The organism is Streptomyces sp. NPDC051636 (assembly GCF_044453765.1).
GTDB lineage: Bacteria > Actinomycetota > Actinomycetes > Streptomycetales > Streptomycetaceae > Streptomyces.
Genome location: NZ_JBITDA010000043.1, coordinates 1 through 50,570, shown reverse-complemented (window position 1 = coordinate 50,570; position 50,570 = coordinate 1). Strand labels below are relative to the sequence as shown.

At 70.4% G+C, this 50,570-nt stretch carries 36 protein-coding genes and 4 pseudogenes; 18 read left to right on the top strand and 22 right to left on the bottom strand.

The features are described from left to right. The first annotated feature begins 113 nt into the window (after positions 1-113). Together ACIBBH_RS39545 and ACIBBH_RS39540 are read left to right on the top strand one after the other, a co-directional pair. Positions 114-290: a hypothetical protein gene (locus ACIBBH_RS39545; RefSeq protein WP_399413367.1), complete on the top strand. Its 177-nt coding sequence runs from the start codon at positions 114-116 to the stop codon at positions 288-290. Positions 291-687: 397 nt separating this feature from the next. Continuing rightward, positions 688-954 (top strand): hypothetical protein, encoded by a 267-nt coding sequence (locus ACIBBH_RS39540; protein ID WP_399413365.1) that lies wholly within the window; start codon positions 688-690, stop codon positions 952-954. Between the two features lie 385 nt (positions 955-1,339). On the opposite strand, the gene ACIBBH_RS39535 is transcribed toward ACIBBH_RS39540, so the two are convergent. Continuing rightward, on the bottom strand, positions 1,340-2,053 hold the full coding sequence (locus tag ACIBBH_RS39535) for a hypothetical protein (RefSeq protein WP_399413363.1): 714 nt from the start codon (positions 2,051-2,053) through the stop codon (positions 1,340-1,342). Between the two features lie 23 nt (positions 2,054-2,076). Beyond that, entirely contained in the window at positions 2,077-4,158 is a 2,082-nt protein-coding gene (locus tag ACIBBH_RS39530; RefSeq protein WP_399413361.1) for a hypothetical protein, read from the bottom strand. A 476-nt stretch (positions 4,159-4,634) separates the two neighbouring features. Here ACIBBH_RS39530 and ACIBBH_RS39525 point away from each other — a divergent pair, with 476 nt between their 5' ends. From ACIBBH_RS39525 to istB, 3 genes are all read left to right on the top strand, one after another. Beyond that, on the top strand, positions 4,635-5,105 hold the full coding sequence (locus ACIBBH_RS39525) for a hypothetical protein (protein WP_399413359.1): 471 nt from the start codon (positions 4,635-4,637) through the stop codon (positions 5,103-5,105). Between the two features lie 191 nt (positions 5,106-5,296). Further along, positions 5,297-5,815 carry a hypothetical protein gene (locus ACIBBH_RS39520; RefSeq protein ID WP_399413357.1) on the top strand — a complete coding sequence of 173 codons (519 nt, stop codon included), beginning with the start codon at positions 5,297-5,299 and terminating at the stop codon, positions 5,813-5,815. Then, positions 5,812-6,585 (top strand): IS21-like element helper ATPase IstB, encoded by a 774-nt coding sequence (istB, locus tag ACIBBH_RS39515; protein WP_399413355.1) that lies wholly within the window; start codon positions 5,812-5,814, stop codon positions 6,583-6,585. The genes ACIBBH_RS39520 and istB overlap by 4 nt, the downstream gene beginning before the upstream one ends. A 500-nt stretch (positions 6,586-7,085) precedes the next feature. Here istB and ACIBBH_RS39510 read toward each other — a convergent pair whose 3' ends face one another. Continuing rightward, positions 7,086-7,640, bottom strand: a complete 555-nt coding sequence (locus ACIBBH_RS39510) for a hypothetical protein (RefSeq protein WP_399413353.1) — start codon at positions 7,638-7,640, stop codon at positions 7,086-7,088. Positions 7,641-7,648: 8 nt separating this feature from the next. Between ACIBBH_RS39510 and ACIBBH_RS39505 the strand changes: the two genes are divergently transcribed. Both ACIBBH_RS39505 and ACIBBH_RS39500 read left to right on the top strand, forming a co-directional pair. After that, entirely contained in the window at positions 7,649-8,413 is a 765-nt protein-coding gene (locus ACIBBH_RS39505) for a hypothetical protein (RefSeq protein WP_399413352.1), read from the top strand. Further along, positions 8,361-9,023 (top strand): hypothetical protein, encoded by a 663-nt coding sequence (locus ACIBBH_RS39500; RefSeq protein WP_399413350.1) that lies wholly within the window; start codon positions 8,361-8,363, stop codon positions 9,021-9,023. Before ACIBBH_RS39505 ends, ACIBBH_RS39500 begins: the two co-directional genes overlap by 53 nt. 43 nt (positions 9,024-9,066) lie before the next feature. Here the strand turns inward: ACIBBH_RS39500 and ACIBBH_RS39495 are convergent, their stop codons facing one another. The 7 genes and pseudogenes from ACIBBH_RS39495 to ACIBBH_RS39465 all read right to left on the bottom strand — a co-directional run bounded on the left by ACIBBH_RS39495 (position 9,067) and on the right by ACIBBH_RS39465 (position 17,268). Beyond that, positions 9,067-9,543: a tetratricopeptide repeat protein gene (locus tag ACIBBH_RS39495; RefSeq protein WP_399413347.1), complete on the bottom strand. Its 477-nt coding sequence runs from the start codon at positions 9,541-9,543 to the stop codon at positions 9,067-9,069. A 10-nt stretch (positions 9,544-9,553) separates the two neighbouring features. After that, positions 9,554-12,082 carry a CHAT domain-containing protein gene (locus ACIBBH_RS39490; RefSeq protein ID WP_399413345.1) on the bottom strand — a complete coding sequence of 843 codons (2,529 nt, stop codon included), beginning with the start codon at positions 12,080-12,082 and terminating at the stop codon, positions 9,554-9,556. Further along, positions 12,072-12,869, bottom strand: a complete 798-nt coding sequence (locus ACIBBH_RS39485; protein WP_399413343.1) for a hypothetical protein — start codon at positions 12,867-12,869, stop codon at positions 12,072-12,074. The genes ACIBBH_RS39490 and ACIBBH_RS39485 overlap by 11 nt, the downstream gene beginning before the upstream one ends. 296 nt (positions 12,870-13,165) lie before the next feature. After that, positions 13,166-13,910: pseudogene (locus tag ACIBBH_RS39480) on the bottom strand (IS5 family transposase). 428 nt (positions 13,911-14,338) lie between these two features. Continuing rightward, positions 14,339-15,652 carry a vanadium-dependent haloperoxidase gene (locus ACIBBH_RS39475; protein ID WP_399413341.1) on the bottom strand — a complete coding sequence of 438 codons (1,314 nt, stop codon included), beginning with the start codon at positions 15,650-15,652 and terminating at the stop codon, positions 14,339-14,341. Positions 15,653-16,147: 495 nt separating this feature from the next. After that, the gene (locus ACIBBH_RS39470; RefSeq protein WP_399413373.1) at positions 16,148-16,987 is read right to left on the bottom strand and encodes an ATP-dependent DNA ligase; all 840 of its coding nucleotides are present in this window, start codon (positions 16,985-16,987) and stop codon (positions 16,148-16,150) included. Between the two features lie 11 nt (positions 16,988-16,998). Beyond that, positions 16,999-17,268, bottom strand: coding sequence for a hypothetical protein (locus ACIBBH_RS39465; RefSeq protein WP_399413339.1), 270 nt, complete (start codon positions 17,266-17,268; stop codon positions 16,999-17,001). Between the two features lie 402 nt (positions 17,269-17,670). On the opposite strand from ACIBBH_RS39465, the gene ACIBBH_RS39460 reads away from it, so the two are divergent. Next, on the top strand, positions 17,671-19,404 hold the full coding sequence (locus ACIBBH_RS39460) for an immunity 49 family protein (protein ID WP_399413371.1): 1,734 nt from the start codon (positions 17,671-17,673) through the stop codon (positions 19,402-19,404). Between the two features lie 320 nt (positions 19,405-19,724). Here the strand turns inward: ACIBBH_RS39460 and ACIBBH_RS39455 are convergent, their stop codons facing one another. The 6 genes from ACIBBH_RS39455 to ACIBBH_RS39430 all read right to left on the bottom strand — a co-directional run bounded on the left by ACIBBH_RS39455 (position 19,725) and on the right by ACIBBH_RS39430 (position 24,175). Beyond that, positions 19,725-20,387: a hypothetical protein gene (locus ACIBBH_RS39455; protein WP_399413337.1), complete on the bottom strand. Its 663-nt coding sequence runs from the start codon at positions 20,385-20,387 to the stop codon at positions 19,725-19,727. Between the two features lie 141 nt (positions 20,388-20,528). After that, positions 20,529-20,774, bottom strand: coding sequence for a hypothetical protein (locus ACIBBH_RS39450; protein WP_399413335.1), 246 nt, complete (start codon positions 20,772-20,774; stop codon positions 20,529-20,531). Between the two features lie 932 nt (positions 20,775-21,706). Beyond that, positions 21,707-22,324: a GNAT family N-acetyltransferase gene (locus ACIBBH_RS39445; protein WP_399413369.1), complete on the bottom strand. Its 618-nt coding sequence runs from the start codon at positions 22,322-22,324 to the stop codon at positions 21,707-21,709. A gap of 218 nt (positions 22,325-22,542) precedes the next feature. Continuing rightward, positions 22,543-23,028 carry an RNA polymerase sigma factor gene (locus tag ACIBBH_RS39440; RefSeq protein ID WP_399413333.1) on the bottom strand — a complete coding sequence of 162 codons (486 nt, stop codon included), beginning with the start codon at positions 23,026-23,028 and terminating at the stop codon, positions 22,543-22,545. Positions 23,029-23,497: 469 nt separating this feature from the next. Then, entirely contained in the window at positions 23,498-23,872 is a 375-nt protein-coding gene (locus ACIBBH_RS39435; RefSeq protein WP_399413331.1) for a hypothetical protein, read from the bottom strand. Between the two features lie 108 nt (positions 23,873-23,980). Next, positions 23,981-24,175 (bottom strand): hypothetical protein, encoded by a 195-nt coding sequence (locus ACIBBH_RS39430; RefSeq protein ID WP_399413329.1) that lies wholly within the window; start codon positions 24,173-24,175, stop codon positions 23,981-23,983. A gap of 718 nt (positions 24,176-24,893) precedes the next feature. Between ACIBBH_RS39430 and ACIBBH_RS39425 the strand changes: the two genes are divergently transcribed. Then, positions 24,894-25,604: a hypothetical protein gene (locus ACIBBH_RS39425; protein ID WP_399413327.1), complete on the top strand. Its 711-nt coding sequence runs from the start codon at positions 24,894-24,896 to the stop codon at positions 25,602-25,604. Between the two features lie 143 nt (positions 25,605-25,747). Here the strand turns inward: ACIBBH_RS39425 and ACIBBH_RS39420 are convergent, their stop codons facing one another. The 3 genes and pseudogenes from ACIBBH_RS39420 to ACIBBH_RS39410 form a co-directional block, all read right to left on the bottom strand. After that, entirely contained in the window at positions 25,748-26,032 is a 285-nt protein-coding gene (locus ACIBBH_RS39420; protein WP_399413325.1) for a hypothetical protein, read from the bottom strand. Positions 26,033-26,094: 62 nt separating this feature from the next. Beyond that, positions 26,095-26,934, bottom strand: a pseudogene (locus tag ACIBBH_RS39415) (IS5 family transposase). 138 nt (positions 26,935-27,072) lie between these two features. Beyond that, positions 27,073-28,104 carry a transposase gene (locus ACIBBH_RS39410; protein WP_399413323.1) on the bottom strand — a complete coding sequence of 344 codons (1,032 nt, stop codon included), beginning with the start codon at positions 28,102-28,104 and terminating at the stop codon, positions 27,073-27,075. A 374-nt stretch (positions 28,105-28,478) separates the two neighbouring features. On the opposite strand from ACIBBH_RS39410, the gene ACIBBH_RS39405 reads away from it, so the two are divergent. Both ACIBBH_RS39405 and ACIBBH_RS39400 read left to right on the top strand, forming a co-directional pair. After that, complete coding sequence (locus ACIBBH_RS39405) at positions 28,479-28,787, top strand: hypothetical protein (RefSeq protein ID WP_399413321.1); 309 nt, start codon at positions 28,479-28,481, stop codon at positions 28,785-28,787. Between the two features lie 546 nt (positions 28,788-29,333). Then, complete coding sequence (locus tag ACIBBH_RS39400) at positions 29,334-31,994, top strand: S8 family serine peptidase (protein WP_399413319.1); 2,661 nt, start codon at positions 29,334-29,336, stop codon at positions 31,992-31,994. A 16-nt stretch (positions 31,995-32,010) separates the two neighbouring features. On the opposite strand, the gene ACIBBH_RS39395 is transcribed toward ACIBBH_RS39400, so the two are convergent. Next, the gene (locus ACIBBH_RS39395) at positions 32,011-32,211 is read right to left on the bottom strand and encodes a hypothetical protein (protein ID WP_399413317.1); all 201 of its coding nucleotides are present in this window, start codon (positions 32,209-32,211) and stop codon (positions 32,011-32,013) included. Here ACIBBH_RS39395 and ACIBBH_RS39390 point away from each other — a divergent pair. From ACIBBH_RS39390 to ACIBBH_RS39370, 5 genes are read left to right on the top strand one after another with little or no spacing between them, the layout of a single operon-like run. Next, positions 32,186-36,652, top strand: a complete 4,467-nt coding sequence (locus tag ACIBBH_RS39390) for a DUF6603 domain-containing protein (protein WP_399413315.1) — start codon at positions 32,186-32,188, stop codon at positions 36,650-36,652. The two genes, ACIBBH_RS39395 and ACIBBH_RS39390, sit on opposite strands and share 26 nt — an antisense overlap. Before the next feature lie 30 nt (positions 36,653-36,682). Beyond that, positions 36,683-37,891 (top strand): Kelch repeat-containing protein, encoded by a 1,209-nt coding sequence (locus ACIBBH_RS39385; RefSeq protein ID WP_399413313.1) that lies wholly within the window; start codon positions 36,683-36,685, stop codon positions 37,889-37,891. Further along, on the top strand, positions 37,888-41,202 hold the full coding sequence (locus tag ACIBBH_RS39380; protein WP_399413311.1) for a hypothetical protein: 3,315 nt from the start codon (positions 37,888-37,890) through the stop codon (positions 41,200-41,202). The genes ACIBBH_RS39385 and ACIBBH_RS39380 overlap by 4 nt, the downstream gene beginning before the upstream one ends. Further along, positions 41,183-46,438, top strand: coding sequence for a hypothetical protein (locus ACIBBH_RS39375; RefSeq protein ID WP_399413309.1), 5,256 nt, complete (start codon positions 41,183-41,185; stop codon positions 46,436-46,438). The genes ACIBBH_RS39380 and ACIBBH_RS39375 overlap by 20 nt, the downstream gene beginning before the upstream one ends. Beyond that, positions 46,431-48,281: a hypothetical protein gene (locus tag ACIBBH_RS39370; protein ID WP_399413307.1), complete on the top strand. Its 1,851-nt coding sequence runs from the start codon at positions 46,431-46,433 to the stop codon at positions 48,279-48,281. Before ACIBBH_RS39375 ends, ACIBBH_RS39370 begins: the two co-directional genes overlap by 8 nt. 156 nt (positions 48,282-48,437) lie before the next feature. Here ACIBBH_RS39370 and ACIBBH_RS39365 read toward each other — a convergent pair. After that, positions 48,438-48,634, bottom strand: a pseudogene (locus tag ACIBBH_RS39365) (STAS domain-containing protein); the annotation flags it as partial. Between the two features lie 93 nt (positions 48,635-48,727). Between ACIBBH_RS39365 and ACIBBH_RS39360 the strand changes: the two are divergent. Beyond that, positions 48,728-49,712: pseudogene (locus ACIBBH_RS39360) on the top strand (IS5 family transposase). Between the two features lie 19 nt (positions 49,713-49,731). Here the strand turns inward: ACIBBH_RS39360 and ACIBBH_RS39355 are convergent. Further along, complete coding sequence (locus tag ACIBBH_RS39355; RefSeq protein WP_399413305.1) at positions 49,732-50,178, bottom strand: family 43 glycosylhydrolase; 447 nt, start codon at positions 50,176-50,178, stop codon at positions 49,732-49,734. 102 nt (positions 50,179-50,280) lie between these two features. On the opposite strand from ACIBBH_RS39355, the gene ACIBBH_RS39350 reads away from it, so the two are divergent. Beyond that, on the top strand, positions 50,281-50,493 hold the full coding sequence (locus tag ACIBBH_RS39350) for a hypothetical protein (protein ID WP_399413302.1): 213 nt from the start codon (positions 50,281-50,283) through the stop codon (positions 50,491-50,493). Positions 50,494-50,570 lie beyond the last annotated feature (77 nt).

The window sequence follows — 50,570 nt, the reverse complement described above, 5'->3', positions numbered from 1 at the left end:
GGCAGCGTCGGGCACAAGGCAGCCGTGATCACCACCATCACCCTGACCAGCCACCGGACCACGACCGAACCGCCCTAACTTCCCGGTCTTGGGCTAAAGCCGATGAGCGGACTGTGTTCTGGGAGGTGTACGGTCGCCTGGACCAGTCCGAGAATGCTCTGTGGCGCCGGCAGGTCTACGAGGCCCGGCATCTCGGCGCAGTCCGCCTCGAGCGGCATCGACTCGGCAACTATGAGGGGGTACGGGCGAGCTACGACTCGATGGCGGACATCCTCGCGGCTGTGGGCTGATCGCTCGTTCCCACAGACATGGTTGTAGGTCCGCGTTTCGGTGCGCGCTGTCGGCGCTCGACGCGCAAAGCCTGGGCATCTCCCCCCTGGCCGGCCTCGTCGACGGCCCGGGACGGCTTCGAGTGACTTTCGTGGGCCACCTGCAACCCGGTCTGTGGCCACTGGTACGTGACGATCCTGATCGTCGTGTCCCCGAGCAGGTCGACCTCGACCTGGTAGCGGACCGTGCCGTCGGACCATGCGTGCGCCCCAGAGGGAACCGGCGCACCTCGCGGGCGGGCGGCGCGCCCATCCCGAACGTTCGGTATCTTTTCGCCCCGCCTCTACCGCCGTGGCCGGATCAGGTGCATGATCCATCCACCCCCCCACGCAGTAGGAAGCACGCAAAGGGGGCGGCATGCGCCACGTTCCGACCCGCGCCACAGTGGTACGCGCCGGAAAGTTCACGACCCTCGTCTCTCTTGATCACTGGTACGACGGCCAGATCCTCGCCAAGGCAGACACAGGAACGATCGTGGAAGCGGTCGGAATACCCCGCCATCGCCTGCCTGATACCCGGCTGTGGGTGATGGCACGGCTTGCCGCCCGGACCGCCGACGAGCTCGACCTGCGGGGCTGGGAGGCGTACGAGCCAACCCGGGCGCGAACCGCGCGGATCGCGTGAGGGCGGCCGCGACATAAGAGCCCGCGGCTTCCTACGGTGCGCGCCCATGACGTACATCCCGCTCACCCGCTGCGCCGCGTGGCCTGTTCGAACTGCTCCGAGCTACCGCCGTGGACGGCGGGGCCGCCTACCCCCGGGCCCAGTTGCTCGCCGCCCAGGTCAGGTGACGGCGAGAGACCCACCGCCTGCTGCTCCTCGTTGGCCTGAGGGCGGCATGCTTCTACGCAACCGATGAAGGTCGGACACCGGGGCCAGTGTTGTTGCTGGCCTCGGCTGCGCCTGTCCGGACGGCGTCCTCGGACTGGGTGAGGCGGCCGCCTGGGAGTCATCGCGTCCACTGCCCCGGCTGTTTCCTGCACTGCTGCGATCGGGTGTTCGTCTGTCGTCATGCCCAAGGCCGCGCAGATCGCTTACTGCCGGGCCGCGGCCTGTTCTCAGGGGTGGTCACGGTGGCGGATTTGCCGTCCTGCAGTTGCTGAAGGCGCTTGAGCGTCGCGGCGAGCATGGCCTGTGCGCCTGACGGGTCGCCTGCGGTGCCGCCTTCGATCCGTACCCGGATGTTGACCTTGCCCGAGCGAACGTACCCGTCGACGGAGTCGTCGCTGAGACCGGGGTTGATGACCAGTGTGTTTTCGTCGCCCACCGGCCTTTTGGGGTTCTGCTGCTTGCTTGTCTCGGTGCCCTTCCACGTCGTGTACTGGCGGTGGGCGTCGTCGGCCGATTTGAAGAGGCAGATATCTATGAACGCCATGTTGTTCGTGGAGCCGTTGTACTCGTACGAGGAATCCCCGCCGCGAACCCAGCCCGCCGGCGCGGAGTCGGCGTCCTGCGTGCCGTTGCAGTACTGCCCTTCCGTCACCGACTTGTCGCCGTGAAGGGACCAGCCGGGAAGGGTCTCGCCGTCGCCGAGCAGGGCCTGCGTGATCTGGGCCTGGGTGAGATCCTTCCTGATCGGCTTCGGGACAGGAGCAGAGGGCGGCTTGTCGTCATTCTGCGTGGTGCCAGAGCCGGGAGCCGGCTTGTCGCTGCTGGCGGAGCAGGCGGTGAGCGCGGCAATCCCGACAAGGGCAGTTACCAGGGTGACGCATGCACGTGACATGCACACAGCCTATCCACTGTTGATCACCAAGCTGTGGGGCCTGTGGGGCTCTCTGCTGTCCGGCAAGCACGCTGAGGTGTCACCGTGCGGATGCGCAGAAGCCGATGACTGCCAACCCCTCGGCTGGTGCAGGGCGTGCGGGCAGGAAACCGCTCGTAGACGGCGAGTACCGTAGAGACGGCGTCTGGTCTGGGTGTGATGATCGCCTTTGGCGGCCAGACGTCCGGGCGGCGGCTGGCCTGGAGGGCCGCTAACTCTCCTTCCCAAGGCACTGGGTGTTGTTGGGGCCGGCCGCCGCTCTGGGGACTACGAGAGTCTGGCGGCCTCGAGGGCGCGTCTGGCTGCCCAGAGGGGGTAGCCCAGCCGGTCGCTGACCTCCTCGGCCGTAAGGCCCCGCTCCTCCTGCAGTAGCCGGTGCACGCCGTCGGTGCGGGCATGGGCGAGTGCCCGCTGCGCGGTATCGGCGGTGACGCCGAGTTCGGGCGCGCTGCGGCGGCCGTGATGGCCGGCTCCCGCTCGAGCAGCTGGGCCGCTCGCGAGGTGATGCTGCCGCGGGGAGCGGAGTCGCGGCGGCCGACGGGGCGGCCGGGGGAGGAGCCGGGGCCGGGGCGGGCGGCGAGCCAGGTAAGGACGTCGCCGCGACGCCAATGCTCCACACCCGCCACCTCAACCGGGCCGCGACCAAGGAGTCGAAGTCCCCTTCCTCGACGATCCGCCCGCGCTCCAGGACGACGATCCGGTCGGCCAGCCGTACGTTGGCCAGCCGATGGGTGACGAACACCGTGGTCCGCCCGGACCTGGGCGGACCACGGGAACGGGCGGCTCTTCCGGCCCGGAGCCGTGGCGGCGAGGCGTCCTTCCAAGCCAGCCGCCTGAAGCTCCAGCTGGCGAAGCCGCTCATGGTTCTGCGACGTCGCCAGCGCCTCCTGCAGCGCGGCCGCGGCCGCCTGCTTCTCGGCGAGCGCGGCGTTCACCGCGGCCGCCGCGGCATCGCGCTGCCGACTCGCCGAGTCCTCCGCCTCCCGCGCGCTCTCGAGCTGCTGCTCCAAGTCCTGCAGCAGCACTTCGGCGGTTTCTTCGTCGACCTCGGGCAGCGGCCGGGTGCACACGGCACAGGAGGCGTCCTCGCGCTCCTGCTGGCGGCGGTCACGATCGAGAGGCTCCGCGCATCGCGGACAGCACACCGGATCGAGTCGGCCCAGCACCCGCCGCGCCTGCCAGGTCTCACGGGCGTCCAGCAGCGCCTGGTCGGCGCGCACCCGCGCCGCGTTCATGTCGGTCAGGCTCTGTTCGGCCTCGTGGAGCACACTCTGCGTGTCCCGAAGCCTTGCTGCGGCCTGGTCGGCGGCTTGGAGCAAGGGAGACACATCCCGGCTCGCCGCGTCCCGAAGTTCGGCGATGTGCTGGGAAAGCTGCTCCAGTTGCTCCTGCCACGCGGTTCGCTCGGCTTTGCGGGCGTCGGCGTCTCCTTGCGCACGGCGCTTTCCTTGCGCGAGGGTCTTGCGCTCGCGCTTGTCGGCGACCGACAGCTGGGTGAGCACGGTGCTGTAGGGGATGTCGACGAAGGCCTCCATGAGCCGGGCGGACAGGCCCACGGCGTTGACATCCCCGAGAAGGATCTCGTCGCCCCCCGGGTTGAGGTAACACGCTCCGAAGTACGAGGCCCACCCGCGGACCTGGGGTGCGCCTTCGCCGTCGGCGCCGCCGCTGGCCTGCCTCAGGCTGGTGTGCCCCATCCGCAGCCCGTCGAGGAAGAAGGCGCCGATGCTGCGGTCCACCTCGTCGGTTCCGGAAGCCTGCTCCAGCAGACGCAGGCCGTCCCCGCCGTCCTCCGTGGCCAGCAGTTGCTCCAAGGTGTCCGCGGTGAGGATCCGCCCGGTCAGCGCGGGATGAGCGCCGGGATCGACATCCAGGACAATCCGGATGGGGCGCCCGGCCACCGCGACGTCCATGCTCAGACGCCGCACCCAGGAGCGGACGTCCAAAGGCAGATCGCGCGGTTCTCCACGAAGCGGCCAGACCAGGAATTCCAGCAGGCTCGTCTTCCCGGCGCTGTTGTCGGGGTGGACGATCGCCCACACGCCGGCCGAGAAGTCCCGCTCCACGCTGAAGGGCTCGCCCGAGTGCTTCACACCCTTGGACCCGAAGGCGCAGCATCCGCAGTCGACGGTCGGCCGCTGCCGGACTCTTCAGGGTGATGTTAGCCTCCGCGAGCGACCGCTCCACCTGTTCCGCGGTCAGTCCCAGCTTGGCGGCGACACTCTGCAGAATGTCGCCGGCCCGCGGGACCTGGGGGACCGCGGTGGGTAGCGCACCCAGAAATCCAGCTTCTGCAGGCGAACCTGTGTGATCACCCAGCCATCGAGCAGTGGTGTTCCACCGTCCTGACCGGCAGCAGTGCCCGCCTGCTTCTGATGGGACCGCACTGGTCGGGCAAGACCCACAGTGTCGACGGTCACGGAATTCCCCAGTTGAGACAGGTTGAGCGTCACGGAATTCCTCACCCTGACGTTCACGCGTCCTCATGGGGACGGCGGTCGCGGGGAGTTGAGAGACTCGCGCTATGGGATCTTGGGGAACCTTGGGGCCGGCACTGTTGTCTCTGGCCGGTGTCGCACTCGGCGCTGGCGGGTCGATCTTTGGCCAGTACCTCGTGTCGCGAGCGAGTACCCGGCAGCTCGAAGTGCAGGAATCAGCCGCGCACCGCGCGGAGCTGAAGAACGCTGTCCTGAAGTTCCTCGGCATTGCGTCGCAGGTGGAGAAGGCGGCGCTCACGCGCTCGGTCAGTGGCGGCACTGCAGACGACGCGGTGCTCGACCGACTCGTCGATGACCTGTGGCTCGCACAGGCGGAGATCGACCTGGCGGCCAGAAGCGAGCCCCTGCGAGGCTCTGCCTATCGTTATGCGTTCAGCCTTGTGCAGGCGGTTCGGGGCGAGACAGCCGACCCCTCTGCGCTGCGCGGACCGCAGGCCCAGTTCATGGACGCCGCGTATGACGACATGTGGCCAGGCCAGCGGCGGGCAACCGGGGATTCGGTCACACCCCGGTGAGGCAGACAGAGGATTCCCCGTGTTGGGCGGTTTGAGTGTCATGTAATTCCTCATCCCGACTCCTCCTGTTTGGCCATGGGTAGCGCGGAGGGCGGGATCGAGGGACCTGGTCGTCGCGGAGCTGCCCGTGTTCCTCGTCCCGTGGTTCGGAAGGCCGATTGGCAGCCCGGATGGCGAGGAGAACGTTCGTCGTGGTCGACATCACCGAGATTTACATCCACTGGTACGCGGGCCGCTCGAAGAGCGCACTGGCCGCGTCGCTGGGGGTGGACCGCAAGACAGTCAGGAAGTACCTGGCGCCGGCGGAGGCCTTCCAGATGCGCACCCCGGTCTGGTGCCGCAGCCAGGCATCCGAGATCGGAGACGCCTGCCGCGAGGTCATCGACCAGCTCCTCGAAGTCAACGCCCTCTACCAGCTCCGCGCCGCCCAGGGGGTTCTCGGTCTGCGCAAGAAGTACGGCGAGACACGGCTGGAAGCCGCCTGCGCCAGGGCCATCGCGGCGGGCGACCCGTCCTACCGCACCGTCAAAGGCATCCTCATCGCTGGCACCGAGACCGATCCCGAGCCCGAGACCAGCGGAGATGCCGGGGCCGCGGCCTTCCTCCACGGACCGGCCCAGCTTTTTGCCCCGACCGCCTCGACCCCCGACACGGCGGATGACGCCCACGACGACCAGGTGCACGACGAAGCCGAGGTGGAAGCCCGATGACCGTGATGGACAGTGCCCTGCGCGAGTCACTCAAAGCCCTCCGCATCTCGGGCATGCTGGAGACCCTGGACGCTCGCCTGGCCCAGGCCCACGGCGGCGAGCTCCGGCACCTCGACTTCCTCCAGGTCCTCTGCCAGGACGAGATCACCCGCCGCGAGACCGTCGCCTTCCAACGCCGTTTGCAGCGGGCGAAGTTCGAGCAGCAGGTCACTCTGGAGGAGTTCGACTTCACCGCGTCCTCGAAACTTCCCGCGGCCCAGATCCGCGACCTGGGAGCACTGCGCTGGCTGCACGCCGGCGAGTCCGTCATCCTCTTTGGCCCAGTCGGCGTCGGGAAAACGCATATCGCCCAGGCGCTGGGCCACCTCGCCGTCCGCCAGGGCGCCCACGTCCGCTTCGCCAAGACCAGCCGCATCCTGGCGGACCTCGCGGGCGGCCACGCGCACCGCACCTGGGAGAAACGGATCCGTGAACTGGTACGGCCCGACGTCCTCATCCTCGACGACTTCGCAATGCGCCAGCTCAACGCGACCCAGGCCGACGACCTCTACGAGCTCGTCTCCGAGCGGCAGGGCCGGTCCTTGATCATCACCAGCAACCGGGCACCCAGCGACTGGTATCCCCTGTTCCCCAACCCCGTCGTCGCCCAGTCCCTCCTCGACCGGCTGATCAACACCAGCCACCAGGTCATCATGAACGGCCCCAGCTACCGGTCGAACAAGCGCCCAAAGAACCGCACCGACAAGCCAGACAACCCCAAGATCAAGTAACCGTCGCGACCTCCGGGGCTGGGGAATTACGTGAACTCAGCCCGGGGAATTACGCGAGCGTTCACACCCACAGCGCCTACGCCGCGCTGCGTCGCCACCTGGCCGCCGGATACGGCAGCGAGAGGATCACCGTGCACCGGGCTCATGACCTCGCGGCGGACCATGAGCCGCACCTCGTGGAAGACACCACCCCGGTCACCGTGCTGGACGACGTCACCGTCTCAGTCGACCTGGTCCGCGAGGCTACAGCGCCGCTGGCCACGGACACCGTCGACGTCCAAGCCACGATGGCTCTGCAAGCGGGAGCGCTCGCCGACGCGGTCGCCGGTCTCACCGCCCTGCCCAACCGGTCCTGGATCCTGATCGCCTCAACACCGAGCACCTCGCCGAGGCGGTCGGCCAGGAGACCGCTGACCGCATCACTGCCGTCGCTGAGCAGGCCGGACTGCCTCCGCGTCCCTTGGCGAGACTGTCCTGGTGAAATTTCCTGGCCGCCGGGTCTAGACGCCATTCGCGGAGACGCAGTTGTCGCCCTGTATCGTCGTGCGGGCGCACTTCGCTGGTGCGCGCCGCGGCCGGGCCCCCTCCGGGCGAGGGTGAATCGAGCTGCCGCTCGGATGCGAACGTGACTGGTCGTACCGGTGTGCTTTGACGCCTCGTACGCTCCCTTGCGGCTGCTGTGGTGGGACGGCATCGCCGGGGATGTGCAGGAGTTCGTCATGGCACAGCCGAAGAAGAAGCCCCATCTCAGCAACCAGCAGCGGATCGCCCGTGCGTTGAACCAGGCATCCGGGTGCGGCTACCAGGAGGCACTGCGGCGGGTCGCCGGAGCCGCGCGCAAGGGCTTGCTCCCCGCAGTCTTGGACAAGGCCGGCCGGGCGCAGGCTGTCGAGATCCTGCTCGCCGCTGACGCCTGCCTTCTGGAAACTCCCGGCAGGCCCTTGCCCTTGGCCGAGCTCGCCCCGTGGGCCGAGCGCGCCCGAGCGGTACTGGGCCAGTTCACTCCGCTGTTCGTCGCGGACCTGGTCGAGCAGGACGAGGAGGGCGAGGCGCACACCGCGTCGTGTCGTACTGCGAGGAGACAGAGCACGACGACCTCACGGCGGCCTGGCTCTACCTGGGCGCCGGATGCATTGCTGCGTACGACCAGGACCCGGGCAGGAGCGCCGAGGAGCGGCGGCCCTCGCTGGACCGGCTCGAGCAGCAGGTCCAGGAGCACTGGCGGGCCATGGTCGGCGCGGTCGACTTCGCCGACGGCTTCACTACCGCCGAAGAGGTCTTCCAGCGGGACATGTGGGACCTGCCCACGATGGCGATGCTGGCCGGTGTGCCGGTGGCGACGCTGCCCGCGACCCTGCGGGCGTGGGCCAGGACCTGCGGCAGCGTGGCAGTGGGGGACGCGGGGCGCGCGCTGGCCTCCTTCAACCGGGCCCGCGAGCACCGGTTCGCATCCGACCTCGCGCGCCGACGCCCCGGCCTCGGCGCCTTCCGCGTCCACTGCCCCGCACTCGCCGCGATCCGGGTCGCGCTGACCGGCGGGGGCGGCGGGCGGTATCACGTCCCCCACTCCGATCTGCGCCGCTACTCCTACGGCGGCTGCCGCTACGCCCGGCCGGCGACGGACGCGGCGACGTACCCTCTGTTCGAGATGTTCGGCGAGATATGCAAGAAGTGCTCGGTCTCGCTGACCGACGCGCCGGACGCCCTGTGGCGGGCCAGCAGCATTTGCCAGCGAGCGGGCGGTGGCGCTTCAGCGCGCCCGGACGGACCCGGCGGTGCGCACCTGGCTCGACTACGCCCGCTACGCGGCCCAGCAGCAGCCGGGTGACGAGGAGCAGTTCGACGCCTGGCTCAAGCGGGCCCGTACGGACCGCAAGCTCGCCAAGGACGCCCGGGCACTGGCCGAGGCACGCAAGGAACTGGCCGCCGGCTTCGCCGAGTTCCTGGCGGACCACGCCGTCGACTGCCCGGAGGTGGACGCCTACAACGGGGCCCGTGATGCGGTGCGCCGCACTGCCGGCAGCCGGGAGCGGCGCGTGCTGGACGAGGTGACGGACGCGGTCGCGGGGGTGTCCACCCGGCGTCCGCGGCAGTACGAGTCTCAGCCAGGAGTCGAGGTGTGGCAGTTGGTGAGTGGGGTGTGGCTGGCGGCCCGCTCGCAAGGGCTTGCCGCCGCCCGCACGGCCGACCTGGTGCAGGACGCCGTGTCCCGGGAGCTGGCCGTGGCGCGCGTTGTGGACGCCACCCGCATCCCGGCGCCGCAGACCCCGGGCGAGGGGTTCGACAGCCCGTCGGCCTGGGCGGACCGGGAGCAGGGACGTGGCGGCCGCGCGCGGTCGCCGAGGCATGTGCGCGGATGGAGGCCGAAGAGGGCGAGGAGGCTCTTGGGCTTTGACGCCCCAGGCGCCGTGGATGACATGGGCGACGCGGAGTTGTGAACCGATCCGGGGCTGATGGATGCTCAGGACTGTTCCGAGCCCCTCAGCCGTTTCGCGGCGGTGGTCCGAGTTCTGTGAGCATCTCCGTGAGCTGCTCGATGCGGGGATCTTCGGCGTGGCCCTCCCTGCGGATGATGTCCAGTACCTCCTGGAGGAACTTCCTCGCCTGGCCGGGGTCGCCGGCCTGCTGGTGGTGCATGCCGAGGAAGTAGAAGCTGCGGGTGAGTACCGGGTGGTATGGGCCGACCTTGGTCCTGGCCTCGTCGAAGAGTTCCGTCGCGCGCTCGGGGTCGCCGCCGAGCACGTGGTAGTACAGGCCGATGTTCTGGGTGGCCTCGGCGCAGGCGGGGTGGTCCTCGCCCAGCGACCTGGCCGCCATGTCTCGGGCGCGCACGGCGAGTTCCAGCGCGTCCTCCTGCATGGGATGGCCGGGCTCGAGGATCACCGCACGCACATACTCGTTCTCCCGTCCTGCGGCCGACTCGTACCACTTGGTGTGCCGCTTGGCCTTCTTGCCCATTGGCTGCCTCCTACGCACCGGTGAAGGTGAACGGAGCCCAGAACGCCGGGTGGGCGTACGGACGGTCGTCCGGGGCGCCGGCCAGCATGAGTTCCGTGTAGGGCTCGATGAAGCGGTCGTGGCCGTCGGTGACGAGCCGCTCGTAGACCGCGGCTAGTTCGACGCGGGTGCTGTCCCGCAGCCAGAGCTGGGCGCGCCGCAGGGCGCGCGCTGGGTCGCCGCCCCCTGTGGTCGGCCTGCCGGCTGTGCCCGCCCCGGCGCGCTCAGCCGCCGTCAGTTCGGTGTAGAACCGCTGCATGAGCAGCGCGGTGCTCCGGTCGTCCGCGGCCCACAGGGTGCTGACCACGGCGGCGGCTCCGGTCTGGAGGAACACGGTCACCAGTCCTTCGTGCTCGTCCCAGGGCAAGCTGTGTTCCACCAGCCCGGTGTCGCAGGCGGACAGGCAGACGAGCCGGGCCTTCTGCAGGTCCTGCCCGAGTATGTCCTGGAACGACAGCCCCTCGTCGCCCAGGTGCAGGATCGCCGGCGGATCCCACGCCATCCGGAAGCCCGGCCCGGCCAGCGCCCAGCCCGCGCCGTGGCATGCGAGATGGACGACCGCGGCGTCGGCCATGCCGTCCAGGACCCGCTCCCGTGTCGCCCGGCTGTCGAGTAGTGGGGCGCTGTCCAGCAGCGCGCCGACCAGCTCGACCTCGTGGGGGACCGCGGGCAGTGGAGGCAGCGAGGGGTAGCGGCTTACCCCTGCGACGAGGGCTGGCCCGGCGGTGCACCGTCCGCCGCGCCGGGTGTGCAGCAACGAGCGGATCGCGGCAGACGGGGCGTACTCGACGACCACCTCGTCCAAGAGGCAGCGCGCACCCGGTCCGTCCGTGATGACGGCCGCGTGCAGGGGCAGGAACTGCAGTCCGGCGGCCGGCACCAGGACGGCCCTCGAGCTGCGCAGCTCGCGGAGCCGGTTCGCGAGTGCTCCGATCAGCGTCCGGCCGAGGTCGCCGCAGACCTCGCTCATGGTGCTCCGCCAGCGCTCCTCACAGGCCGCGTCCTTGTCCCGGCGCCGGTAGGCGGTCAGCCAGCCGGCGGTGGGCACCGTGTTTGCGCCGAGGTCGTCGGCGCTGCGACGCTCGCCCACCGCGTCGTCGCTCCCTACCTCGCCTTCGAGCCACCGGTCGATGTCACGGGTCGTCACGCTGGGGAAGTCGAGGACGTTCTCCGGTGCGACACACCGGTCGGTGTTCGTGACGATGAAAATGGCTCCGCCGACCGGGCTGATCAGCGGGACGACGAGCGCGGTGCTGGGCTCCTGGGGGGCGAGTTCGGCGATCAACGCAGCGGACTGCGCCCCCGTCGCCGTGGCGGTGAGTTCGGCGTACTCCCGGCGGAGCAGCTCCAGGCGCTCGGAGTCCTCAAGGAAGATCATGCCTCCGTACTCACGGGCCTCAAGCTCGCGAATCTCCCGGCGCAACCGCGTACGTTGCGCGTGTCCCGGCGGGTCGGAGTCGCCCGCTTCCGCGTCGTCGTCGGCCAGGCGGTCCAGCAGCAGCCGGCCGCGGCCCGCCTCGAGCGTGAGAACGGCCTGGTCCGGATTCCCCTGCCGGTACTGGCAGTAGGCGAGGCAGTGCGCCAGGTCCGATATTCCAACCGCCGCCGCGCGGCGCCCGCTGACCGTAGCGGGCTCGCGCGCCACGTCCAGGGCAAGGGACAGTGCCTCGGCGTAGTGCGGGAGCGCGTCCGCCCAGCGCCTGCGGCGCAGGTGCAGGTCGGCGAGTTCCCGCAGCGCTCCGAGGCGTGCGGTTCGGTGGATGGCACCGGTGAGGGCCTGTGCGGCCGCCGCGAAGTGCCCGGCGGCGATGTCGTCGGCAGCGGGACCGCCCGCGTGGGCGAGGCGGCCGATGGCGAGTTGCAGCCGCGCCCAGCGAGCGGTGTCCCTGGAGCGGTCCGTTCGGGCCAGGGAGCGGGAGTACTCCCCGAGGGCCGCCTGCCGGTCGCGCGCGGCGCCCGTCTTCCTCGCCACAAGCACGTACCAGTCGCCGAGGAGTTCGTAGGCGACGGCAAGCGCGGGACCCGAGGCACTCGTTCTGTACACCGCGAGCGCCTTGTCGAGGTGGTATCGCGCGTTCGGCCAGAGGCCGGGGTGGCGCAGCAGCGTGATCGCCATCTCCGTCTGGACATCCGCCCAGAGCGGCGAGCCCTTGGCATAGAGGTCGAGGGCCTCGCCGAAGAAGCTCAACGCGACCTGCAGATCCATCTCCCCGAGTCCGGCGGTCGCGCTGCGATCGCGGAACGCCTTACCGCGCAGCACGCGGGTCGCTGCCCACAGGGCCTTGCCGATCTTCTTTCGGTTCAGGGAGTCGCTGTGCACCAGGATGCGCCGGATGTTCTCCTCGCGGTCGCCGTCGGTCCGCCGGTCGTACGCGATGGCCAGCAGCGCGCGGGTCCGGTTGTGGGTCGGATGGACTCGCAGTTTCTCGGTGAGACGGCGGATGACGGCTTCGACGTCCTCCTCGGCGTCCGGTCCAGTCGCTGGGCCGTCAGGCGACACGGTAGGTCTCGCGGAGTTGCCAGCAGCCTTCTCCGTGCGCACGAATGCTGGAGAGTGCTTCGAGCCTGTGCAGTGCCCTGGTGAACCGGACCGGGGTGAGCGGCTCCAGACCGAACTCGGGCCGGTGTCGGTCGCAGGCGGCACGCAGTTCGTCCTCGGTCGCCGATTTCTCGTCGCGGTCTGCCGCGGTCTGGGCGAAGGACCAGAAGAGACTCGCCTCGTCCTCTCCGACCGGGATGGTCATGGTGTCGGCGAGGGCCTGCGCGATGGTCAGTACGCCGGCGGTGATCACCAGCGGGTTGGGTCCTGCCAGAACCGCCTGGAGCGCGGTGACGGAGGCGGCACCCAGCTTGAGTAGGGCCGCGAAGTCCACCCGGAAGTTGCGGAGTTTGAGGCTCGTGCCGCCGCTGACGCCTCCTGGCTCCAGGGTGATCCCCCGGTCCGCCGCGGTGGCGGGGACGGCGTCGAGGTCCACGACTGCCAGCGCCCCCAGCAGGGCGGCCCGTTCCGCTCCGGGCACCCGGGCGATGATCGCGTCCTGGGCGGCGAGTCGGCCGGCGAGCAGCGTGCGGCCGGTTTCGGCGGTCGACAGCAGGCGTACGACGGTGAGTGCGGCGGCCGGGTGCTCCGTGGCGCGCCGCTCGTCCGACAAGGTCGCGGCGGCGGAGTCGAGGTCGCGCTCGATCATCAGCCAGTCCCCGGCCGGGAGGCCGCTGCGCAGCGCAGGGCGGATGCGGTGGACAGCGACCGCGATGAGATCCGGTCGGCTGATGGAAACAGACGCCACGGCGCCCCCTTGACTTGTGAGCCCAACCCTGGGTACGAGCTTGCCGCATGCGCGGTGCGACACGCCATATGCACTGGGTACGACCTGCAGTTGCCACTCTCCCGCGCGTCTCCGCGATCAGGCTGTCCTCGGCGTTGGAGGCACCGGCAGCGAATCGCTGCGCGGCCTCCAGCCGGATCCGCTCGCGAAACGCCTGCCGTTCAGGCGTCAGCCCACCACCCTGCGGATATCTCACACAACCGGCATACCGCGACGATCACACCTCGTCAGCCCCCAACGACGTCACGCCGCAAAGGTCAGTAAAAGAATGAGTTCAGTTGTCGGTGGGTGATCAGGCAGCAGGCGAGTTTGAGGAACGCTTCGTGGATGTCTGCTCGTCGTTCCCAGCGCACGCGCAGTCGACGGAAGCCGTGGAGCCAGGTAAAGGCCCGCTCGACCACCCACCGGTATACGCCGAGGCCGGAGCCGTGCTCGGTGCCGCGCCGTGCGATGGCCGTCACCGCTCTGCGGCGCGGTCGGCCGACCCGGCCACGGACCGGCGGGACGGCATCCAGCAGAGGCAGGAGCTGGGTGACGTCGTTGCGGTTGGCGCCGGTCAGGATGACGGCGAGCGGGGTACCGTGTCCGTCGGTGATCAGGTGGTGTTTGGAGCCGGCCCGGCCCCGGTCGACCGGCGACGGGCCCGTCGCGACCCCCTTTTAACGCCCTGACGTGCGAGGAATCGACCACGCAGCGGGACCAGTCCAGCTTCCGTTCCGCGTTCAGCTCAGCCAGCAGCACCTCGTGCAGCCGCTGCCAGACGCCGGCCTCGTTCCAGTCCCGCAGCCTGCGCCAGCAGGTCATGCCCGAGCCGAACCCCAGCTCCCTGGGCAGGTACTCCCACTGGATGTCCGTGTGCAGCACGTACAGGATCCCGCACAGCACCTGCCGGTCGGGCAACGGCTTCCGGCCCGGATACCGGAACCTGCGCTCCCTCCTCGGCAACAGCGGTTCGATCCGCTCCCACAACTCGTCCGACACGATCCACGGTGATGCCCCCATGCACCGGCAACGGCTCAACCCACCGCACGGACACGATCCACGGCACCACCTCACCTCATTGTGTTAGCCGTTGTTACTGGCGAGTGCCGCAAGGCGAAGGAAACTTCGTGATCGGTGCAACCCGACCTGCCAGCGATTGCCCCCTTGTTGTTCAGGACAGCAGCGAGCCCCCTCCCTGATTGGGAAGGGGCTCAACGCGTGAGTACCGCAGCCACCTCTTCCTCGCTGGCCACTGTCATCGCCCCAGCCTCCCTGACGTCAGTGCGCGTGACCACTCGCAGCCGGCGCCGAACCCGCGTTCTTGCACGCGGACACCCACACTCAGCCCGCGGTCCCAGAGAGCAGCGCTACCAGACGCCGGTAGAGGCTGCCGCTGGGGAGCATGACGCCTCCCCAGCTCGACGCCGGGTCCACTTCGGCTCTGTGGTTCAGTCGGTGTCGTCGCCGCACTTCGGCTCGGCGGACCTGCCCTGTCGAGCCGCTCGTGTCGGCGGGGACGGCTGGGTACCGTCCTTGGTGACCGGCTGGAAGTAGTGGTCCAGCGCCCAGGCGGCCACGTGGGTGCCGGCCCGGCAGCCGACTACGTCCGCCGTGCGGGAGTGGACGCCGCCCCACACACGCGCGTCGACGACGTCCCGGTTGAGTTCGTCGGCGGACCCGTAGAGCCGAGTGTTGCCGGTGACCTCGGAGGGGACGTAGAGGTCGATGTGCGAGGTACCGAGAACGCCGGTCACGGCGCGTGCTACGGCCGCGGTGACGGTCGTATGGCCGGCGATGTAGTCCGGGTGTGGCGGAGTGAGGAGCAGCGGCTCCCAGGCCGGGTCAGCCGCCGTCGCGGGGTTGCCGTCGGTGTCGGCGAGGCGGATGGCGGTGATCGGCCGCCAGGAGCCGTAGTGGAGCTTGGCGTCCCATGCGGTGACGACGGCGTCGGTCGCCGACGCGTTCACCGCGGCGAACAGCCGGGCCGTCTCGGCGATGCCGAGCCGGTGCCGGGCGGCGTGGTCTCGTACGGCCGTCTGGACCTGTGCGACCAGGTTGCCGCTGAAGAAGAGGGCGGTCTCGGTCTGCTGCGCGCTCCTGCCCGAGCCGGTCTTCGCGCCCATGGCCTTCAGCTCCTGGACATCCTCGGCGTAAGCGGCCGAGGAGAGGGCGGGTGGTCCGCCAGGGCGGAACTGCTGCGGGGAAGCGAGCAGGAGGGGGCGGAGCCTGGCGAGCCAGGTGTCGATGAAGGGCTGGAACGCGGGCGGGGTGGGCCGCCAGACCCCCGGTGCTGGGGAAGCGGTGAAAGGAACGTCCGCGAATCTGCCGTCCCCTTCCCGGAGTTCGATGATGCGGGCGGCAGCGCGCTTTCCGTAATCCACGCCCCGGTCTCTGGCCTGACCGGCCGGAAGAGCGGCGAGCGAGTCCGCGTACGCGGTGTCGAGCCGCTCCTTGAAGGCCGGGAAGTAGGTGAGCAGCACGTCGTGGGCCGCAGTGGCGGCGGCCGCCGCGGAGTATGCCTTGGCCGGACCGAGCTCGTGCCATTTGTACAGGGCGTAGCCGCCTTCGATCCCCACCACGGCGTTGTACACGGCGACGGAGACGAACCCCTCCCAGATCGCTGCCTGCCCGGAGGGGCGTGGGCCGAGGCTGGTCTTGATCGTGTCGGTGGCGATGGCGTTCCACTCGCGGACCACGGCTGCCGGGTCCGCCGCCGTCCGGGTGTCCGTGTCGGGGGGACTTGTCGCAGCAGTGAGCGTCACTAGGGCGATGGCCGCGACGGCGCAGATGAATGCTCGGAAACGTGAACGCGGAGGAACGGGAAGGGGGGAATCTTGATGCACAGCGGGCTCCCTAGCATTGAGTGCCCAAGGCTTAGCAACGGCCCCCTGCGTGAGCAAGACAACTCGCCGCGACCGGGCAGGCCCAGGGCGCCCTCCAACGCCTCACCGCCCGCTACGAGAAGATCACCGCCGCCGGACGGACCCTGCATCCACCCCAGTCCCCGGAGAACCGCGCCGCAACTGGGCAAGAGCCGCAAACCTGCTCACCCGCCTCGGCACCGACGCGACCACGTGCTCCCGTTCACCCCCGACTGGCGGGTGCCTTCGACAACAACAGCGAACAGGCCATCCGGAAGGCCAAGATCCAGCAGAAGATCTCCGGCGGCTGTCACTCAGACGCCACTACACGCCAATGAGCACCCTCCCGACCGGGCGAGGGGGCTCAGACTTATTGAGTCGGAACTATTGGGTTGCCTATCTGATCGGGTAGCGGACGTGGCGGGCGTGGAAGTAGGCGTGGTCGATGTGGGGTTGGCGCTGTCTGCGTCGTAAGAAGCGGCGGGTTTCGTGAGTGAGGTCGTGGGTGGAGCGGGCGCGGGAGGCGTGCACGTGCCGCTTGATGTCTGCGTTGAGTAGCTCGTCGGGGTTGAGTTCGGGTATTCTCCGGCCGGGGGGTGCAGCGCGGGGCGGCCGGGCGGTTGGTTCCCGGACGTCGCCGGGAGCCATGTCGTCCCGCAGCCGCAGGTAGCGCACCGGATGCCGGTGCCGGCCCAGGTCGAGCGCGGTATCGGCGTCGACTTCGGCGACGAGGTCGGGCACCACGGGCTGGAAGACCAACACCTCCTTCGTCCCCCACCCTGCCGAGAACTCCCGGCCCCACCAGGGGTGTTCCGGCCCCGCTGGACGCAGGACCGCACCCAGCTCGGCCACCGCCTTCCGTGACAGCGGCGTCGAGCGGGCGACCAGCCGCAGACGGCCCCTCGCGTCGAACCGGCCGAGCAGAAGACTGAGGGGTGAACGCGCGGTACCGGTGACCGCGCCGATGATCCCCTCGGCCGTCATGCGCGTCCTCAGCTTCAGCCGTCCGCGCTCCCCGGGCCGGTACCGGGAGTCGGAATCCTTGATCATGACGCCCTCGACGCCCGCCGCTCCCCACGCCGGGTCCAGCCAGGTGCGGGCCGTCGCGGCGTCGGTGGTTTGCGGGCACAGCGCCCAGGGCGCGGCGAGCCCGAGGGAAGCGAAGAGGTTTTCCAGCGCAATCCTGCGTTGGTGCAGGGGTTGGTCCACAAGGACGGCGCCTGAGACCTCGAGCAGATCGAAGATGATCAGATGGGCGGGCTGATTCCGGGCGGGGCGCGCTCTGCCCTGGCCCCGCGGAGCCGGGCCCGGTGCTGCAGTGCTGTGAAGTCCAGCCTGCCGTTGTGCCAGACCACCAGCTCGGCGTCGACGACCACCTCGACACCGAGCGTGGCTGCGGCCCGGGCGATCTCCGGGAAGGCCGGGCCAAGGTCAGCGCCGCGCCTGGACTGGAGGTACGGCTCCGGGCCGGTGAACACGAGGACGCGGAACCCGTCGACTTCCTGCTCGAACAGCACGGGCCTTGACCCGGGCGCGGCAGAGTTGTCACGGAGCGGGCCAGCATCGGCTCGACCGGCGGTGAGAGGTGCACTCTTCCACTCCTACGCTTTTCGCGCCCCGCTCGCCTGTCCGCCGTCCTGTCCAGGCTGACCAGCAGCACAGCAATCGGGCAGGAGGTGCTCGGCGGTCCCAGCCCCCGGTTGGCGCGCGGGCGCACGATGTGTCTGGCTACCCCAGCGCCCCCAGGGGCCCCCAGGGGCGGCAGGGTACGCAGCGCCCCTGACGCACCTGCCGCGAAATCCCTCGGCGTGGCCCGGCCGGCGCCTCGGTCACAGCAGTCGATGGCCTGTCAGATGCGGCATCTAGGCTGTCGCAGAGATCGATCAAGGAGTAGGGCAGTGCGAATAGAGCGTCACCAGGTGGGCGGGGCCGTCGTGTCGGCAGCACGCGAGGACTTCACGAACCGCATCGGGGGTCAGGTGCGGTCCATGTCGAGGGGCGGTCGGATGGCCACCTACGAATGGCAGTCGATCGCGGACGAGTTCCTTGACTACCTGGGCGCTCTTTCCGTCGCGACACCCGACCTCGACACTCCGGAGGCCAAGGCCGCCCTCAAGGACGCCTCCGAAGCCGCGGCCGGCGCCGTCGCCTACGCCGCCTACCACCCGCACTGCAGCTTCCAGGTCTTCCTGGAGTACGTGAACTTCGGCATGAGCTACGACCCCGGTGAGGATGCCCCCGAGGAGAGCGTCACGCCCGGGGAGTGGATCGACGCGCTCTGCCTGGCGCTCCTGCGGGACAAGGCGAAGTGGCACGGGGAGGCTTTCCACTTCGCCCGGGAGAAGTTCGCCGAGAAGGCGCAGGGGACGCCCATCGGTGAGCTCGCCACCGGATTGATGGCCGTGGTCCTGGAGGACACCGGCAACGACGAGGAGTATCCGCCGAGCGCGCAGGCCAAGCTCACCGCCATCGACGCGGCCCTGGACCGCGTCCGAACCCGCGCCCAGGAGACCGGTGAGCCGCTCCTGGACCGGCCGGACGGTGCGGCGCTGCTCACGCTGCGCGCCCTGACCGCCGAGGACCGGGGAGCCTTCGATGCCGCGCTGGCCGACCTCCTGGCCAGGCACTCCGCCCTGCATGGCCCGGCGGCCTCCCCGCGCACTCTCCTCCCGCTCGTTCCCATCACCCTCGCCGCTCTCGCGTACCGGACCCTGGGCTGGGCCCCGGCCGTCCGCACCGACTACCTCCCGCACGCGCTGATCACCGGCTTCGAGACCCGAGGCCCCCGGGTCGGCGGGTTCGGCCGGAACCGGCGCCCGGACGCGGTCGCCGCGCTCGCCGCGGGCCCGCTGGTGGTGGAACGGCCCGCCTGCAAGCGGACGGTGAACCCGCGGAGCGAGGCCTTGTACGAGGAACACGTTCAGGAGGCGTTCACCGCCGTCGACGGAGAACCCCTCGCCGTCTGGCGGCTCGGCAGTGTCCTCGGTGATCAGGAGCGCCTGTTCAAGTGGCGGGCGGGGGACTCCTCGGTCACGGACGCCCTGCTCGCGAACCTCCGGCTGGCCTCCCAGATGGGTGCGGCCCTCTTCCGTATCGCCCTCGCGGAACCGGGCACCGAGGCCGAGGTGACCATCGGCGGCCGCACGCTGCGCTACCCGGCCGAGCCTGACGAGGAGGCTGGCGCCGGCAACTGGCAGACGGCCACCGCCCTCGCCCTCATCACCGGCGCACGCGAGGACCTCGCCCCGCTGGTCCTCACCGGCCCCACCTTCGCCCGCCCGGACGGCTCCGCCTTCAGCGCGTACCGCGAAGCCCTCCACGCCTACCTCAAGGGCACCGACCCCGAACCGGCCGCGCAGCGGGCGCTGCGACAAGCCGAGAAGGCCAAGGACTGGGGCTTCGCCATGCCGCCGGCCGTGCTGCTGTCACAACTCGTCGAGGGCGACGAGGAGAGCTTCAACCTGGCCCTGGCCGACGCGCTCGAAGCCCACCGCGACTACTACCAGGTCGCCGACCGCGCCGACGATCCGGACGCTTCCGTCAACCTCGACATCCTCGCCCTGGCCTGCCACGCCCGCCGCCGCGGCTGGGCCATCCGCGTCGATTCTCCCTACCTTCCGCAGGATCTCCTGCGGGCCGCCGAACCCTTCTAAGGGGGCCGGGGCCGCAGCGGGATGCCCCTGCCGGCCCCCAGGCCGAGGGCGGAGCGGCGCCTGCATGTGTCCAGGCGGCTGGTGACATCCCAAAGGCCGGGCTCCGGAAGGCAGTACGTTCCCTCATCCAAGGCCCATGAAGCCGGGAAGGGAAAGCTGCAGCCGCCCGGTCAGTTGTCGGCCATGTGCCGGAGCTGGCGCAGCACTACTACGGCCGGCGTCGCGCCGCCGGCGGCGCCCACGCCACCGCCCTGCGCACGGTCGGCCGCGACGGCGTCATGTATCCGCTCTGACCACCGGTACGGCGTGGCATTGCCGCTCTACCGCTCGGCGGTGCCGTCCCCACCGTTAATCTCGTAGATCCGCTCTTGAAGTCGTTCACCGGCCCAGTCCAGGTCGACGCCCAGGTCGAACCAGTGCCGGTCCTTGCGGACTTCGGGCGGTGAGAGGTTCACCGCCGCCCAGGAGAACACTCCCAGGAGGATGGAACGCCCGTGCTGCGTTGTGCGCACGGACAACGCAAACGGCGCGGCGAGTGCCGCGCGGGTGACCAGCATGAGCTGTTCGTCCTCGGAATGTCGACGCCCACCGGTGAGGAACCGAGGTGTTTCAAGGATCTTGACCCACTCGACCACTGCGTCTGCCACCTGGGCGCGCAAGGACTCTTCTATGCCCTTGCGGACGGCGGTCGCGGGATCATCGCCGAGCCAGCCAAGCCAGTGATCAGGGTCAGTGAGCTTGCTGAAGTCGTCCTGTGGTGCCCCGTGGCGGGGATTCTCCTGGTACTCACCTGTCAGTTTCCCGCTGCTGTCTACCAACCAGGCGCCGCGGATTGCCTCGGGAGGTACGTAGCCGTTCGGGTCGTCGATATACGTCGGGTCGATCTCGGCGACGCTGCCACCGGGATTCTCGGCGGCCGCAGCCAGTAGCGCCGGCTCGTTCGGTATGTCCTTACGCCGGCTTCGCGAGCCAAAACGCCCCACGTTCCCACCCCCGTCGTTGTTCGCCCAGTTGACCGCGATTGTGCCGCACCGGTCAGGACCGCATGAGGGGGGTGTGCGTGACGGCGACGGGTGGGTGGCACATCTCAGCGAGCAGGTCTGTCCCACCCCCGAGCAAAGCGGTCAGCCAACGCCCAACCAGGTCACGACAGCCAGAACGAGTGGGACAGGACACGCCAGAACAGTCAGCAACAGCCGACGTCCGGTCGGCGTCATGCGACGTACCCCGGGCGCGAAGGCGAGCGCGGCGAGCAGTGCGGCACCGCTGGCCAAGCCCGCCGCGTACTCCGCGAGAAGACCCCCGACGGCCGCCCCTTCCGCCGCGCCCCACAGTGCGACCATGCCGACCAGGAAGGTCAGCCATGCCATCGATAGGACCGTGGCAGCGCCGAGCAGAGCTCCAGTCGTCTGTGGCCCAGTAGTCGTCGTGGCGGACGCAGCCGCCGTCGGCGACGACCAGTCCCTCGGCGGTACGTCGGCCGGGGCTCAGCGATAGCGCGACGCCGTGGTCGTCGGTCGTGTGGATCTCTTGCAGGCCGGTCGCTTTGCCGGTGACCGGGTCAGTCTCCGACTCCGTTGTCACCTTCCATCCCCGCTCGGACCACCGCCTGCGAAGGTCGGCGACCGCCGCGCGATACCCGGCGTCGCCGTCCTTGAAATCCGGGGCCCAGGAGACTGACGGCTGGTCCCGGTGGGTGTCAGCCCGGTCGCCACCGAGGTCGTCCACGCAGGATGCGCTGGCCCTGGACTTTCCCAGGATCACGGAGTCCGGATCCGAGCCCAGGAAGCGAACTGTGTCCTCGCCGGCGGCCTGCGTGTCGCGTACGTGCGCCAGAAACTGCGCCTCGGAACGGACTGGACCACCCATCACAGCGGTGCAGCCCATGACGAACCCCACGAGGAGGAACACCACTACGGCCCCGGCAACGGACAGCCCCTGGACCCTGAACCGGCGGCGGCAATGCCCTGTCCGGCCGGCGGCCGGCCAATGAGCAGCTGCTGATCGACTTCGCGGCGGCCATCGGTGCTGGCGAGAAGGCCACCCGGGGCCCTGCTGGACGGTCCCGCGCGGGTCCTGGCCGGGCCGCCTGGGCCGCTGTCCTCCTACCCGTGCGCGGTGTACAAGTGGGTCGAGGGGCTAGAAAGCAAAGGCAGCGGGAGATAGCCGTTTTGATGCCGCCCGCCCCCTCGTCCCCGCGCAAGCCTCCCCCACGAAATGAACACACCGCCCCATACGGTGAGCAACAGCACGCCACAGAAGATCACTAAGCAAACGAGCCAGCTACGCCACACGATCCTCGTCAGTTCCGTTCGGTGAACGACGTCAAACCGCCGCTGTCGGCCAGTTGCTCGTCGACACCGAGGAGGTCCTCCGGCAGGAGGCTCCAGACAATGACGTCGGTTCGCACCTCAGACCACTCGCCATCCGCGGTCCTGACGCGCGCTGTCCAGGCGTTGCGCAGTACGCCCTCGGCGATGCAACCGATGTTCTGGGCCACCTGCTGGGCAGCGGTGTTGTCGGCGCCGGTGCGCAGCTCCAGCCGCTCGAACTTCTCGTGGCGGAAAAGCCACTCGGCGATACCCAGGACCGCCTCGGAGGCGTAGCCCTCGCCGCGTGCCCAAGGGCTGATGACGTATGCAATATCGGAGGAACGGACGCGCCAGTCGGTGTTGCGTAGATGCACCATTCCGACCAGACGTTGGGTGAGGAACTCAGTGACAGCGAAGACGATGCCGCGGCCCTGAGTGCGTTCGGCCGGGGCAAGGTCGGCAATCCAGGTGCGGGCGTCGGCCTTGGTGTACGGCTGCGGTGCGGACGTCCAAGCAGTGACGGACTCATCGTTCATCATTTCGGCGAACGCCTCGATGTCCTCCTCATCGAGCGGGCGCAGGATTAGCCGCTCCGTGCTGATGTAGATGCTGGGGAAGGTGTTCGTCGTGGCTGGCGTCGTCGCCGTTTGGGCTTCGGCAACCCGGCTGGCCCCTTCCCCGGCTGCGGCCCGGCGTCGGGCCTCGACCGTTACCTTGTCGAGGGCAGCTGAGAGGGTTTCCGGGGCGGAGTACCGTGCGACGAGTCGGTCGTAGGCGGCACCCCGCTCGGCCGACTCTGACTCGCCGATGTGCGTCGGATCCATCTTCATGCCTCCTTGTCCATCCGCATCGCGTTCCTCAGGGTTCGCCGCGCGTGAGCGAGGTTGGCACTCGCCTGCGCCGGAGTGCACCCGAGAATCTCGGCGATCTCCGAAGGAGTCATGTCAACCAGTGTCAGCGTCATGACTTCCCGCTGTCGTCGGGGCAGGGCGCCGATCGCGGTGCCCGCGACCAGCGCGAGCTCCGCTGCGACAAGGTCTTGCGCGGACCTCTGGTCAACGAGGTCCCATTCCGGCAGTCCGGCCTGCTGCTGACTGCCTGCCAACTGGCAGGCCACGCGGGAAGCAACCGTTCGGACCCAGGCTTGGGGTGCCTGTACTTTTCCCCAGTGCTGGATCAGTCGGGTCATCGCTTCCGCGGTCGCGTCTTGCGCGACCACCTCGGTGAAGCGGCGGTGGACGACCAGCATGGCGATCACCCGCGGATAGTGTTGCTTGAAGAAGGCCGTGAAGCTGTCGGAATCACTCTCCACTCCGATCGTCCCTCCGGCCCGGGCGGGCCTCGCGCCCGCTCCTGCGCTTGACGATGACAATTAGCAGGACCAGCAAAGCCGAAATGAGCGTGATGGTCACTGATTTGGTGGTCACGTACAGGGTTCCCAGGCCTCCCAGAACTGTATTGATCAAGAGAACCAGGCCAGCTGTTTCGCCGTGTCCCGCGCCAGGAGCCGATCCGGACGGGGCGGTGTTTCCCGCTGCTGCGCCGGGGAGAGGCTCTGACTGCTCGGGGGGCTGCGGGTGGCTTTCCGTCATGTCTACCCAGAGCTCCCAGAGCCCCTTCACATGAAATATGATCTGAGTCACAGCTGAGAGTGAGGTCGATGCAGACATCCCACCGTTGCTTACGCTGCCGCTCTCACGAGGTGCAGCCTAGTTCAAACGGCCGACGCCGCAGACGCGACCAGCACGGCGACGGTTTGCGCAGCCCTGCTTTGGCTTCGGCTACAACGGGCGGCGCTCGGCAGCGCCTAAGCCACGCCGTCCTGGGGTTCTCGACACGATGCAGCACGTGGGGGCGATGAGGTCAGCGCCGCCGTCATCCCACCGCACGGCATGGAAGGCGTACGAGGCAGCGCCCTCCGCCATCCCGAAGGTGTGCCCGGAGCGCTCCGTCCCCCGGGCCCGCATGACCACGTGCGTTCCGTCCGCGTAGTAGGTGAGCACGCGATCGAACATGGTCGCGGGGCAGGTCACATCCGATGCCAGGGGGCGCGCCCGGATCACGATGTCGGCGACCTTATCGGCGTCGACCCCGGGGATGTTCATGCGCCGGTCGGGCTCGACCTTCCAGGACAGGCCGGGGAACAGGCGGTTCACCTGCGCGCGGACCCACTGCCACGCCGTCCGAGGCCTCCTCGGTGGGCTCGTTCGCAGAGGAGTGCCAGCCTTCGGCGCAGTCCGCGCCCTGCTCGCCGAGCAGGGCCATCACCTCGGCGCGGGTGATCTCTTCCAGGGCTGGGTGCCGGCCTGCAAGCGGTGGACGTACCGGTGGAAGAGCTGGAGGGCCAGGGACTCGCCGTCCAGGTGGTGGGCGTAGACGATCCGCAGGACCGTCCCGTGTCCCTCGGAGTCGGGAACCAAGGTGGCGATGGCGGGCGGCGGTGTGGTGTTGATGGCCATGAGAGAGCTCCGTTTCGTGCAGGAGCTGAGGGGCGAGCGTGGGCCGGCCGCGGCATGCGGCACGGCCGCCGCGCCGGATTAGGAGGGCGGAACGAACTACCACGGCCAGAACGGCGGGCGGGTCGTGGTGGGGTAAACCACCGGCCGGGCCTTCTGCTCGGCGGTTGCCCGCTCGGCACGCTCCCGCACGGCCCGCTCCAGAAGCCGGGGATGCTTCAGGGCATTGCCGCAGGAGACGGTCACCTGCCGGCCGAGCCTCCAGCTTCTTTCCGCAAAGATCGCGTCCCTCGCAGGTCACGTCTCTTTGGGCGACGGGTCAAGTCTCAGCCCGTGTCGTATTGGCCCGGCGCGTCCTGTCGCATAGCTGGCCCAGCCGAGACCCTACAAGGTGACCAGAATCACATTACCCTTGAAGGAACCCGGCGCGGCAGGCCAGTTGCCGCGCCGTTCGATGTCAGCCGTGAGGTAGCCCGGCAGTTGGCGGACGAGGTGATGGGCTTCCTGGGCAGTCTCCCTCAGGATGACGAGGACGGCCTCCTACTCCCGAGCGGTGGTGTTCGGGTTCTCCCCACCACCGCCGTCGCCCCGCTCACGCGTCAGCTCCCGGTGTTCGTGGGTCAGCACCATCCACGCCGCGCTGCCGACGGTCAGGATGCAGTCCCTACCGGGTACCACCAGCCTCTTGGCACGACGATGGCCTCTGACCAAACTGGACGCTATGGGGGACGCATTCTACGGACTGGTTGGCGCACTTGGTGGCGGACTCATCACCTCATGCGCAGCATACTTTGGGCCATTGCACGTTCAGCGAGTGGCTCTCAGGAGGCATCAGCAAGAAGCTGAAGAGACGCTTCGGCAGCAGCGAGAGGAGGCGGAACGGTCCCGCAGACAGAATGAAATCGCACTCGAAGAAGCTCGCTCCGCTGCGCGCATCGCAGACTATCAGGCGCGGCGAGAATCCGAGACCGCGCGGATTATTAGGATTCGCTCAACGACGCGCACTTGGAGCGAATTCTTGATTGAGATTCACCAGAACCTGACGTCACAAATACCGGTGGACCTCAACCGCTTCGACGAAGAAATTCAACGGATCAGGGCAGACGCACAATCCGCCCTTGATGACGTTCTACATGATGGAATATGGATCCAACAGAGTGCCTACGGCGCATACACCGTCCAGGGAAACGGCGAGCATATCGCGTTTAACGTCCTAACCAGGGCAACGAGCGTGGCCCGTTCCGATATCATCAACGGGTTGAACCACAATCGATATTTGTCACTGGGAAGCCTGCTCGACGAAGTCGAAACAGCGCGGGGTTCCCTCGCTCAGACACTTCTGAATCGCATTGAACAGATAATAGACCGCGAACCACCACCCCTACCCCTCGGGTACTTTGGTTCCGCCACGCCGGATGATCACGCGGGGTAGCTGCAGAGGCCCCGGCCGCAAGGTTACGGTCGGGGTCGACAGAACTATGTGCGCCTGGACGGCAGCTAGCCGCAGGAGCCAATTGTGCCGGACACGGGCCTTATCGGTGCCAGGGCGGCGACCTTGCCGCCAGCTCTCTCGGCTCACAATCGCTCGATCTCGAGGTGCTGGGCGACGATCCGAGACAGTGCCAGCTGCTTGAATTCTTTGAGTTCGGCGAGTTCAGCGTTCTGTTCGTCCAAGCGCGATTCGAGCTTGGCGTTCTTGTCTTTGAGTCGTTGGATCTGGGCGGTTCTGGGGTCGACGACGGTGCCGGCCTCCTGCAGCAGCTTCAGCCGTCGCTCGAACTCTTCGGCGAGGTGCTGGTATGGGCGGGGGCGGGTGGTGCCGTCGCGGTTCTTCTTCGGGTAGAACGCGGTGCGGGTCACGCCCGCTTCGGCCGCCAGGGTGCTGAGAGGGGGTTTGAAGTAGGCAAATTGCCCTTGATGCCCTAGTACGCGCCTCGCCAGGTGGGGGTGGTCTCGTCCGATATGCGCCTGGTGAGGTTGTCGACCGAGGCGATGTGGATCATGGCTTCGGAGCTGGCGGTGAGGGTCTCGTAGTCGCGGACCAGACGGCGGTGCATCATGATCCAACCGATACTGCGCTCGACCACCCAGCGTCTTTTCACGACGTGAAACCCGCGGGTACCCGGGTTCCTGTTGACGACTTCGACATCGATTCCTAGGCGGGCGCCGTGCTCGACGACGGCGATCTTGAAACCGGCGTCGCCTCAACTCTTGGAGATGGTCGGGTACTTCTCCTTCGCCTGGTCGAGGAGGCGTATTCCCAGGGCATTCTCCGATAGGCCGGCGGCGGTGACGGTCACGGCAAGGATGAGGCCGATCGTGTCGGTGAGGATGCCGCGCTTCCTGCCGACTATCTTCTTGGCCGCATCCGTTCCCTGGCTGGTCAGGGGCACGTTACTGGAGGTCTTCACGCTCTGGGTGTCGATCACCGAGGCGGTCGGCTCGGGCTTGCGCCCCTCCTTCACTCGGGCCAGTCCCGTCAGGTCGTAATTGAGCTGGGCGAAGATCCCTTCGTCCCGCCACGCGGCGTAGTAGGCATAGACGCCTGCCATGGTTCGGGAAGTCGTGCGGGAGGTATTTCCAGGGGATTCCGGTGCGGTTCACATAGAGGATCGCGTTGAAGACGTCGCGTAAATCGACCTTGGTCGGCCGCCCGGTCGGCCTGCGGTCGAGCCGGGCCTTTCTCCATGCCGTCAACGTAGGCTCGATCAAAGCCCATCGGCGTCGGACAGGCCGCTGGGGTACGGCTTGCGCTCGCTCACGGCGTAGCGTGATCACGAGTGAGCCGGAGGGCACGGTTCCGCTGCCCATCAGGCGATTCCGTCGCATCTTCAGACCAGACGGACTTCCAGGTGTAGAAGTGAACGAGATGGATGACCAAGCCTCCGTCCCAGGGAGCGTCATTCGATGCCTACGGGATAAAAGCTCTCAGAGCAGGACAGGGGCGAGAGTCGCATATGGGGCCGGACCTGCCTAAACGCCCTCTTAGACTCGTCGACCGTCAGACACCTGGTCTCGATGTCTGAGTCCGTCAGCTCAACACCTGAGTTATTGGGGTTGGCGCAGTTGTTGTTCTGCCGCCCCTCCTGCGCGGTGTTCTGCTGGAACACGTCGGCGATGCTGGAGCCGCCTTCGGTGCGTGCGCCGCCGCCCTTGGTGAGGGTGTGCTTGTTGTGCGAGGCGTCCTTGTTCTCACACACGCTGTCCTGCCGCCCGCCATTCGCGGTAACGGCGAAGTCGGAGTTGGCGCAGGCACTGTTCTGGCGACCCCGTTGTGCCACATTCTGCTGCTGCAGGCTGACTTGACCAGAACCGCCGACAGCCTTTGCCCCTTCGGACTTTACGCGGGAGAACCCGTTGAAGGATCCGTCACCGTTCACACACCGTCCCGTCACGTCATCGGAGAGCAGTGCGAGACTGCCTCGGTTGATGTCGCCGCAGGCACTGCTTCTCGGAGTGGCAGGTGACGAGGGTGGCGTGGAGGTCCAGGACCAGGCCGGGCAGGTCGCGTCCGCCCGCGCGGGAGAGCGGTGTCCCGCGCGGGGTCTCGGCGGCCTGCAGCCAGGCGATTTCCCGGGCGGCGGCGGGGCCGTGCGCAGTGCCGCGAGTGTGGTGGTGTCGATGTCGGCCAGGACGCGCCAAGCGGTGGGGGTGGAGGCGACCGGGCCGAACACCTGGCGCTGATCGCACAGGAGCGCCAGGTCCGCGATCGCCTCGCCGCCGTCGGCGAGCATCACCGCCAGGTCGATCGCCAACCGGCCGGGATCGTGGCCGGTGCCGCGCGGCCGCAACCGGTGCAGCGCGTTGGTGAAGAAGCCGGTCAGGCCCGTGGCTTCGGTGAGGTCGGCCAGCAGGCGGGATCCGGCGTGGCTGACCACTCCGTGACCGTCGGCCGAGACGACGAGCTTGGGACGCGACCCGGTAGTGTGCACGCAGAAAGTGCCTTCCTGCTGTGGTGACAGAAGCCCTAGGCAAGCCTCATCATCCCAGCTGAGAAGGCACTTTCGTCTTTCCGCTCAAGATCCGGACACGGCCGCAAGTGAAACGCGCAGGTTAGCTTTAGAAGTCGATCCGTCGGGCTGACCGACCTGGGTCTCTTGGAACCTTGCTGGGGTAGTCGGGGCAGGGCTGATGCGTTCTCAGCCGGCGAGATGAGCTGATCGCCCTGGCTGTCTGGCCACCGTCGGCTCAGCCCCCGCTACGAACGCCAACCCCGCACTGTCTCGTGGTGCCTGCCACTACCGTTATCCGCGGCCTTCGGTGAATTCGCCGGTGGTGGGCGCGGCGGCAGCTGCGGTGGTTGGGCGTGAAGAGCAAGATCCCATTCATCTCAAAAAGTATGACCATCAACTTGCCGGGCCGCGGTTTGACCTTGCTGACTGAACCGACTATGGAAACCTTGCTCTACTACATCGCCGATCGAATCGATGAAGACCGTGACCTGTCTTGGGATCCGGATTCAAAATCGACAGCGGGAGTCAGGCTCGTTCTTCGGGACGTGCCGCAGCTTGGGACACGCCTCTATGCACAAACAAAGATCTGTACGGGGATTACGACCGTCTGGCAGCGGAGTCGGATTTCAAGGCTATTGTCGGAGTTGCGGCCATCGTTTTGAGCTGCGTGGCGGCCGTCCTGGTGGAGCCGTGGTGGGGCCTTCTGGCCGTCCCCATGGCCTGTCTCATCTACCGCGGCCTCTCGACCGCCCAGCAGGCCAATGACGTCTTGGTGAAAGCGATCCTCACCGACATTGTGAAGTCTCCCAAGTCGGAGGAGTATATCACCTCTGAGTTGAGCAACGAGCCCAGGAGTACACCCATTCTCACCAGATGCGAGCCCGTCTTCGCTCCGCGCGAGGCATCTTTTCATGGCGCAGCAACCAGACCGACGAAATGCAAGAGTCCGAGTATTGGACCGATAACCCGCGGCGTTGATCGCCGCAGCACTGGCTGATGGGCCCACGACAGATCATTTGACATGATGATACTTTTATTAACTCACACGAGTGAACTTTACATGGGAATCTTCGCTATCAATTCGCACATGGAGCGCTGCTGCAGGTGAACTTCGCCTTCGGCACTATGAACGGGTCGAATACTGATATACGGTGGATTTTCTCGGACCGCTTGAAAATGTCGTCCGGCGATCGGCTGCGAGGTGGCGGATGACGTACACGAAACTCGACGAACCGCTGATCTCGCGCGTGCACGCACTGAAGCAGGCCGCCCTCCGCCAGGACGAGGACGACGGTGCGAGGCTGGACCGGACCGAACGGATCAAGGTCCTGCTCCAGTTCACCGGCGACCTCGCGGTGGTGGAGGAAGCCGGATTCTGGCCGGATTTCCGCACCGCGCGGGTTGCGGTCGGCACCATCGCCGCCGAGGACCTCGAACGGATCTCGGCGCTCGACAGCGTGGTGGCGATCCAGAGCGACCGTCCGGCCAGGTTCACGGGCGCCGAGACTCCCACCGGCGTGCCAGCCGGCCTCGGCGGGACCGCCGCCTCGGACCTCGTCCACGCCATCCCGCCCGGACTCACCGGACAGGGCGTGGTCGTCGGGATCGTCGACAGCGGCATCGACATCTTCCACCCAGCGTTCCGGAAACTCGACGGGACGACCCGGATCACCTCGCTCCTCGACTTGACCCTGCGCCAGACGATCGAGGTCAGGGGCGCCCCCACCGGAGGTTCGATCGTCCTGCGGTGGTTCGTTCCGGACTTCGCGCGCGAACAGGCGACCAGCCCCCTGACTTTCCCCCTGACCGCGTCAACCCTGCAGGCCGCGCTGGGGGCGTTCGGCGGAGTCGCGCCGGGCGACATCGTCGTCACCGGTGGCCCACTCCCCACAAAGCCGCTGACGATCGATTTCGAGGGCAACTTCCTCAAGCCGGGCTTCGACAGCGCGAGGATCAACGCCCTCCGCCTGACCGATGTCACCCTGACCGGGGGGACGAGCCCGAAAGTGAGCGTCATCCGGGGCCGCCTCATCTCCGCCAACGAGATCAACGCCGCCCTGGCCGCGGCCCCGCCACCGCCCGCAGCACCACCGCCGTTCGTATCGCGCAACCCCAACGGCCACGGCAGCCACGTCGCCGGCATCGCCGCCGGAATCGGTCTGCCCCGCTGCTGCTCCCCGGATCGGACCGTCGGACTCGCCTACGGGGCAGATCTCGCCATCGTCCGTACCGTGCCCTCCGAGAGTGACATCCTGCGGGGAGCCGCGCATTGCCTCGAACAGCCGTGGCTCCCCCCGGGCACCGACCCGAAGCCGCCCGCGGTGGTGAACATCAGCCTGTTCGTCAACGGAACCCCCCACGACGGCACGTCCATCCTCGAAGCGGGGCTGGACGACCTCCTTGTCGGAGTGCAACGCCGGGCGATCGTGGTGAGCGCGGGCAACGCGAGCGGGCTCTACAAACCCGGACCTCCCGGGTCCGCCGCCGAGGAGTCCGGACAGCACGCGTCCAGGATCGTCCCCGCCGGGCAGTCGATCCCTCTCAAGCTCGCCATCACCCCCCGCACCGCTCAGGCGCTACTGATGGACATCTGGTACGCGGGGCCGGGACAGCTGACATTCGCCCTTACCCCACCGCCCAGCGTCGGAGGAACGGCGATGATACCGGTTCCGCCCAACCCGGACCCGAACGCATCGTCCGTGCGCCAGACGCTCGGACAGGGGAAGACCGCGCACGTGGTTTTCGTCACCTCACGACTGTCCGTGGCACCGAGCGGCAAACGTCTCATCCGCGCTCAGATCAGCCCGCCTCCCGCCGTGCCACCGCTGAAACCTCAGATCACCCCCGACGTGTGGACCATCACCCTCACGGAGACCCAGGGGAGCGACACCCGGTTCGACTGCTGGGTCTTCGGCAGCTCCGCCGACCCGTTCTCCCGATTCGTCCTCACGGATCAGGAGCCCACCCGGACCATCACCTCACCCGGCGCAGCACGCCTCCCGATCACCGTTGGCGCCTACGACCCGCGGACCAATCTGCTCGCGCCCTACTCCGGCCGGGGGCCGACCACCGACTTCCGGCTCAAGCCTGAGGTGTGCGCGCCCGGCATCGACATCGTCTCGGCCAAGGCGGGCGGCGTGCCCCCCGATCTCGTCACCGCCATGGACGGGACCAGCCAGGCCGCGCCGTTCGTCGCCGGCGTCATCGCGCTCATGTTCGAGGTGAATCCCGACCTCGACCACCCCACGATCGTCGGGCACCTCATCTCCACCTGCCAGCCGCCGGTGCCGCCCGTCCCGCCCACGCAGTTGGACAGCGGCTGGGGCTACGGCCGCGTCGACGCCGAGAAGGCCATCCTCGCCGCACGGCCCGCCCCGCTCGCGGAGGCGTTCGCCGCCGGCGGCGAGCCGCTCGTGCTGCCCGCCGCCGCCTACCCCGCCGCCCACGTCCCGGTGGCGGTCCGGATACGCAAGGTGCTCGACCGGCTGGCCGAGAGCCCGACCGGTCGCCGTGCCGCCGAGCTGTGCTCCGCACAGGTCGAGGAGACGCGCCGGCTGGTGAACACCGAACGACGTGTCACGGTCGCCTGGCACCGGATGCACGGCCCGCTGCTCGTACGGCGGCTGCTGCTGAGCGACCTCGCCCACGACGAACCCGTCCCGCGCACGCTCGGTGGCCGCCCGGTGGCCGAGGGGCTGGCCTGTCTGCTCGACGAACTCGCCGCCGCCGGGAGCCCGGCACTGCGCGAGGCCATCACCGTGCATCGCGACTTCCTGCTCCGACTGCCCGGTGCGCGACTGTCCGACCTCGATGCCCTGGCCGACCTCGACGAGACGGACGAGCTCGACGACCGAGCGGAGTTGAGCTGAGATGGCCGCCGGAACCCTAGAGCTGCTCGCCCGGGAGATCGCCAACGCCCTGCGGCCGCTGGAGCAACTGCTCGGCGCCGAGCAGCGGCAGGCGTTCCTCATGGAGCTGGGCCTGTGGCTGCCGGGCGGGCTCGGCGCCGCCGACGGCCCGCTCGGCACGATCGCCGTGCAGGCCGGAGGCCTGGGCGATCGTGTTGCGGCTGGACGCCGCGATCACGGACGACGTCGCCGAGCGCATCACCCTGGAGGGGGTGTCCCTGGTCGGCGCCCTGGGGCAGGTGTTCGGCGCACTCGATGCCCTGGGGCCCGCCCTCGACACCGCGGTGGCCGGAGCGCCCGGTCTGACCGACGCCCAGCGGGCCAGGATCCGGGCCGAGGCCAAGGAGCTGCCCCGGCGGATCCTCGACTGGGCGCTACTCACCCACATTGAGGCGAAGAGCCGAAACGCGCTCGACGTGCTTTCCCTGCTCGGGATGCTCACCGACCTCCAGGGGTTCTCCGATCCGGCCGACCCGACCATCCTGGCCGGCCGCCGCCGGACGCTCCACCTCGACCGGCTGCCCACCCTGTTCACCGCTCCTGGTGACCTGTTCCGCGACGTCTTCGGCTTCGGCACGCCCGGCTTCGACGGTGCCGAGCTGTTCCGGCGCCTCGTCGAGCACCTGGTGGCCCGCGGTCGGCACTTCACCTACGAGAGGCCGCCCGGCGGCCCGCAGGTCCTGGACGCCTACATCCTGCGGCTGACGGTCGACCCGGCGAGCGGTCCGCCCTCGCTGCTCGCCCGGGCCGATGTGGTGGCCGACGCGGACCTGGTCCGCGAGTACCGGCCCGGTCCGCTCTGGAAGCTCTCCTTCGAGGCGCGGACCAGGTTCGAGTCGGGGCTGGAGGCCCGGGTCCGGCCGCCGCTGAGCATCGAACTCCATCCCTCCACCGGCGGGTTGCAGCTCGCCGCCGCACTCGGGCTGACCGCCGAGAAGGCCGACGGCGCGCCGATCGTGCTGCTGGGGAAGGCCGGCGGCTCCCGGCTGGAGATCCGCCGGTTCACCGCTGCCCTCGGGCTGGCGGCGCAGGCCGGGCCGGGCGGCAGCGCCACGGCCGAGCCCACCGCCCGTCTCGACCTTGCGGGCGGCCACGTCCTGATCGACCTCTCCCAGGGTGACGGCTTCATCAGAAGGATCACCGGCGGCGGGCGGATCGAGTCCGACTTCGAACTGCGGGCCCTCTGGTCGCCGTCGGGGGGGCTTCGGCTGGAGGGCAGCGGCTCGCTCGACCTGGCGGTCCCGACACACCTGGAAGTGGGCCCGATCGAGGTCACCACGCTGTACCTGAGCGCGGGGGTCGGCGCGGCCGGCTCGGTACCGCTGGAGATCTCCGCCGCCTTCAACGCCGAGCTGGGTCCGGTCAAGGCGGCGGTCGACCGGGTCGGAGTGATCGTCAGGTCGCGGTTCCGCGAGGGCGGCAACCTCGGTCCGCTGGACATCGGCTTCGAGTTCAAGCCGCCCACCGGCGTCGGGCTTTCGGTCGACACCGGGGTGATCTCCGGCGGGGGCTTCCTGTCGGCCGACCCGGCGCGCGGCGAGTACTCCGGCGCGCTGGAGCTGAAGTTCGCCGGATTCGTCGATCTCAAGGCGATCGGCCTGATCAGCACCCGGATGCCGGACGGCACCGACGGCTTCTCGATGCTGATCGTGATCACCACCGAGTTCGGCGGCCTCGGCCTGCAACTGGGGTACGGCTTCACCCTGCTCGCCGTCGGCGGCCTGATCGGCCTCAACCGCGGGATGAACCTGCAGGCGCTCGTCGAGGGGGTGCGCACCGGCCGGATCGAGTCGGTGATGTTCCCGCAGGACGTCGTCGCCAACGCCCCGCGGATCCTCAGCGATCTGCGGGCCTTCTTCCCGCCTGAGCAGGGGAAGTTCCTGATCGGGCCGATGGCCAAGATCGGCTGGGGCACGCCGACGCTGGTGAGCGTCTCGCTGGGCGTCGTGATCGAGATTCCGGGCAACCTGGCGATCCTCGGGGTGCTGAAGTGCGCGCTGCCCACCGAGGAGCTCGCGCTGCTGGTCCTGAAGGTCGCCTTCATCGGCGCGGTCGAGTTCGACAAGTCGCGGCTGTGGTTCTTCGCGCAGCTCTTCGAGTCGCGGATCCTCACCATGACGATCGACGGCGGTATGGGCCTGCTCGTCGCCTGGGGGGACAACCCGGACCTGGTGCTGACGGTCGGCGGGTTCCACCCGTCGTTCCGGCCCCCGCCGCTACCGTTCCCGGTGCCCAACCGGCTGGCCGTCGACATCCTGAACCGGCCCGGGGCGCTGATCCGGGTGTCCGGGTACTTCGCCCTCACCAGCAACACCGTCCAGTTCGGGGCTGCGGCGGAACTCCGGCTGGGCTTCGAGGACTTCGGGGTCGAGGGCCATCTCTCCTTCGACGCGCTGTTCCGCTTCTCCCCGTTCTCCTTCGTCATCGAGATCGCCGCCGACGTCTCGCTCAAGGCGTTCGGGGTGGGTCTGTTCTGCATCGACCTGCGGTTCCGGCTGGAGGGTCCGTCGCCGTGGCGGGCGCGCGGACGCGGCTCGATCTCGCTGCTCGTCCTGGAGATCTCCGCCGACTTCGACTTCAGCTGGGGCGAGGAGCACGACACCACGCTGCCGCCGATCGCGGTGCTGCCGCTGCTCGGGGGCGAGTTCACCAAGGTCGAGGGCTGGCGCACCAAGCTGCCCCCCGGCGGCGGCGACCGCCGGGTGACGCTGCGCGCGCTGCCGGAGACCGACAAGCTCGTGCTGCACCCGCTCGGCACCCTGTACGTGCAGCAGCGGGCGATCCCGCTCAACGTCCGGATCGACCGGGTGGGCGCGCAGCGGCCGAGCGACGGCCGGCGCTTCACCGTGGCTCCGGCGGCGGACAGCGGCCTGGTCCAGCTCTCCACCCCGGACGACAAGTTCGCGATGGCCCAGTTCCAGGACATGGACGACGCGGCCAAGCTGTCCGCCGCGCCGTACCAGGACCAGGATGCCGGGATGGAGTTGAGCGCGGAACGGGAGGCGCTCGCCTCCGCCCGGGTGGTCCGCCGCAGCACCCGCTACGAGCTGCACATCATCGACTCCCGTCGGAGCACGGGTACCCCCACGGACAGCAGCCCAGGCGCTCCTGCGGGCATCGCCGTGGGGACCGCTGCGGCGGTTCAGGTAACCGAGGCGACCGCCCCGGCGGGGAGCCTTCGCGCGCGGTTCCACGACGTCCCCGCCGCCGTCTACGAGCAGTTGCTGGAGGGCAGCAGCACCAGCCGCTCCCCCCTGTCGCGGCGGGACGCCGAGCGCCGCCGGCCGTTCGCGGGCGGGGACACCGTGCAGCTCACCGGACAGCGGTTCGCCGTCGCCTACCGGCGCAACAACCTCCAGGCCTTCCCGCCGACCTCGGACGTCGACCGGGGCGCAGCCACCTTCCGCAGCCCCGCGACGGCGGCCGACGCGCTGGCCGACTGGGTCGCCGCGGACCCGGACCTGGCCGACGCCCTGCACGTCATCCCGGTCTCGGAGGTCGCCGCCCCGCTCTCCGTCCCCGGGGCGTGGTCCGAGGCCGCTTCGCTGCCGGTCGCGGCCGCCGGGCTGGAGGCAGTCCGGCTGGCCGGCGGCACCGTGCTCGTCGCCGGCGGCGCCGACGGGACCGGCCGGGCGCTCGGGTCCGCGGCGCGGTTCGAGCCGGCGGCCAAGACCTGGTCGGCCGTCCAGGGCCTCGCCACCGCGCGCCACGGGCACTCCACCACCGTGCTCGACGACGGCCGGGTCCTGGTGGCCGGCGGCCGCGGCGCGGACGGGAAGCTGCTCGACTCCAGCGAGGTCTTCGACCCGGTCGCCGCTACCTGGAGCCCGGCGGCCCCACTGAGGACGCCCCGGGCCGGGCACTCGGCGACGCTGCTGAGCACCGGCGCGGTCCTGGTGGCCGGCGGCACGGGGGCGCGGGGCGGCGGCGAGGGCACGCTGGACTCGGCCGAGCTGTTCGCCCCGCGCGTCGGCAGCTGGTCGCCCGCGAAGCCGATGGCCGACGCCCGGTCCGGGCACCGCGCAGCCGTGCTGCCCGGCGGCCGGGTACTGGTCGTCGGCGGGGCGCTGGCCACCGGTGGCCACCCGGCCTCGCTCGCCTTCTGCGAGCTGTACGACCCGGCCGCGGGCACCTGGTCCGCCGCCGGGAGCCTCACCACCCCGCGCCGGGGCCACCAGGCCACCGTGCTGGCCGACGGCTCGGTCCTGGTCACCGGCGGCGAGGCGACCGGGATCCCGGCCGACGGCCGGTTCACCCTCTCGCCCCTGGCGTCGGCGGAGCGCTACGACCCGGGCACCAACACCTGGGGCCGGCTGCCGGACATGCCCGGCGGCCGCAGCGGGCACCGAGCGCTGCGGCTGCGCTCGGGCAAGGTCCTGGTGGTCGGCGGCACCGCCGGACCCGCCTTCGCCGGGGGCTTTCGCAACGCGACGCTCTACGACCCGGCCAGCCACGGCTGGACCACCACCGGCGGCCTGGCCGACGGCCGTACCGACTTCGCCGCCACCGAGCTGGCCGACGGCCGGGTGCTGGTCGCGGGGGGCGTCACGCTCTCCGGTCCGGCGTCCCCCGGGGAGGCCGCCGTCATCACCGCCGGCACCGAGATCCTCACGCCGTGACCACGGCCAGCCCGAAGGGTTCGACGAGCCATGACCGACGCCATGACCGACGCCGCGACCGACGCCATGACCGCTGCCACGACGAGTGCGGCAGCCGCGGCCGGCGGCGCCTGGACGAAGGCCGGTGACCTGCCGTCACCGGCCTCCTGGTACGGGCAGTACGACGGCGCCGTCCTGCTGAAGAGCGGCAAGGTGCTGCTGGTCGGCGGCTCGGACGCCACCTCGGCCGTCCTGACCCGCACCGCGGTCTACGACCCGGCCGCCGCGACCTGGACGACGGGCGTCCCGCTGCGCTTCCCGCGCCGACTGCACACCGCGACGCGGCTCGACGACGGCCGGGTGTTGATCGCCGGGGGGACGAGCGGCTCGTCGCCGTTGTCGCCCGGCCTCGCCGGCGCCGAGCTCTACGACCCGGCCGACGGCAGCTGGAAGACCGCCGCCGACATGCGCGAGGCCCGCTGGGGGCACAGTGCGGTGCTGCTGGCGGACAAGCGGGTGCTGGTGGCGGGCGGCGTCGCGGTGCGCTCCGGCGACTCCGTCAAGGCCCTGCGGTCGGCGGAGATCTACAATCCGGCCACCGACACCTGGACCGACGCCGGGACGATGACCGACGCCCGGACCGGCCACTCCGCCGTCCTGTTCAAGGGCGGTCAGGTGCTGGTGTGCGGCGGCACCGCGCCGATCTCCGGGCACGACGACGCCTCGCTCGCGTTCTGCGAGCTGTACAACCCCACCACCAAGGCCTGGACCCCGACCGGCAGCCTCCTGCGGCCCCGGAGCCGGCACCAGGCGGTGGCCGCCTCCGACACCGCCGCACTGGCGTTCGGCGGCGCCACCCCGGGTGCCCCGGGCGACGGCACCTTCGACCCCTTCACCGGCCTGACCGTCGAGCGCTACGACCTGGCCACCGGGACCTGGACGGCGATGCCGGCCTCGCCCGGGGGCCGCGGCCTCCACCGGGTGGTCCCGCTGGGCGGCGGGAAGTTCCTGCTGGTCGGCGGCACCGCCGAGGTGCGCGACGGCGTCGGCTACCGGAGCGCGCTGCTCTTCGACGACACCACTCGGGCGTGGACGGCCGCAGCCGGCACGACCACCGGCCGCTGGGCGTTCGCCGCCACCGCGCTGTCGGACGGCCGGGTGCTGATCGCGGGCGGGACGGTCCGCGCCGGGCTCGCCGCCGCCGATCCGGCGGTTCACGAACTCACCGCCACCACCGAGGTGTTCGGGGCCGCCTCATGACGACCAACGCCTACTCCTTCCTGCCGTGGCTGCGCGGCGGCATCGCCACCAGGATCGCCGCCGATCCGGCCGGCCCGGTCACCCGCGCCGAGATCCCGGTCCGCCTGCACCTGACCGGCGAGCCGGTGGCCGGCCCGCCGCCGGAGCAGTTCGTCGAGCAGAAGGTCCAGCTCTACGGCCCCGGCGACATCGTCGGCATCGATCCGCGGGTGGTCTCGCGGACCGAGCCGCGGGCCTGGGTCACCAACGCCGAACCCAACTACCTGGCGCACATCGAGTTCTACGACGAGGACTTCCCCTGGCAGTACAGCCCGCTGGCACCCGAGGCGGACACCGGACGGCTGCGGCCGTGGCTCGCCCTGATCGTGCTGGAGGGGCCGAAGCAGACCGGCGAGCCGGGCGAGTTCACCGAGGGCGCGGCGCCCGGGCGGCCCCTGCCGTTCATCACCGTCACCGACCCGGCCGGTACGCTGCCGCCGCCGGAGCAGCTCGGTGCCTGGGCGCACGTGCATGTCGACGGGGAGCTCGTCGACCCGATCGTCTCGGAGAACATGCCCTCCGCGCTGGCCGCGCTGCGGCAGGTGCTGCGCGCCAACCCCGACCGGGCCTGCTCCCGGCTGATCTGCCCGCGGCACCTGTGGCCGAACACCGGGTACCACGCCTTCCTGGTGCCCGCCTTCGAGACCGGGCGGCTGGCCGGCCTCGGCTTCGACCCGGGTGCCACGCCGAGCGCCGCGCACTCCGCCTGGGGGCCGAACTACCCCAACCGGCAGGCTCCCGGTCAACTCCCCTACTACCACCGCTGGTTCTTCGGCACCGGTACCGCGGGTGACTTCGAGTACCTGGTCCGGCTGCTGCAGCCCGGGCGGCCCGACCCCCGGGTGGGGCGGCGCGATGTCGACGTCCAGCGCTCGCCCGGACCGGGCCTGCTGGGAATCACCGAGCCCGCCGCGCTCGGCGGGGTGCTCAAGCTCGGCGGGGCACTGCGGGTGCCCGACCGTGAGCCGGACCTGTGGGACAACTGGGACGGCCGCTTCCCCACGCCTCCACCACCGCCGCCGGCCCCGCCGCCGCCCGTTCCGCTGCCGTACCCGCACCCCTTCCAGCAGGCCCTCGCCGGACGGATCAACCTGGCCGACGACTACCTCGAACACCCGCCCACGGTCGCGCACGCCCGGCTGGCCGAGTCGCTCGGTCCGGCGGGCGCGGCCGCGGCGCCGGGGCCCGGTGCGGCCGATCCGGTGATCACCCCGCCGCTGTACGGGCGCTGGCACGCCCGGACGTCCCGGCTGTTGTCGCAGCGGGACGGCACGCCCGTCCCGGCGCCGGAGAACCGCAACTGGGTGCACCGGCTCAACCTCGACCCGCGCTTCCGGATCGCGGCCAACTTCGGTACCCAGGTGGTCCAGGCGCGGCAGGAGGAGTTCATGGCCGCCGCCTGGGAACAGGTCGGCGAGGTGCTCGCGGCTAACGACCGGATCCGCGCCGCTCAGCTCGCCCGCGAGGTCGGCCATGTGCTGCACGGCAAGCACCTGGCGTCACCGGTCCCGCCGCCGGTGCCGCCGACGCCCGCGCCGGGGGTCGCGCAGGCCGCCGCCGCTGCCCCGCCGCCGTCCGGTCGGTCCCTGCGGCTGACCGCGCCGGCCGGCTCCCGGGTGACGACGACCGGATCGGCGGAGGCGGCACGGGCCGCTGGCCCCGGCGGTGCGGAGCCGGCCGAGCTGGTGGCCGTCGGCTTCGAGGTGGCCCGCAGCCGGATCGCGGCCGCGCCGGTGTCGCCGCCGATGCGGCGGATCACCCGGCCGCGCTCGCGGCTCATGCGCGGGCTGCCGTTCGCCGCCGCGAACCAGCCGCCGGACGCGCTGCTGCCCCGGATGGACGACCCGGCCACCGGGATCGCCGCCGCGCCGCCCAAGGCCGCACCGGCTGCGATCGTCACCCCGGCGCAGCTCGCGAACGTCCTGCACCCGCCCGGGCCGTCGTTGGCCGGAGCGCAGGAGGCCGGGCCGTCCGATCCGGTGGGCGGGCTGCCGAGCAGCTCGGACTTCGTGCTCAGCCTGCCCGGGGAAGGGGTCGTGCCCCGTCCGGGCGGCGAGGACTCCGCCGAGGCGCGGCTGTTCAAGCTGGCACTCCGGGACCTCCACGACGGGCTCGACGCCGCCGTGGTCGGCGGGCGGACGCGGGAACGCCTCCCGCTCGGCATCACGCCGGTCACCGGCACCATGCTCGCCGGGCTGAGCGCCGACGAGACCGTGCCCCGGCAGTTGCTGAGCGGGGTGAGGCTCCCGGAACGGCTCCAGCCCTTCGCCGAGCGGTTCCTGGAGGCGATGGCGTACCCGGTCATCGACCTGCCGATGTACCAGTCGCTGCTGGACATGTCGGTGGACACCTTCGTGCCCAACCTCGGGCTGGTTCCGCCGAACACGATCACGCTCCTGGCGACCGACCAGGAGTTCATCGAGGCGTTCATGGCCGGGCTCAACCACGAGTTCGCCCGCGAGCTGCTGTGGCGGGAGTTCCCGACCGATCAGCGCTGCACCTCGTTCCGCCAGTTCTGGGATCCCCGGGTGGAGCCGCCCCGGCCCGGCGAGACGGCCGCGGAGCGCAGGGAGCGCCTGTACGACATCACCCGGATGGACGACTGGACCAGGGACACGGCGCTCGGTGGGCACGACAACCGCGACCTCGTCCAGGAGGAGGAGCTCGTCCTGGTGATCCGCGGCGAGCTGCTCAAGAAGTATCCGACGGCCGCCGTCTACGCGCACCGCGCCGCCTGGGCGAAGGGCGAGGACGGGGTGGTCGACCCGAGCCTGGAGCGGGTCCTCGCCGACGTGCCGGACGGCGACCGCCCGTCCCCGGAGCTGGTCAAGCTGCCGATCTACGAGGCCAGGGTGGAGCCGGACATCACCCTGCTCGGCTTCGACCTGACGGCGGACCAGGCGCGGGGGGAGCCGCCGCTGGACCCCGGCTGGTTCTTCGTGATCAAGGAGCGCCCGGGCGACCCCCGGTTCGGCGCCGACGACGGCGCGGGCACCGCGGTAGAGGTGTGGAACGACCTGTCTTGGCGGGCCATCGACCCGCTCGACCGGCGCTTCGTCAGCCTCGACCCGGGCGTGCAGGTCCCGCTCGTCCGGTTCGACGGCTCCGAGGACGACCAGGAGAAGCGCGAGCAGCGCCGCGAGGACGCCGCGCTTCCGCTCTGGCACTCCCGGCTGAGCTCCGCGGACATCGCTTACATGCTCTTCCAGGCACCGGTACTGATCGCCGTCCACGCACAGGAGATGTTGCCCGATGCCCGCCCCGCTCAGTGACGACCTGCCGGTCCTGCTCGGCCCCGTCCGGCTGGAGACCTGCTTCACCGAGACCGAGCTGCTGATCCGGATCTTCCCGGACGAGTGGGCGGTCGACAAGTTCGAACCCCTGCCCGGCGAGGCCGAGTTCACCGCGCTGAGCGCCTACTGGACGGCGGTGTGGCGGGCGGGCGGCGACAGCGCCGCCGAACAGGTGGCGTGGCACGAGTTCACCGGCCGGGTCCCCGTCGGCCGGGCGGCCTGGCTGCGCGCGGAACATCCGCCCGCCAACCCGACCGAACAGCCGGCGAACCTGCCGGAGGACACCGTCGTGCTGGTCCTCGCCGGCCCCACCGCGCTTCCCGCCGCCGACCGGCAGCCGACCGCCGCCTACTGGACGGCGGTCTGGCGGGCGCACGGTGACCGCACCCGGCTGCGGTCCGCCGACGCGGCGCTGTTGGCCTCCGTCGGCCCCGAGCGGGCCCGGGCCGTCCGCGGCCGGCGGCCGGCCGGGATCGACGCCGCGCCCACCGACCCGCGCGACGGCGTCCTGGTCGCCTTCCTGGTGCTGCCGCGCCCGGCCCAGGTGGCCCGGGACTCCTGGACCAGGGCCCCCAAGGCCGGACTGCTGCCCGACAGATTCACGGCGCTCGGGTACGTCGGCGGCACCCAGGTCTTCGCCGTCCCCGGCAAGCCGGTGCCCGACGAGCTGGCGGTCGGCCCCGATCCGAACACGCCGCCCGGTGAGCAGCTCAAGGTGGACGAGCGGACCGGCGCCCTCCGGGTGCCCGCGCCGCTGCGCTGGCTGACCGACTTCAAGGAGGCGTTCGAGGTCGGCATGGGCATCCGCGTCCCGCTCGACGCCCTGAACCGCAAGGGCGTGGACCGGCTGGTCGTGCTGGGACTGCGCGAACGCACCGACCCGCAGCAGTCCGCCGTCGAACTGGGCCGGCTGGTCACCCGGCAGCTGCGCAGTCCGGCCGGGTACGCACTGCTGCCCCAGGGCACCCCCACCAACAACTCCGAGCAGGCACAGGCCGGCCAGGACGCCCGCGAGGAGGCGGACGCCGGGCTGCGCACGGCCGCCGGGTTCACCGCCACGGCCGCGCCCGGCGACTGGACCACCAGGACCGACGGCCAGTGCCTCGCCGAACTGCTCGGCATCGACCCCGCGGTCCTGGCCGGGGTGCCGAACGCCGACCGAACCGACCAGCGGGACGCCCGCGCCGCCAACACCGCCCTCTGGCCGGCGACCTGGGGCAGCTTCCTGCAGACCACCCTGTACCCGATCGTGCCGCCGCAGGCCGCGGCCGACACCCGCGACTTCTTCCTCCGCCACGTCAGCGGACGCGGCCCCGTCCCGGCCGTCCGGGTCGGCCGGCAGCCCTACGGCATCCTGCCGACCACCGCGTTCAGCCGGCTGACCTGGCCAGCGGCGACGGCCCACCGCACCACCCTGCACCGGCTGTTGAGCGCGGCACTGGCCGACTGGCGGACCGCGGCCGATAAGGTCGCGCGCATCGACGGCGGCGACCCCGACCCGCACCAGCGGCTGCTGGACATCCTGGCGCTGCACCCCACCTCGGCCGAGTACCACCAGCGGTACGCACAGAGCGTCGAGGACGTCTTCAACCGGGAGAACCTCGGCGGCCTCGGGGGCACCGTGCTGCCCGCGCTGGAGGACGTGCTGCACATGCCGCAGCCGATCCGCACGCTCCTCGCCCGGCTTGGCTACCAGGTGCACCCGCCAGAGCGCCCGGACCCGGCGCTGGTCCGCCGGCTGTTCGCCGGGACGCAGCACCCCCTGCTCGCCCCGCTGGTGGACGACCGCCCGCTCTCCGAGACCGACCGGGTGCGCGCCTCCACGGCCGGTCCCGATCCCGGGAACTACCTGCACTGGCTGGTCCGGTACGGGCGCACCGACCTGGACAAGGTGCGGCTGGAGGACGGCTTCGCCGGGAACCGCGCGCCGGCCGCACTGCTGTACCTGCTGTTGCGGCACGCCGTCCTGCTCGGCTGGGAGGACGCCGGACGGCGCCTCGCGGTCGCCGCCGGACGCCCGGCCCCCTCCCTCGCCGACCCGCTCTTCGTCCACGTCCGCACCAAGCGGCCCGGGGAGCCGGCGCCGCCGGTGAGCGAGAGCCGGTACCGGCAGCTGTACGCCCCCGACCCGGCGATCACCGGTAGCTCCGACCCGGACCTCCTGGTGCACCGGTTCATCCCCGGCGTGCTCGAATCGAGCCCGGCAACCGCGGCGCTCGCCGGGCAGCTGCGTGCCGTCGAGCTGCTCGCCGACCTGCCCACCGCCCGGCTGGAACGGGTGCTCGCCGAGCACCTCGACTGCGCGACCTACCGGCTCGACGCCTGGCTGCTCGGACTGGCCAACGAGCGGCTGGCCGAGCTGCGGTTCGGGCCCGACGGCACCGCCGCGCCCCGTCCGGGCGTCCACCTCGGGTGCTACGGGCTGCTGGAGGACGTCCGCCCGCGCGAGCACGCGCTCGGGTCGGTCACGCTGGACCCGCAGCTCGCGGCGGTGTTCGGGGCGGCCGAGATTCCGTACGACCGGACCAACGGCGGTTACGTCCACGCCCCGTCACCGAGCCACGCCACCACGGCCGCCGTCCTGCGCGCCGGCTATCTCGCCAACGGGACGGAGGCCGACCCCGGCTCGTTCGCGGTGAACCTCAGCTCCGGGCGGGTCCGGATCGCCCTGGAACTGCTCGACGGGCTGCGCGCGGGCCACTCGCTCGGGGCGCTGCTCGGGCGGCGCTTCGAGCGCGGGCTGCACGACCATCACCCCGGCGTCGAGCTCGACCGCTTCCTTCCGGCGCTGCGGCGCGCGTTCCCGCTGCGCGCGGGCAAGTTGTCCGAGGTGACGCCGCAGGGCAGGGCGGACATCGACGTGATCGAGGCCCGCAACGTCGTCGACGGGCTCGAACTCGTCCGCCGCGCCACCCGCCCGCCGGCCGCGCCGACCTACCCCTTCGGCGCCCAGGACATGCCGGAGGCCTCCACCGACGAGCAGGACGCGATCAACGCCGAGCTGCGGCACCTGCTCGACATCCACGACGCGCTGGCCGACCTCGCCGTCGCCGAGAGCACCCACCAGGTGCTGCTCGGCAATGCCGAGCGCGCCACCGCGACGCTGGACGCCTACGCCAAGGAGGGCTTCCCGCCGGAGCCCGCCGTCGTGCAGACCCCGCGCAGCGGCGTCACCCTGACCCACCGGTTCGCCGTCCAGCTCACCGCGGGGCTCAACCCCCACGCCGGTGTCGCCCGGTTCCGCGGCGACGGCCCGCGGGCCAAAGCCGAACCCGCTGTCAACGACTGGCTGCCCAGCCTGTTGCCGGCGCAGCACGAGGTGGCGGTCCGGGTCACCTGGACCGATCCGCTCGACGGGCTGCCGCGCCGGAGCGACGTCACCCAGTTCGACCTCGAACTGCAGCCCATCGACCTGCTGTGGACCCTGCGGCCGGCGCGCGAGACGGCGATGACCGATCTGGACGACCGGATCCTCGGCGTCGTCGTCACGCGGGACAAGCCGCGCCCGGACGTCCCGCTGACCATCGAGTACACCACCCGGGTGGACGGCAAGGTCACCCTGTTCGAGGTGTCGCCGCTGGTCGAGGCGCTGCGTTCGCTGCTGACCACCTCCCGGCCGCTGCGGCCCACGGACCTGGTCCCGGCCTCCGGGCCGACCGGGGTCGACCGCTCGGCCGACGAGGCGGTCGCGGTGCCCCGGGAGCGGCCCGCGGCCGTCCGCGCGGGCCTGGACGCCCTGCGCGCCCGGGTGGCCGACCACCTCACCGTGCTGGCGCGGCTCTACCCACCCGAGCCGGCCTCGGTGCGGCGCGAGGAGGTGCTCGAACGGATCGACGCGCTGATCACCGCCCACAGCCGGCTCGCCACCACGGCCGGTCTGTTCGGTCTGCTGCGGAGCGGCTGGGCGGAACTGGTCGAGTGGCGCCGGGGGGTGTTCGCCGACGTCCTGGCGGCGGTCGTCGTGGCGGCCGCGCGGATGGGGCGCTCGCTTGCCGAGGCGGACGCGCTCATCGCCCGGTACGACGCGCTGCCGGCGTCCGCGCCGACCGAGGAGCGGTTCCGGCTGCTGGAGCAGGCCGAACGGCTGCTCACCACCACGCCGACCAGCCCGCGCCCGTCGACCCCGGCCAGGCTGCGCGTCATCGTCGCCGGCCGGAGGTCCGCGTTCGACTCCCGGTTGCAGGGGCTCCGGCGGCTCGCCCGGACCACCCGCACGACGCTCGCCGGTCTGGTCGCCGACGTCCGGGCCCAGCTTCCGCTGACCGCCTTCGACCCGGTAGGCCTGGATCTGACGCCGTACGAGGACCGGATCGTCGAACTGGGCCGCGACCTGCTGGCCCGGGCGCAGGCGCTACAGACGGACGTCACCGGGCGGCTCGCCGCCGCCGACACGGCGCTCGCCGAGCACGACGCGGCGGCGACCGACCCCGACCGGGTCCGGGCGGCCACCGCGGCGCTGGTGGCGATGCTCGGCGAGGACGTCCTGGTGGTGCCCGAGTTCACGCCCTCCGACCAACTGGCCCAGGACTGGAAGCGGGCCCGCGCCGACAGCCCCGGGCTGGTAAAGCACCTGACGGACGACTTCGACCGGAACTTCCCGGTGGACGACTGGGTCCACGGCATGGCCAGGGTCCGGGAGAAGCCACGGCTGTGGGAGAAGGCCGTCGCCCTGGGCGACGCGCTGCGCGGGCCGGGCGGGCTGCTGGGCAACATCCCCGGCTGGCAGGAGCCGCAGCTGACCCCGGTCCAGTTCCCCTACCGGGAGGGCGACCACTGGCTGGCGATGGAGTTCCGGGCAGGCACCCGGATTGAGGAGGACCGGCTGCTGTTTACCGCCCACTACGCCTCCGAGCCCCTGCTCGGCCCCGCCCGGCGGTGCGGCGTGCTGTTCGACGAGTGGACCGAGGTGGTACCGGCCGAACAGGAGACCACCGGGATCGCGGTGCACTACGACGGCCCGGACTCCGAACCCCCACAGACCATGCTCCTGGTCGTCCCGCCGGCCCGAACCGGCACCTGGGTCTGGGACGACCTGGTCGCCGCCGTCCGGGAGACCTTCGACCTGGCCAGGATCCGGGCCGTGGAACCCGGCCACCTCGACGGCACCGCCTACGCCCAATTCCTGCCGGCCACCGTCCTGTCGGCCACCCGACAGCCGATCACCATCAGCACCGATCTCGCGATCGCCAACCTGCGAGGGAAGGCCCGTGGCTGAGCCCCGAATCGAGAACCTCCGCGAGGCGCTGGACAACCGCCGCGCGCCCACCGTCGGCCTGTGGAACCGCATCGAGGGCAGGCCGCGCACCACCGACTTCGCACGGGCGCTGCGCGCCGAGGTGCGCGATCCGCTGTGGATGCTCACCCGGCAGTGGCAGATGGGCGAGTTCCGCGGCACGGACGGCGGCTCGCCAGTCACCGCGACCTATTCGGTGGTCGCCACCCCGCCGAGCAGGTTCCGACCAGCCGACGGCGCGGTGGAGCCGCTGCCCGCCGACCGGCCTCTGGAGGCGGTCGCGGAGCGGCGCCCGCTGCCGTTCGCGTTCGCCGCCGACCGGATCTCTTTCGACCTGCGGCTGGCGATCGGGCGCCGTTGGATGAAGCTGGTCGGCAAGACCCCGATCCTGCTCGGCCTGGGCATCCGGCAGAAGTACGTCGACCGCTACCCCATCGCACTGCCCGACCCCCGGGCGGACGCGGACGCCCCGAGGGTGGCGCACCCCGAGGTCTGGTCCGCCCTGCAGACGGTGGCCGGCCGCCGGATGGACGGCTACGAGTTCTACCTCGCCCTCAAACGGGGACGGCCCGCACACGACGGGATCGACGGGCTGCCGGGCCTGCAGCGCGAGGAGCTGGCCAAGCTGGCCCGACGGCTGACCGCCTGGTTCGACGCGCTGATCGACCAGCCGGCCGAGGACCCGGCAACCCACACCGGCAACACCGCCTGGGATCCGGCACGGCTGGAGCACCGCTTCTCGGTCGCGGCTGGTGCGGCCGGCGGGGCGGAGAAGGTCCTCACCGCGCAGGAGTACCCGGGCGGCACGCTGGACTGGCACGCGTTCTCCGTCGACCCGGCCGGTCCGCTCGGCGGCGCCGCTCCACCGCCCGCGCCGCTGAACCGCACTGTGTTTCCGGCGCCGGTCCGGTTCTCCGGCATGCCGCTGCCGCGCTGGTGGGCGGTCGAGGACGGCCGCACCAACTTCGCCGCCGTGCGGCCGGACAGCACCGACCTGGCGCGGCTGGTCTTCCTGGAGTTCGCGCTGGTCTACAGCAACGACTGGTTCCAGCTGCCCTGCGACGTCCCCGCCGGGACGGTGGCCTCGATCCGCGGGCTGACGGTCACCGACGTCTTCGGCCGCAAGCTGTGGATCACGCCCGCCGGGGCGGGTGACGACGCCGACTGGCAGCGCTGGTCGATGTTCACCCTCGACACCATCGGCGACGCGTCAGTCCCGGCGGACACCGATCTGCTGCTGCCGCCGAGCGTGCCCAGGGTCGCCGAGGGGCCGGTCCTGGAGGAGGTCACGCTGGTCCGCGACGAGAGCGCGAACATGGTGTGGGGCGTCGAGCAGACCGTCCGGCTGGCCACCGGCGAGCCCCGGCGCGGCAGCGAGGTGGCCGCCGAGATCCTCGCTCACCGGCTGGCCCTGCACCCGCCGACGGTGCCGCCGCCGGCCGCCGCGCCGGTCCGCTACGAGGCGATGAACACCGTCCCGGAGAACTGGATCCCGTTCATCCCGGTGCACGTTCCGGGGCAGAACCGCCAGATCCGGTTGCAGCGTGCGGCCATGCTCGGCATCGTAGACGGCGAGCCGGTGCCGGCCCGCACGGCCCTGCTGCGCGAGGGTTTCGACCAGGGCCGGCCGTACTTCGTGCACGAGGAGGAGGTGCCGCAGACCGGCACCGGGATCACCTCCTCCTTCAACCGCACCCGCTGGAGCGACGGCCGGGTCTCCCTCTGGCTCGCCACCCACCGCCGCCCCGGCCGGGGCGAGGCGTCCAGCGGGCTCGCCTTCGACTTCCTGGAGGACACCGCCCCGCCACCGGGCACCACCGGCTGAGGACCGCCGCCTGCTCGATCGCCCGCCCTCCCCGCGACCGACCTCGACCTTTCGGCAGGCCACCCGCCGGTCCTGACCGACCGCCGCCTCCACCCGCCTCACGCGACAGCGCCCGCTCTCCGGCACGTTCGGAGGGCAGGCGCTGTCATATGAGCGTCAGTGGCCGGTGAGTTCGCCGCTGAGGTTCTGGTGGACGTGCGCGCTCCGGTGGTTGAGGCCGGTGATCCGAACGGTCTTGCCGCGCTGTTCGAACTTGGTGGTGACGGCGTCGAGGGCGGCGACGGAGGAGACATCCCAGATGTGGGCGTCAGTGAGGTCGATGACGACGTGTCCGGGTCCCCGGCATGGTCGAACTAGGGAGCGTATCCAGTTGTGATCAACCTGCGGGATTCGCTCCCGCAGTGGGGCGGGTTCCGGTAGATCGTCATGCATGACTCGGTGCACAACTGACGGGCCCGGAATGGGAGTTCATCGAGCCCTGCCTGCCGATTGGCAGGTTCGGCCCGTACCCCGAGCGGCTGCGGCAGCAGTTCGAGGGCGTGCTCTGGCGGTTCAAGACGGGCGGGCAGTGGCGGGAGATGCCGGCCGAGTTCGGTGCCTGGCCGACCGTCCACAACCGATTCCGCCAATGGAGGGACGCCGGCGTCTTCGAAGCCCTGCTGGAGGGGTCACGGAGGCAGCGAAACGAGGTGAGGTGGACTTGTCCCTGGTCAGTGTGGACTCCACCACCGCCCGGGCCCACCACGACGCCGCCGGGATGCACCTCGACGAGGACATCATGCTCGCCTTGGAGAAGGCCGCGGCCGAGGAGGAGAAGGCCCGGCAAAAGGGGGCAGCCATGAGGAACCAGCCGAGCAGGCCGTCGGAAACGATCCCGAGCAGGAGGAACGGCGACGCGTCCGGCGCCGGCGCAATCTCCGGCTGAAGGCTGCCCTGCTCGGCCGGTCGAGGGGCGGGCAGACCAGCAAGGTCCACCTCGCCGCCGACCGGAGGTGCCGCCCACTGGCGTTGCTGCTGACTGCGGGACAGGCGGCGGGCAGCCCGCAATTCATCCCCGTCCTGAAGAAGGTGCGGGTCCGCGGGCCTGTCGGCCGTCCCCGCACCCGGCCCGACGCGGTCGCCGGGGACAAGGCGTACTCGTCTCGTGGCAACCGCGCCTACCTGGGAAAACACCGCGTTAAGGCGGTCATTCCGGAGAAGAAGGACCAGGCCGCCAACCGGAAGAAGAAGGGCAGTAGGGGCGGCAGGCCCGTCAGCCATGACGTCGAGCTCTACAAGGAACGGAACACTGTCGAGCGTGCGATCAACAAGATGAAGGCGCGGCGAGGCATCGCCAAGCGCTATGACAAGACCCCGCGGAGCTACCTTGCCGGTCTCCACCTCCGCGCCTCAATGATCTGGATCAAGGACCTAACGCGAGCCGCCCCTTGATCACGACCAAATACGCTCCCTAGTAAACGTAAGGCCACCCGTCCTTCCACCCAAGGTAATTGATCCCCAGCTCGGGCTTGCCGTTGGCTCGGCCGTCGTAGTAGTGGTATGTCAGCAGGTCGTGGTTGTCCACGTCGTCGTGCATGACGGACTGCCCGCCCGGACCGATCACCCAGCTGTCGTGCGTGCCGAGCAGCAGGCTGCCGCCGTCTCCGACCATGTTGTGCCCGGCTTGGTCGACGTAGGGGCCGTCGGGCGCGGTGGAGCGGCCGACATGGATGCTGTAGTTGCTGTTGACACCCTTGCAGCAGTAGTCGAAGGACACGAACAGGTAGTAGTAGCCATTCTTGTAGTAGACGAAGGGTGCCTCCACCGGGTCGGGCCAGCCATGCAGCCTCTGCGCCAGGTGGCGGATCCCGGTGTCCGTGGCCGACCGCTTCCCAGTCTGAGGGTCCAGGGCAATCATGTAGATGCCGAGCCGGAACGACCCGAAGGCCAGCCACCATTTGCCATTCTTGTCCGTGTCCCGCGCCTCGGGCCGGGCAGGCCGCGCACCCTGCCCAATCGCGTGCGCGCCGACAAGGCGTACGCCTCCTGGAAAAACCGCGCTTACCTGCGGCGGCGCGGGATCCGCTGCACCATCCCTGACAAGGCCGACCAGGCCCGCAACCGCAAGAAACGCGGCTCCCGCGGCGGCCGGCCGCCGAAGTTCGACCCGCAGGACTACAAGGCTCGGCACGCGGTCGAGTGCGGCATCAACCGCCTAAGACGTCGTTTCTGATGGTGTGATCGCTCGTTGAGCCGTGCATGACGGATCTGGTGGAGCGGTTGGTGCCGGACGAGTTGTGGACGCTGTTT

Bases quoted from the DNA above. Each gene is read 5' to 3' on its own strand.
- ACIBBH_RS39540 (WP_399413365.1), top strand. From the start codon at position 688: ATGCGCCACGTTCCGACCCGCGCCACAGTGGTACGCGCCGGAAAGTTC.
- ACIBBH_RS39535 (WP_399413363.1), bottom strand. From the start codon at position 2,053: ATGTCACGTGCATGCGTCACCCTGGTAACTGCCCTTGTCGGGATTGCC.
- istB (WP_399413355.1), top strand. From the start codon at position 5,812: ATGACCGTGATGGACAGTGCCCTGCGCGAGTCACTCAAAGCCCTCCGC.
- ACIBBH_RS39495 (WP_399413347.1), bottom strand. From the start codon at position 9,543: ATGGGCAAGAAGGCCAAGCGGCACACCAAGTGGTACGAGTCGGCCGCA.
- ACIBBH_RS39450 (WP_399413335.1), bottom strand. From the start codon at position 20,774: ATGGCATGGCTGACCTTCCTGGTCGGCATGGTCGCACTGTGGGGCGCG.
- ACIBBH_RS39430 (WP_399413329.1), bottom strand. From the start codon at position 24,175: ATGGCCATCAACACCACACCGCCGCCCGCCATCGCCACCTTGGTTCCC.
- ACIBBH_RS39425 (WP_399413327.1), top strand. From the start codon at position 24,894: ATGGGGGACGCATTCTACGGACTGGTTGGCGCACTTGGTGGCGGACTC.
- ACIBBH_RS39400 (WP_399413319.1), top strand. From the start codon at position 29,334: ATGACGTACACGAAACTCGACGAACCGCTGATCTCGCGCGTGCACGCA.
- ACIBBH_RS39385 (WP_399413313.1), top strand. From the start codon at position 36,683: ATGACCGACGCCATGACCGACGCCGCGACCGACGCCATGACCGCTGCC.
- ACIBBH_RS39380 (WP_399413311.1), top strand. From the start codon at position 37,888: ATGACGACCAACGCCTACTCCTTCCTGCCGTGGCTGCGCGGCGGCATC.
- ACIBBH_RS39375 (WP_399413309.1), top strand. From the start codon at position 41,183: ATGCCCGCCCCGCTCAGTGACGACCTGCCGGTCCTGCTCGGCCCCGTC.
- ACIBBH_RS39355 (WP_399413305.1), bottom strand. From the start codon at position 50,178: ATGATTGCCCTGGACCCTCAGACTGGGAAGCGGTCGGCCACGGACACC.